Raw genomic sequence first — 57,671 nt, forward strand, 5'->3', positions numbered from 1 at the left:
GGTATTTTTGCCCTGTTCGAGCGTGAGTATTTACAGGTAAATGCCCCCGTAACGTATTGTCACAACGAACAGCATAGCCGCGATGACGAAGTGTCTATGGCACTGGAGGTGAGAATCGCCGGGCAGGCGCAACGTTTGCTGGGACAGGGCAGTGGGCCGGTAGCGGCCGCGGTGGCGGCATTACAGCCGCTGGTTGATGAGCCTATCAGCGTTGTCGACTATCACGAGCACGCCATCAGCGGCGGTGGCGCTAAAGGTGATGCGGTGAGTTACATTGAGTTGCGTTTTGGCTCGGGCGACCCGGTGTTTGGGGTGGGCCGCGACGGCAGTATTGTCGCGGCGGCTATCAAAGCGCTGATTAATGGCGTCAATCGCTCCGTTGCGGGTACCGCCGTTTCACTGGTGGCAAAATCAGCATAGGTAGAGTAAATTGGGTGGGTGCTGCGGATAAACAATAAACCTTGGCAGCACCGCAAAAACCACTTGAATAGTTTGTTGGTCGATTGGCTTGTGCTGCACTTTAAAAACGATGTTGCTGACCTTAGCCGCCGTTAACAGGAGTGGTCGCTAAAGCCCATAAGCGAATAAGGGAAGCTTTAAACTGTGAGCCCGCAACGCGTACCTCTAACGTTTCCTCGCTGGTTGTTGCTCGCTTCGCTGTTGCTAACTTTGGCTGCCCTTTTCGGCCATCAATATATTCCGTTGCGCACCCTTGATCTTCTGCCTGATACCGATGCTACCCGTTTTATTTACGCCGATAGCGACGCTGGAGGAGGAACTCGTGTCGAATGGCTGGATTTTGAGAAAAATTCGATGCGCTGTACCCGAGAGGCGGACAAGCCCTCGCTCTATTGCGGATTTAATTTAGCCCTAAGCGACAACTTTATCGATGGTATTGATATTTCTGAGTACGATCACCTAAAGATAAGCATGGTGGTTAACTCGATCAATCCCCGCCTGTCTATTTTTATGCGCAACTACAACCCTGCCTACAGCACCCCGGATGACGGAAATAGTGCACAGTACATAATATTTAATGTTCGGGTCGAAGATATTAACCCTGAGCTGGTGATTGGATTGGATGAGTTCCGGGTGGCCGATTGGTGGTTAGAGGCGCGAGAAATTCAACGCGAATATACCAAACCCGAATTTAATAATATCACGCTAATTGGCGCCAATTTAGGCAGTGATCTGGCTCCCGGTGATCACGAACTCGAAATTCGTCAGATGCGCTTGCAGGGGCCCTGGGTTTCAGCAGAGCGGTGGTATCAATTAGTGATTGGTGTTTGGCTGATAATTGGGTTTGGGTATGTACTGTTGCAATCGGCTCACTACGCCAATCAGGCAAAGGGCAGTGAACGGCGCTACCAGTGGCTGAAGTCCCGGCATCAACAACTGCGTCATCAAGCAGAGAACCTAAAAGACATGGCCCAACGCGATAAACTTACGGGCTTACTTAACCGCCATGGGCTGGAGCTATCGCTGGAGGCGTACGCTCCCGACAGCGGCACTCCAATGGCGATACTGTTGTTGGATATTGATCACTTTAAACGGATTAATGATCGCCGCGGCCACGATCAAGGCGATAAAGTGCTGATACAGGTGGCCACTGTTTTAACGCAAAACATACGCTCGGGAGATCTTGTGGCCCGCTGGGGTGGTGAAGAATTTTTGATAGTTGCTGAAAATATTGCACCTCATGAAATTTATGGCCTGGCAGAAAAAATCCGCACCCAGATTTTTGCTACCGAGTACGATGCCTCCCAATCCCCGTTAGTGGTGAGTGCTAGTGTGGGTGCTGTGCAATGGAGGACGGACGAATCTTTTGAGCAAAGCCTGCATAGAGCCGATGAGCATCTATATCAAGCCAAAGCGTTAGGGCGCAATTGTTCGGTGACCGATCAGCCGCGCCAGGATTAGAATATACAGTGTGTTCGTGAGCGCGTGGGTTGGGTACAATAGCGCGCAACCTTGCCACCAATGGCTATGCTAACCCTGTCGAGCGCAGCTTTGATTCACACTCGTACCATTGCATTTGTCTTGCTTCTGGCTCTGAGCGCATGTAGCCATCAGCCTCCGGTATATCGCCCTGTGGCGACGGATGGCTTCGAGCGCGTGCTTGATTTTTGGCAGCAAACCCACCCCAATGAAAATGTTGATCTTTACAGCCAGGAGCAAGTTCTCGCCATTGCCGATAATCTGTTGTTGATGCAGCGCAATAGCGGTGGTTGGCCGGCTAATATTAATCCGTTCCGCAAGCTTAGTGGCGACCAGCGCTTACAGTTTTTAAAAGATCAAAACGCTCAGGACGCGAGCTTCGCTAACGCTAATATATTTCCGCAGATATTTTATTTATCCCATGTCTATTTGCAGACGGGGGATGTGCGCTACCGCGATAGTGCCAAAAAAGCGTTTCGGTTAGTCATGACAACCCAGTTGTACAATGGTGGTTGGCCACTACACGCGCAAGTTATTGAGGGCGATGAGGCGGTTATAGACACCCGCACTACCATCAACGCTTTGCGCTTTTTACGTCGGGTGGCAGCGGGTGAAATGCCCTACGGTTATGTACCGTTTGATGTACGGGGGCAAGCCGCAGACAGTGTACGCAAGGGCGACCAGCTGTTGTTGCGGTTGCAGCAGGCACACGATAGCCGGGCCAGTATCTGGGCGTCGGCGTACGGTTTAAAGACCTCGCAGCCCACGGCGCCTAACAATCAGGCGGTGGTAGCGCTTGACCCTGAGGTCAGTGTGGGCATTACTCGGTACTTTATGCAAATCGAGCGACCTCCTGCCGAGGTTATTCGCGCGGTGACAGGTGCCGCCGACTGGTTTAAGCACAACACCTTACAGCAGGCACAATTGCGTGCCGCGCCTCAAAGGCCCGCCTGGGCACCTAAGTATTCCCGCGCCGCGTTACCGCGTCAGCCGGTGTGGGCCAAGTACTACACCCTTGATAGCAACCGGCCGTTGGTTGATGGGGCCAGCGGTCGGCCAGTAGCGCCTTACGCGGTCAGTAAATTGGCCGCTAATAAAGAGTGGTATGGCAGCTGGGCGCGGGATTTGATGCAAAAGGATTATCCCGCCTGGCAGAAGCGAGTGCTTACTCCCCGTGGGAGTCCGACGCTCTAGACGGTGGGGTTTTCTCGCGTTGCCAAGGGGCGTAGATACCATCGTCGCGGCCCGGCGGCAATTGCTCAATTTGATTTTCGATCCAGGTTTTTACTTCTTCGGTTAGGGTTTTACGGTCGCGGCCATCAGTGGCGATTGCGTCGCCGATGACGATGGTTATCTCGCCTGGATACTTTAAGAAGTGTTTGTGTGGCCAGCACTCGGCGGCGTTGTGGGCTATTGGCACAACCGGGCGGCCGGTGGCACACGCGATGTCGGCGCCGCTGCGGGCGTAGTTGCCAACAGTGCCCAGCTTCATGCGTGTTCCCTCGGGAAACACCAGCACGCTAACGCCCTGCTCTAAGCGCGCAATGCTTTTAGTTTTAACGTCTTTCAGTGCCTGTAAGCGGTTGCTGCGATCGATTGCGATAGGGCGCATCGAGGCCAGTCCCCAACCAAAAAACGGAATACGCAACAACTCTTTCTTTAAAATGACGCTGACCGGAGCCAATTGATACTGCAGAAACAGGGTCTCCCAGGTGCTTTGGTGTTTCGCCATAATTACCACGGGGTGGTCCTTGCGGCGGCGCTGGTCGATTACCTTAATGCGTATATTGCAGCAGACTTTTAACCACCACATGACAAACCGGTTCCAGAGCGTTACCGCACGCCAGCGTACAGGGTAGGGTAAGATGGGCCAAAGAATAACGCTGATGGTGCCGGCGATAATGCCAGAGCCGTAGTAGCCGGTGTTAAACAGCAGGGTGCGCAGGTACAGCAACATCAGACATCCTATTCAATAATTAACTCGGCCGCGGCGGCCAAATCGGCCACTAGGGTTACCGGTTGGCCAGAGAGACTGTACCCCGGGTTATCTCCCACGCTCTTTTCTAGCTGCGCGAGCGTAGCAGGGCCGTTGCCGGTTTCGACCAGAATCAAACGGCAGCCTTTGGCAAGGCCGGTCTCTAAGTCTCGTAAGCTATCGCCGATAAAAGCGACGCCCTCGGCACTGGTATTAAATTCAGCCTCAATGGCATCCACCAAGCCCGGCAGCGGTTTGCGACATTTGCAGTTGTCGTCCGGGCCGTGAGGGCAGTAAAAAATAGCCCCCAGTTCGGCGCCTTCGGCCTCTACCAACTGGGTGAGCTTGGCGTGCATGGCTTCTAAGTCATCTAAATCAAAGTAGCCGCGTGCCAAACCCGACTGGTTGGTGGCGATTACCACCGTATAGCCCGCCTTATACAGACGGGCTATGGCGGCAATACTGCCGGGTAGGGCAACCCACTCGTCCGCACTGCGAACATAGTTACCGGTGTCTTGATTGATGACGCCATCGCGATCGAGAATCACCAGTTTCATGCTGTTACCCTTTTGCCGGAGCGAGTGCTGAGATGTCGGCTACTTGCAAAAACAGCCCACGCAATTGCGCGAGCAGCGCCAAGCGGTTATTTCTAAGGGCCTCATCGTCGGCCATTACCATAACATCATCAAAGAAGGTATCTACCGCAGCGCGCAATGTGGCGAGCTCCGCGAGTGCATCGGCGTAGCGTCGCTCGGCAAACAAGGGGGCGACTCGCTGGGCTTTGTCGGCTACCGCTTCGGCCAGTTGTTGCTCGGCGGGCTCGGCCAGCAGCTCGGATTTAACGTCGCTGTCGGGGGCGCTCTCGAGTTTGCTCAGGATATTGGATACGCGCTTGTTGGCGGCCGCCAACGCCTGAGCCTCGGGCAGTTGCGCAAAGGCATCAACGGCTAGCACCCGTGTGTTGATATCCACCGGATGGCTGAGCTTTTTGGCGGCAACCGCAAGATAAACCTCGGTGGCAATTTGGTCTTCTTCGTACCAGGCGCGAAAGCGCTCCAGCATATAGGCCAGCGACTCATCGACGGTACCGACGGCGTCTTTGATGTTGTCGCCATGGCCGGCAGCGGCACGTGTAAGCAGCTCGCGCAGGTCCAGGTTGATGTCTTTTTCGACCATTAAGCGCAGCGCACCTAAGCTGGCGCGGCGCAGCGCGAAGGGGTCTTTCGAGCCCGTTGGCTTTTGCCCGATACCAAAAATACCGACGATGGTGTCGAGTCGATCGGCCAGTGCGATCAAGGTGCCTGTCTGGGTTTTAGGCAGCTCGTCTCCGGCGTGCTTTGGTAGGTACTGTTCTTTCAGAGCCTGCGCTACCTCTGGGTCTTCGCCGTCGTTTAGGGCGTAGTAATAACCGGCAATACCCTGCATTTTGTCGAACTCTAGTACCATTTCGGTGACCAGGTCTGCCTTGGATAACTCGCCGGCGCGTTTGGCTTTGGCGGCATCGGCATCCATGTCGCTGGCAATGCTGGCGGCGAGTGCAGCAATACGATCGGTCTTATCTAAGATGCTGCCGAGCTTGGCCTGAAATACAATCGAGCCCAAGCGCTTACGCTGTGACTCCAGCGTGTGTTTTTTGTCGGTCTCAAAAAAGAAGGCGGCGTCCGATAGGCGAGGGCGTATAACGCGCTCGTTACCATCGATGACTTGTGTAGGGTCCTGCGACTCGATATTGGCAACCGTAATAAAGTAGGGTTTTAACTGGCCGTCGTTATCCACCACATGGAAGTACTTCTGGTGCTCGGCCATGGAGGAAACCAACGCCTCGGCGGGCACCTGCAAAAAGCGCTCTTCGAAGCGTCCGGTGAGCGCCACTGGCCACTCGACCAATGCGGTAACTTCATCCAGCAGGTCTTCGTCGATCACCGCAGTGCCGTCAATGGCAGCGGCTTCGCGATTGACCTGATCGATAATCAGGGCGCGCCGTGCCGCCATATCCACTTGCACGTAGGCAGCTTTCATAATATCGACGTAGTTGCCGGGCGAATCGATACTCACGGTCTGGTTGTGGTGAAAACGGTGGCCGCGGCTCTCCCGGTCAGCGCTAAGGCCTAAAACCTCGGCCTCGACCACGTCATTGCCAAACAGCATTACCAGCCAGTGGGCTGGGCGGACAAACTCGGTGCGCTTGGCGCCCCAGCGCATGCGCTTGGGAATGGGCAGCTTGGCCAGTGCCTCTTGCACGATGCCGGCCAGTAAACCGGTAGTGGCCTCGCCGCCGGCCTCTTGGTGCGCTACTAGCTTGTCGGCTTTGCCGTCGTTCTCGGTGGTTAACTCGCCGATCGCCAGGCCGTTCTTTTTGGCAAATGCCTCGGCGGCCCGGGTGGGTTTGCCGTCGGCATCAAATGCTACCTGAGCTGGCGGGCCCCAGTTGGTCACCTGCCGCACCGGGGTGGCCTCGGCCAATTGCTCGACGACCAGTGCTAAGCGTCGCGGGGAGGCGTAGCTATTAATGCTGCTGTAGGGTAGCCCGGCGTCGTCCAGACCGGCTTTAACGCCAGAGCTTAAGGCGGCCAACAGGTTTTTAAGGGCGGTGGGGGGCAGCTCTTCGGTACCCAGCTCTACTAAAAAATCTTGTGACATGTTATTTCTCCTCCCCGGCTAGCAGCTCCGCGCGCAAATCGGCCGGTGCGAGCGGAAAGCCCAGAGTTTTGCGGGCGTCAAAGTAGGCTTGCGCCACGGCGCGCGCTAGGGTGCGAACGCGCAGAATAAAGCGCTGGCGCTCGGTCACTGAAATGGCGTGACGGGCGTCCAGTAAGTTAAAGGCGTGTGAGGCTTTCATGACCATTTCGTAGGCGGGCAGGGCAAGGCCTGCTTCGACCAAACGCTGGCTCTCGCGCTCGCACACATCAAAGGTGTGAAACAAAAACTCGACGTCGGCGTGCTCAAAGTTGTAGGCGGACATTTCCACTTCGTTCTGATGGAAAACATCGCCGTAGGTGACTTTGTTGCCGTCCGGGCTAATGGTCCAGACCAGGTCAAAAATGGAGTCGACGCCCTGCAGGTACATGGCGATACGTTCTAAGCCGTAGGTAATCTCCCCCGTCACCGGGTAGCACTCGATACCGCCCACCTGCTGGAAGTAGGTAAACTGCGTCACCTCCATACCGTTGAGCCAGACCTCCCAGCCGAGCCCCCAGGCGCCCAGCGTGGGGGACTCCCAGTTGTCTTCGACAAAGCGCACGTCGTGCACGCCGGTGTCGATACCCAGCTCGCGCAACGACTCCAGGTACAGCTCCTGAATATTGTCCGGCGAGGGCTTAAGCACTACCTGAAACTGGTAGTAGTGCTGAAGACGGTTGGGGTTTTCGCCGTAGCGGCCGTCGGTGGGGCGGCGGCAGGGTTGAACGTAGGCGCTGTTCCAGGTTTCGGGGCCGATGGCGCGCAGGAATGTGGCGGGGTGAAAGGTCCCGGCGCCCACTTCCATATCCAGCGGTTGCAGAACAACGCAGCCCTGGCGGGCCCAGTATTCTTGCAGGGCGAGGATCAGCCCCTGAAACGTACTAACATCAGCTTTTGGTCGTTCGGACACGGTGTTTTGCCTCCGGGCAAGTGCATGTAGATCGCGTGGTGACGGCGGCTATTGTTTGAAGTAACAGCCAGCGAGAACGTTGGAATCACGCAAAGGGGCGAATTATAGCGTCAGTACTGGTCTATTGGTATGGTGCAGAGCCAAAGTACGGGCTATTGGCGGTAAATTGGCAGGGAAAGTGACGGTATTGTGCGTGGAAGTTAGCGTCAGAGCTTTTCGTTTTTGCTCAGTTTCCGGTAAGCTTCACCACGATTTTAGCTGCTGTGGGGTTGCCGCGCTTGAAAGACACGGTGTTATTGATCGTATTAAAGCTGGTGGGTAGCCTGCCACTGTGTGTGGCCCGCGCTATGGGTAATTGTGTGGGTTGGCTGATGTGGTGCACCGGCTCGCGCGCCGCCGAGGTAACCAAAACCAACCTAGCCCTGTGTTACGGTGCTTTAAGCGATGCCGAGCGTCAGAGTCTAGCGCGCCAGAGTCTGCTTGAGGCTGGGCGCCAGGCGTTTGAGATACCCGTGGTATGGCGTCGCTCGGATGCCTGGGTTCGGCGCAAGGTAAAAGCCACCCACGGCAGCGAGTTGCTGAGTGAGGCAATAGCGCGTAAGCGCGGTGTCATCGTGTTGACTCCGCACCTGGGTAACTGGGAGGTCGTGCCGGCGATAATGACACTGCATGAGCACCTGGCGATTTTGTACCAGCCCCCCAAGGGCGAGGCGTTACATCGCTATTTACAGCAGGTTCGACATCGGCCGCGTACCAGCCTGGCCCCCACGAATGCCCGGGGGGTGGCAACGTTAATTAAAACGCTGCGCGCCGGTCAGCTGGCGGGTATCCTACCCGATCAAGTGCCCGATCCCGGCAATGGGGGTATTGAGGCGCCGTTTTGCGGCGAGCCCGCGCTGACCATGACGTTGGTGCACAATCTTATTCAGCGCACCGGTTGCGAGGTGCTTCTCACCTATGCGTTGCGGGTTAAAGGCGGCTTTGAGGTGGTTATTAGTCGCTGCGACGAGCAGATTTACAGCAGTGATGCTCAAGAGTCGGTGGCGGCGCTAAACAGCAGTGTGGCGCGGGCGGTAGCGGCGGCACCGGCGCAATATCAGTGGGAGTATAAAAGGTTCAAAGGACGTGAACAGGGAGAGCCTTACTAGGTTAATAATAGCGGGTACGACTCGCGTTCATTGTACAGGTCAACAAGATGTATCGACGTTCCTTATTAGTGCTGTGTGTAGCGGCCGTATTTTTGACAGGCTGCGCCAGCGATTACCGTGTTGTGCAAACCGAGCAGCTCGACACCCTCAATCAGTGTGCGGTGGCGGCCGAGCATAACCATCAACAAATGTTGTTGCAACAGCAGCAACTGGCTGGCCGGGTGGATGAAGTGCTACAGCAATTGTCTGCGCAACAAACACCACCGCCACCACCGCCGCCGCAGTGTCCCGAGGTTACTTATATTGCGTCGCCGCAAGCCGAGGCGCCACCAACGCCTAGCGATGCAGCGGCCAAGCAACTGGTGGGGGCGGTCGAGCAAGTGCACTTTGAAGCCTTTGGGGTGACCTTACCGGCACGTATTGATACCGGTATCGCCACAGCTGTGTTGGATGCGCGTGATATACAGCCGTTTGAGCGCAACAGTGAAGACTGGGTGCGCTTTACCATTCATCCTGAAAATGGCGAGCCACAACAAATTGAGCGCAAGCTCACTCGTATGGCAAGCGTCCCCGTTGTTAACGGCGAGGCGAAAAAACGCCCGGTGATTTCTACGCGTTTTACGTTGGGCCGGGTTTCGCAACACGGCGAGTTTATATTAATGGATCGCAGCGCGACTGATTATCCGGTGTTACTCGGTCGGCTTGCTTTGCGAGATGTGATGATCGTCGACGTCAGTCGCGAAAACTTAGCGCCAGCTCGTAACCCTCAGGATGAAAGTCAATGAAGATGCAACGCCTGCCGTTTTATTTAATGATACTGGCTTTGTTAGTGGCCGGGTTGGGCACCGCTTGGTTGCGCCATGTGGAAACCGACGTGCCGTTAATGCCGGGCGAGCAGAAGCCGGTGTGGTTAGTAGAAGCACGAATAGATTTTTTTGCGCAAGGCGGGGAAACCACGGTACGGTTGGATTTACCCGATGTGACTCCCGGGTTTCGGTTAATCCGCGAACAAGCCGCTTCGTCGGGTTACGGTTTTGCAGTTCTCAATGATAACAATAACCGCCGCGCTGAGTGGACCCGCCGCAATGCCGCAGGTTATCAAACGCTTTATTACAACGCGCAATACTTACCGGTATCGCGCAGCGCAGAAGATTCACTTGAGCCCGGACAATTTAGTCCCGAGGTGCGCGATGTGTTTTGGGATGAGCCGCAGGCAACGGCCGCTCGCGAATTATTGCGCGGCGCGCTCTCGCGCTCGACCACACCGGCCAGTACGGCCCGCGAAATTTTGAAATTGCTAAACTCCAATTCACCCGATCAAAATGCCGAGCTGCTGCTAGCGGCTGAGCCCGGCCGGGCTGATCTTCTAGTCAACTTACTCAATCAATCGGGTGTAGCAGCGCGCACCGTGATGGGATTGTATTTGGAGGACGCTCGCCGGCGTCAAAGCCTGACACCCATGGTTGAGGTTTACACCGACGACGGCTGGGTTGTGATTAACGCTGAGACCGGCGAACAAGGCCTACCAGAAAACTTACTCCTGTGGTCGCGCGGTGAAACAGCGCAGTTAGATGTTATTGGTGGTGAAAACTCGCGTTTGAGCTTTTCTATGATTCGCCAAACCGTTCCCGCCATGGCGCTTTCCAATACGCAGTTTAGTGACAATATTTTTAGCTTGCTGGGTGTCTATAGTTTGCCCATTGAAGAGCAGGGCATGTTTAAGCTGTTGTTCCTGTTGCCGTTAGGGGCGCTCGTTGTGGTTTTTATGCGCGTGGTGGTAGGGCTTAAAACGGCCGGCACCTTTATGCCCATTTTGATTTCGTTAGCGTTTTTGCAAACTACCCTGGTGCCTGGGTTAATCAGTTTTATTCTTATTGTCGGGTTGGGGTTGTTGCTGCGCAGTTATTTGTCTTACCTCAATTTACTGTTGGTGGCCCGTATTGCGGCGCTGATAGTGTTGGTTATTTTTCTTATCGGGGTGTTGTCGCTAGTGGGGTATCGCCTCGGCTTTAATGCCGGTATCACGGTCACCTTCTTCCCGATGATCATTATTGCCTGGACCATCGAACGTATGAGCATCCTCTGGGAGGAGGAGGGTGTACGTGAGGTGTTAACGCAAGGTGGCGGCAGTTTGTTAGTGGCGGTGTTGGCCTACTTGCTGATGAGCGTGGGAGTAATCAACCACTTGAGTTTTAATTTCCCCGAGCTTAATTTGGTGATACTGGCGCTGATTTTGGTGATGGGGCAATATACGGGTTACAAGTTATCCGAGTTGTATCGCTTTCAATCAATGCGGGCTGATGACTGATGTTAATTAGCCCTTTTAAACTCAAGCGTTTAGGTATGTTGGGCATGAACTGCCGCAACCGCGATTTTATTGGTCGTTACAACGACCGTCGCTTGTACCCTTTGGTGGATAATAAATTAAAAACAAAATTGTTGGCTGAAGAGTATCAGGTGGCAACGCCGCAACTGCGTTTTACTATCCGCGAGCAACACCAGATTTCCCATGTAGGAAACTTACTAAAAAGCCTGAAAGGGTTTGCGATTAAACCGGCCAAAGGGTCGGGCGGCAAGGGCATTTGGGTTATTACCGGCCGCGACGGCGACGATTTTGTAAAATCCTCTGGTGCGATTATTACGCTAGAAGATATTCGCCGTCACTTAAGTAACACCCTCGCCGGACTTTATTCTTTGGGTGGCGCTAATGATGAAGTGCTTATCGAAGATCTTATTGAGTTCGATGATTGCTTTAAGGACTTTTCGTTTGAGGGCGTGCCGGATATTCGGATTGTGGTGTTCCGCGGCTTTCCGGTGATGGCAATGCTGCGCCTTGCTACCCGGGCCTCTGACGGTAAAGCCAATCTGCACCAGGGGGCGGTAGGTGTTGGTATCGACTTGGCCACCGGGCGAAGTTTAAACGCGGTACAGTATGGGCGGCCGGTATACCAGCACCCGGATACTAAGCGCGACTTAAGTGATATTAATATTGCCGATTGGCACGGCATGTTGATGTTGGCATCGCGCTGCTACGATATGACCGGGTTGGGTTATATTGGCGCCGACATAGTGCTGGACGCAAACCGAGGCCCCGAGTTGCTAGAGCTGAATGCCAGGCCCGGACTGGCGATACAAGTTGCCAATGGGCGTGGTCTGTTGCCTCGCTTGCGCCATGTAGAAGCTTTGAAAGAAAAACAGTTTCCCGATGCGCTGAGTCGGGTTAATTACGTTCAAGAGCGCTTTGCGGCAGAAACATTACTTTAATTTATCGCCCGGCGACTCGTTTTGTTCTTCGGTTTTTTGGGTGTCAGTTTCAGGCTCTGAGGTTAATGGGGTGATGTTCTCATAGCGAGAGTGCAGCGCATCAATAAACGCGTTGTGTACCACGCCGACTACCGCTTGCCAGGAGCTGATATCAGTGTCTTCCAGCGAACCACTAATATCGATCTGTGTACCGAGCTTATTGCTCTCGAGGTTGGTAAAAATAGCGCTAAGCAAACCCCAGCCAGCCTCCCATAGCAATTGCAAAGGATTATCGCCCTGCTGCTCGACATCTTGCGACCAGCTAGCAATATTGACATCTTCAAACAACGGCTTCAAATAACCATCTAATTCACGGTTGTGTGCACTTAACTCAAAAAATATTTGCCCGTGGCCCGATTTAAAATCGATATTGGCGTAGGCGCGTGAGAAATCATTAAGCCGGTTGATTCGCACATTTTTAGCATCGGCGGCAAATTGAAAATCGTTAAAATCAAAAGGGTCAAAATCGGCTTTAGCCGAGAGTGGGCTATCGCCAAACAGTTGACCTGTTAGGGTTGCGCTCGCGACACGTCGCCCGCTGGCGTCTTTAACGTTGGTCAGGTTGGTGAGTTCAGCATCTATATCTTCTACAGCAATATTAACCGTGGGAGTGGTGTCCAGATTTTGAAAACGGATAATGCCGTCGTGAATAACCAATTTGTGCAGCGTTACCGGTAAGATCTCTTCAAATACACTTAACCAATTAGTGCCTTCACCGGTCTGTTTGTCCTCTTCTTGTTTGGCATCGAGAAAAGTTAGCTCCGGTTTTGTCAATTTTACACGGGTTAGAATTTCACCATTGCGCAATCCCTCCCAGCTTAACGCGATGGCAAAGGTTTTCACGGTAAAAAAATCAACCGGGTTGTGTGGATGGTCGCGTTTAATGATTAGATCTTTTAGAAGGTATTCACCGTCGATTAACCCCAGGTCGACGTCATCAACATGGCCGCTGTAGGCGCCCATATCGTTTAAAACTCGGTAGTTTAGGTAATGTTTGATAATAAACGGCGCGAGTATGTATAAAATGACGGTGAGCACGATTAAGCTCAACCCCAGCCATTTGGCGAATGTTTTTACCTGATGAGCCTGTAAGTTCATGAGTTGCCGCTATTGATTAAAGGGCCGCCTGCAAGTTACGCAAACGGTTTATAACCATAATGCTAACAACATTTGTGCCAAGCCAATTCGCGGAGTGATTAGGCTTTACCAGTACTGCTTGCCCCGATGGCGCAACCAACCATGGGCGTGACGGTTATTTGGATCTTTATGGGTCCAGTGGACCACACCGCCTTTCTTGTTCCATTCGTATTCACCGTAAAACTCGACGACATCGCCCTCACGCAAGCCGGTTATGCGTGGTGCCAAGTCGATGTTATGAGCAATAAGAATGGTTTGATGTGCGTTAATTTTGAGAATAAAACGTTGATGACGAGAGCCTTTCGTGTCGTCACTTAGCACCCGAGTCACAACCCCGCTGCCGCTTAGTTGCACATCGCTGCGCTGTTGCTGCCAGGCCTGATAAAGTGAGTCGTTTACGGGGCCGGAGAGGTTTTTTGAAGGGCTGGGTTCGCAAGCACAACAAGACAGGGCGACAAGCAATAAAAAAACAGCCGGGCGGATTTCTAGTCTTCGTGTCTTCAACAAAATCAAGATTCGGACCAAATGGCAAATTCACTACCGCCGGGATCGGTAAAGTGGAAGCGTCGACCACCGGGAAAACTGAATATATCTTGCTTGATAGTGCCGCCGGCTTTTACGACAACAGCTCGCGATTGATCAAGGTTTTCACTGTAAAATACCAGCAGAGCCGCCCCGTTATCGGTATTGCTTGTTATGGTAGAAAAATAAATGCCGCCCGCCATAGCATCGTTGCTAAAGGCGGTGTATTCGTTGCCGTAATCGGTAAAACGCCAATTAAAAACGGACTGAAAGAAGGCTTTACTGGCATTTAAGTTTGTCGAGGGAAACTCTAGATAATTAATGTCGTGATGGGTAGGCATAATGAAATCGCTATTTTAGCTTGAGCAATTTAGCCTAATATTACTTAGACGTTGCAGAAGCCGGGTGGCCACCCAAGTGGCCACCCGAGTACCAACTTAAGCTTTAGACTTACGGCGACGGATAGCGGTAAGTGTCAGGCCCAGAGAGCAAGCCAGGCTGCCAAGCAATGCCATTAGCGGCAAAGAAGAGGCAGTTGAAGGCAGTGCAGTATAAGCTACTGGCTCTTCGAGAGCTTCAAGCTCTTCACTGTCGTCAATATCCGCTACCAATGCAAAGCGATCGGTTGGGATGAACACCTGCATGGTAGAGTCACGGGTCAAATCGTGGATGCTTCGCTCGCGGCCATCGAGGTCAATTTTAAAGTCACGTGGTAAGTTTTTTGTTTGAATGGTTTCGCCATACTCACCGTCTTGGTGTAAAAACTTAATACGCACCTGATCGCCTACCGAGCGAACAAACTTAGCGTCTAGCTCAACATACTCTTTGCCATTGCGCTCGTGGATCCCCTGACAGGCTTGTGCAATTTCAGGGTACTCGGCAAGAATACCGGGCTTCCAGTTTACTTCCGAACATTCCTTTGCCATAGCCGATGAACTGGCGGCAATTGCAACTCCTAAAACTGTGGTCTTGATGATTGTAGATGTCTTCATAGTATTTTCCTTAATGTTGTTGCGCCAAAGAGTCTTCCGTGGCCGTAACAATAAACCGTTGCGGCGCACTTCCAACAAAGTAAAACGGATAACAGGTTATTAGTGTAATCTGTGTATGTTTTGTCGGAGCTAAAACTTCTACATGAGATGGATCGACAATTTGTAATTGACTAACAGTGTATTCGCGCGGCCCCTTTAATGTAGTGACTTTAATTTTGTCTCCCACGGCAACGTCTTTTAAGCCGCGAAAAAAGCTATCGCGGTGACCGGCAAGTGCGGCATTCCCGTTACCGTCAAGCGGAGCCGTTTTATCCAGCCAAGAAATCCCGCGGTTAAGGTTATGGTCATTAGCGCCGACATATACCGGTGCCGAGATATTTAGTTTATCTATTTCTAGTACGGCAATGGCGGTGTCACCATCGTCTTTAACCTGATGGTATTCCTCGATGCGAGTCTTGCTCCACAGGCTAGTGTCCAGTTCATCCGGCAGTGCCATCGCGTTGTTGGCTGTGGGCTCAGTGTTATCTGAGCCACTGGGTAGCGTCGTTCCGTTGTCGGTCTGTGCCAAGGCAAGAGCTGCGGTATTGGATTGTTGGTGGCTTTGGGCAGATGCTAAAAATTGCGCCACATCTTGGTCAGCTGCGTAACTGCGACCGGTCACTGAAAGTAAGCTGTAGCCTAATAGCAACAGCCCGACACCCCACAATAGAGCCTCACAGGTTTTATACAGCGTAGGAGCTACCCTCGCCGAGCGATTGGGGTGGTTATCCATAAAGTGGTCATTACCGGTGTTTAGCTAATAGCAAATCTTTAATGAACGTAGCACAGTTTAATAACGAGCTAAGACGTTTTTATGAATAATAGACCGATATTGCGAGAGTAAAAGCCGAAAGTGGTTTTGTGGCGTAAAAAAGCATGAAAAAGATTATTAATGCGAAAAAGTGTGCACGTATTATCGCTTTTTGGCGCATCACACAACGAGATATGACTAAATCCCTTTAGCCATGTCTTGCGATGAAGCTTGTTAAGCGCTGGCTGCGAGTGCTGTCTGTGCAGGTGCTTCGTCCGCGACTGACTCGCGAATCAAATGATCAAACGCTCCCAGTGCGGCGGTAGCTCCAGCACCCATCGAAATTACAATTTGTTTGTAAGGTACGGTGGTTACATCTCCGGCGGCGAACACCCCTGGGATTGAAGTGGCGCCCTTGCCATCGATGCGGATTTCCCCCTGCCGATTTAAGGCAATGTCACTCCCTTGCAGCCACTCTGTATTAGGTACCAGGCCAATTTGCACAAATATCCCGGCGAGATCAATGGTGTGCGCGCCGCGATCGGGTTGTGTGCGATCGATATAGTTAAGCCCGGTGACTTTGTTGCCATCACCGATAATTTCGGTGGTTTGCGCACTGCTGATGATGGTGATATTGGCCATTGACCGCGCTTTGCGTTGCAGTACCTCATCGGCGCGAAGGGTATCGCCAAACTCAAGTACGGTGACGTGTTGAACAATACCGGCTAAATCAATGGCCGCCTCAATGCCCGAATTGCCGCCGCCGATAACCGCGACGTGTTTTCCTTTAAAAAACGGGCCGTCGCAGTGTGGGCAGTAAGCGACGCCGCGAGTGCGGTACTCTTGCTCGCCGGGCACACCCAGCTCGCGCCAGCGCGCACCGGTGGCTAAAACCACAGAGCGGCTGCTTAATGTGGCGCCGCTTTGCAGTAGCAGCTCTATTTGCTCGCGACGCTCAATGCTGGCGGCGCGCTGCTCGGTAATAATATCCACACCGTACTCTTTAACGTGTTGCTCTAGGCTGGCGGCGAGTTTAGGGCCTTCGGTATAGGGCACAGAAATAAAGTTTTCAATGCCCACTGTGTCCATCACTTGCCCGCCAAAGCGCTCGGCGACCAAGCCGGTGCGAATACCTTTACGCGCGGCGTAAATGGCGGCTGCCGCGCCGGCGGGGCCACCGCCTACAACGAGTAAATCGTAGGGGGCTTTGTCGTTAAGTTGCGCCGCTTTTTTCTCGGCGCTGCCGCTATCGAGTTTTTGCACGATTTCAGCGAGGCTCATACGGCCTTGACCAAAATGCTCACCATTTAGATAAACAGAGGGAACCGCCATAACCTGTCGTTCATCGACTTCATTTTGAAAAAGCGCGCCATCGATCATCACGTGAGTGATATTGGGGTTGAGGTTGGCCATCAAGTTCAGTGCCTGAACGACGTCGGGGCAGTTCTGGCACGACAGCGAAATATAGGTCTCGAAGTGGTACTCGCCTTCTAGATCGCGAATTTGTTGCAGAATTTCCGGGTCCGCTTTGGATGGGTGTCCACCGGCTTGCAGCAGAGCGAGCACTAAAGAGGTGAATTCGTGGCCCATGGGGATGCCGGCAAACTGCACCCGGGGCGTTTCGCCGGCGGGGGCAATGGATAAACTTGGGCTGCGCGTCGCAGCCTGCTCTTTGACGGTAATCTTGCCAGACAGCGCGGCGATTTCGCTTGCCAGTGTGCCCAGCTCTTGCGCTTTGCTTGAGTTATCACTGGAGACACTGAGATCAATCGGTTTGACGATATTTTGTAAATAGGTATCCAGTTGTTGTTTTACATTGGCGTCTAACATTGGTGTGTCCTGTAATAATTCGGGTTTACGTTGTTGCGGTAGGTGTGGGGGTAACCGACGCTCGGCCGGTTACCCGATGTGTGCTGAGCTTAGATCTTGCCGATCAAGTCCAGTGATGGCGTCAGAGTCTCAGCCCCTTCCTTCCATTTGGCGGGACATACTTCACCTGGGTTGGCGGCGATGTACTGCGCCGCTTTGATTTTGCGCAGCAGCTCGCTGGCGTCGCGGCCGATACCGCCGGCGGTGATTTCAACAATCTGGATACGACCTTCGGGGTCGACCACAAAAGTACCGCGGTCGGCGATGCCTTCCTCCTCGATCATCACGCCAAAGTTGCGGGTCAGGGTGCCGGTTGGGTCGCCAATCATTGGGTATTGAATGGTGCCGATGGCGTCCGACGAATCGTGCCAAGCTTTGTGAGTAAAGTGGGTGTCAGTCGATACTGAATAAACCTCTACGCCCATCTGCTTAAAGGTCTCGTAGTTGTCGGCCAGATCACTCAGCTCGGTTGGGCAAACAAAGGTAAAGTCGGCAGGGTAAAAGAAAAACACGCCCCATTTGCCCAGTACGTCTTTATCGCTGACGTCGATAAAGTCGCCGTTGACGTAGGCTTTGGCGTTAAAAGGTTTCAGTTGGCTGTTGATATAACCGCTCATGGTATCTCCTCGTTAAGAATGTCAGCGTTGTGCTGGGAACGAGATCTATACTATGAGAAGTTATAGATTTATTAAAATTAGCTATTATTATAGGTGTTATAAATTAAGACAATCGTAGTTGGTTTTATGATAGTTTTATCGGCGCCAAAAGGCGGGTGTAAGCAGTACCAGTAAGGTAAATACCTCTAGCCGGCCGAGTAGCATGGCAAAGCACAAAACCCATTTGGCGGGACTGTTAATGTCCCCATAGTGAGCGGCAACCTCGCCCATACCTGGGCCCAGGTTGGTGATACAGGCACCGACAGCCGAAAAGGCGGTGCGTAAATCCAACCCGGTGGCGATAAGTACTAGGAACATGGCGGCAAACGACACCACGTACATGGCAAAAAAGCCCCACACGGCTTCAATAACCCGGTCGGGCACGGTGATTTTGCCCACTTTCACCGAGATGACGGCGTTGGGGTGAATCAGGCGGTGGATTTCTCGCATGCCCTGTTTGTACAGCAGCAGCACCCGGATGTTCTTCATGCCGCCGCCCGTAGAGCCCGCGCAACCACCCAAAAAAGCAAACAAAAACAACAGGTAAGGTAAAAAGCTCGGAAAGCTGGAATAGTTGCTGGCAAAGCCGGCGGTGGTCATCGTAGAAACAAAGTTAAATATGCCGAGATAAAAACTGTCGTGGAATGAGAACGTCTTAGAGCTGGCGAGATAAGCCACGGTAATCACTGAGCCAATGACGATCCAGGTGAGGTAAAACTTAAGCTCGGCGTCGGCCACATAGTGGCTGATGGACTTTTCGCGCCAGACGAAAAAGTGCAGGGCGAAGTTAATACCGGCAATCAGCATAAACACGGTGCAAATCATCATGATGGCGGGCGACTCAAAATGCAGAATACTGGCGTCGTGAGTCGAGAAGCCGCCGTTGGCGATGGTGGAAAACGCGTGGCAGATGGCTTCAAACCAGTTCATTCCCGCCACTTTATAAGCCACTGCACAGGCAAAGGTAAAGACCAGATACATAGTAAATAGGGCTTTAGCGGTTTCGGTGATGCGGGGGGTTAATTTGTTGTCTTTGACCGGCCCCGGCGCCTCGGCGCGATACAGCTGCATACCGCCGATACCCAGCATGGGCAGGATCGCCACGGCAATAACAATAATACCGATACCGCCAAACCACTGCAGTTGTTGGCGGTAAAACAAAATAGACGGCGGCAGGGTATCGAGCCCCGTAATGACCGTGGCCCCGGTGGTGGTTAGGCCCGACACAGACTCAAAGAAGGCATCGGTAATTGACAGGCTTAAACCGTCGGAAAAATACAGTGGTACGGCACCAAACGTCGCCAGTACCAGCCAAAAGAGGGCGGTAATCAAAAAGCCGTCGCGGGTGCGCAAATCGGCTTTAGAGCGGTACACCGGCAGCCAAATTGCCATGCCGGCACTAAAGGCCACGCCAAAGCCCCACAGGAAGGTCATATAGTTGTGGTCGTTAAACCACAGGCTCACCACAATAGGCAGCAGCAGCGTCAAGCTGAAGATCATCAGCAATACGCCTAGTACGCGCGCAATTACCGCAAAGTGCATAGCGGCTCCGCGGTAACGGTGGTGGTTTGCTGTGGTGTTTGAGTCATGTACCTGCGCCCGTTAAAAAAACGTGAAGCCAACCTGAAAGAGTTTTTCGATATCGCGAATGTGCTTTTTGTTGAGTAGAAACACAATGACGTGATCCCCCGACTCTACCACCACATCATCGTGGGCGATGATCACCTCACTGCCCGACTCCGTATCGCGCACGATGGCGCCAATATTGGCTCCCTGAGGTAGGTCGATGTCCTCCAGCGCGCGGCCGACGACCTTGGATGAATTTTTGTCGCCATGGGCAATAAGCTCTATGGCCTCGGCGGCTCCGCGCCTTAGTGAGTACACACTCACCATGTCGCCGCGGCGCACGTGTGTCAGCAGGCTGCCGATGGTAGTAGTCTGTGGCGAGATGGCAATATCGATGTCGCCGCCCTGCACTAAGTCGACGTAAGCCGGGTTGTTAATTAGCGCCATAACCTTGCGCGCGCCCAACCGTTTGGCCAGCATCGATGACATGATATTGGCTTCATCATCGTTGGTTAGTGCTAAAAACACATCCGTGTCTTCGATGTTTTCGTCGCGCAGTAAGTCTTGGTCAGAGGCGCTGCCACCGAGCACAATGGCGCGCTCCAGGTGTTCGGATAAATGCTCGGCGCGCTGTTTGTTGTGCTCGATGACCCGCACGTTATAGCGACCCTCGAGTTTGCGAGCGAGCCGCATGCCGATATTGCCGCCGCCGGCGATAATGATGCGCTTGTAGGCGGTTTCCATGCGGCGCAGCTCACTGATAACGGCACGGATATCGTTTTTACCGGCCAGAAAAAACACTTCATCGTCGGCTTCGATAACGGTGGAGCCGGTGGGCATAATCGCCCGCCCACGGCGGTAAATGGCCGCCACCCGGGTATCCACCGAGGGCATATGCTCGCGCAAAAAGCGCAGCTCCTGGCCGATAAGCGGGCCGCCATGATAGGCCTTGACCGCCACCAACTGTACTTTACCTTCCGCAAAATCCAGTACCTGTAGGGCACCTGGGGTTTCGATGAGGCGAAAAATATAATCTGATACCAGCTGCTCGGGGCTGATCAGCACATCAATGGGAATAGCGTCGTTGCAAAACAGTTTGTTGTTGGTGAGATAAGCGGTGGCTCGTACCCGGGCGATTTTGGTGGGGGTGCGAAACAAACTGTGCGCTACCTGACAGGCGATCATGTTGGTTTCGTCGTTGTTGGTGACCGCCACCAGCATGTCGGCGTCCTCAACGCCGGCCTGAACCAAGACGTCGGGGTGCGAGCCGGCGCCGTTCACCACGCCGATATCCAGCCGGTCGCGCAGTTCGCGCAGGCGGGCGTTGTCGGTATCGATGATGGTAATGTCGTTCGATTCGCTGGCGAGGTTTTCTGCCAAGCTTGCGCCCACCTGCCCCGCACCGAGAATAATAATTTTCATAAACCTGCCAGGTTTGTCCGTAACGATTGGTGCGGGCTGAACGCCGCAAGGCAAACTTTACCGCTTTTAGTCGCCACTTGGCTACGCTGGGCCGGTTTTTCTCAAGCGCGCGTAGTAAAAGCCGTCGTGTCCGTCCGGTTGTGGTAGCAGTTGGCGGCCATGGCGTTGGGGTTGGCCCCAGGTGGCAGAGATGGGCTCCTCGCGGGCACTCTCAGTACGCGCCAAAAAGGCCTCAATAACGTCGCAGTTTTCGGCCGGTAAAGCCGAGCAGGTGGCGTACAGCAAGATACCGCCCTCGGCCAATGTGGGCCACAGGGCATCCAACAGCTCGCCCTGCAGCGCGGCCAAACGGACGATGTCATCGGGTGTGCGCAGCAGCTTAATATCGCTGTGACGCCGCACTATCCCGCTGGCCGAGCAGGGCGCGTCCAGTAAAATCCGGTCAAACGCTTCGCCATCCCACCAATCGTCCGGGCGTGTGCCGTCGCCGGCAAGGGTAGTAGCGGTCACTTGCAGCCGGGTTAGGTTGTCGCTGACGCGGGCTAGGCGGCGCTCTTCCAGATCGAGCGCCACCATCTCGGTCAGTGCCGGCTGGCTCTGTAGCATATGGCCGGTCTTACCGCCCGGCGCGGCGCAAGCGTCCAGTACTCGCTGGCCGGGTGCTAGCTCAATTAACGGGGCGGCCAGCTGGGCGGCTTCGTCCTGCACGCTTAGTAGGCCCGCGTTAAAGCCGGGCAAGCCGGTGGGATTACAAGCTTGCTCGAGGGTAATGCCTGCTGCGCTGTAGGGGCAGGGCTGCGCCGCGATCGATTCGGCGGCCAACTGGGCGAGATAATCCTCGCGCGAGCACTGATTGAGGTCGACCCGGACGGTAAAAGGCGGATGGGCGTTATTGGCGGCGATTATCTGATCGACGCTGTCAGGCCACGCCTGGGTATAGGCGTCCAGCAGCCAGCGCGGGTGCGAACTCTTAAATTCTGGGTTGTCGGCTAGCGTCTCACGTAAAACCTCGCTGCCGCGCTGAAATCGGCGCAGTACACCGTTTATCAACTTAGTCGCCCAGGGCTTTTTCAGAATGCGTGCTCCGGCGACGGTTTCACCGATGGCGGCGTGATCGGGAATGCGCGTGTACTCCAGCTGGTACAAACCCAGCAAAAGTAGCGCGGTAATGTCGCTATCTTTGCTGCGTAGGGGTTTATCGAGCAATTGCCTCAGGTAGGCGTTTAGCCTGGGGTAGTAGCGCATCGTGCCGTAGCACAGCTGCTGCACCAGCGCGCGGTCGGGCTCGCTAACTTTGCTCTGCCACACCGGCAGTGCGCTGGACAGTGAGCCTTTGCCGCGCAGCAGCTCGGCGAGGGCCCGGGCGGCGGCAACCCGGGGCTTCAAAGGGTTGCCTCTGGCTGCATAAACTCGTCACCCACACTGAATAAATTGGCATTGCCGCGCAGTAGGTCGGCCACGGGTAACGCGCGTTTGCCGGGCAGCTGCAGCTGGGTGAGTTGCAGCGAGCCGGTGCCGCAGGAAACGCGCAGGTAATCACTGCCAATCGCTACGATGCTGCCGGGTGCCGCGTCGGTCGTCGGGCCAATATCTGCCTGCCAAACCCTGATGCGGGTATCGGGTGCCTTTTGCGGGCGACAAAACGCCACCGGGAATGGGTTAAAGGCGCGAATTTTCTGCCCGAGGTGCTCGGCGCTTTGGTGCCAGTCGAGTTCGGCCTCGGCTTTGCTGATTTTGGGGGCGTAATTGCTGAGCGCGTCGTCTTGCGCCTCGGCAATGGCGGAGCCGCTGGCCAGTTGCGCTAAGGTGTCACTCAGCGCAGGGCGACCCAAGGCCTGTAATTTGTCGTGCAGGCTGCCGCCGGTATCCTCTGGGGTAATGGCGCAGCTAACTTTGTTGAGCATAGCGCCGGTGTCCAGGCCGACATCCATTTGCATAATGGTGACCCCGGACTCTGCATCGCCCGCTTCAATGGCGCGCTGAATGGGCGCCGCGCCGCGCCAGCGTGGTAATAAAGAGGCGTGCACATTAATACAGCCAAGCCGAGGGGTATCCAGCACGGCTTTGGGTAACAGTAGGCCGTAGGCAACCACCACCATAACGTCGGCGTTGTAGCTGGCCAGCAGTGCCTGGGCATCGGCACCTTTTAGGCTTTGGGGTTGGTGTACGGGTATATCTGCGGCTAGAGCGCGCTCTTTTACTGGGCTGGGTTTAAGCTTTTTGCCGCGCCCGGCGGGGCGATCGGGCTGGGTGTAGCAGGCCACCACGTGGTGGGGGCCGGTGATCAGAGTGTCCAGATGCGCGGCGGCGAACTCTGGGGTGCCGGCAAATATGAGGCGCAGCGGTGCGGTCATGGAGTTCCTTAATGGTAGACGGTTGATGGCGAGCCGATAACTCGAGCGGCTCGCCGTCCGTTAGGCGCGGGCGCGATGTTGTTTTTCGAGCTTTTTACGAATGCGCTGGCGTTTGATCTGAGAAATATAGTCGACAAATAGCTTGCCGTTTAAATGATCCAGCTCGTGCTGAATACACACGGCCAATAATCCGTCGGGGATCAGCTCGAAGGGTTTACCGTCGCGGTCGAGCGCATTCACTTTAACCTCGGTGGGGCGGTCAACGCTTTCGTAAAAGCCGGGCACCGAGAGGCAGCCCTCATCGTAGGGGGCCTGATCTTCGCCCAGCACGGTGACTTCAGGGTTAATCAGCACCAGAGGCTGATTTTGATCCTCTGATATGTCGATGACTACGATACGCCGGTGCACATTGACCTGGGTGGCTGCGAGGCCAATACCCGGGCAGGCGTACATGGTCTCGAACATATTGTCGATTAACTCGCGTACGCTGTCGTCGACGGTCTCGACTGGCTTAGCAATGGTACGCAGGCGAGGGTCTGGAAACTCAAGTATTTCTAATAGGGCCATAAGCTTTGTGACAAACTTCTAGTAAAAGGGTAACAACCGCTGCTAACATGATGATCGCACAGGAATTACCCTGAGGTTAGATGCGTCTAGCGATTCGCTTCGCCAGATGCAGTAAGCTATTATAACGACTAAACCGCTCAGGGCCGAACAAAAACAGGATCGGTTTCTATGAAAAAAATGATTTTTGCTGTTCTGGCGCTGTCGTTGTCGGTCGCCAGTCTATACTCTTGGGCCGAATCGGCGGCCTTCAAGTCTGATTCACCGGATGAGTATGTCGTTGTGAAAGGCGACACACTGTGGGGCATCTCGGATATGTTTTTGGAGTCACCCTGGATGTGGCCCGAGATTTGGCACGCCAATCCCGACATTGATAACCCGCATTTGATCTTCCCCGGTGACGTGGTCCGCTTGGTGTATATCGACGGCCAGCCGCGTTTAACGGTAGATCGCACCGTACGTATGGCACCTGGCGGCGATGCTAAGCTAAAGCCCACCATTCGTGTGATGCCTCTGGAAGAGGCGATTCCGGCGGTTCCGCTGGATAAGATCGCCACCTACCTGTCGCGCTCGCAAATTGTAATGCCCGATGAGATTGAGGGCTCGCCTTATATGTTGGCCGGCCCCGAGCGCCGTCTGATTGTGGGTAAAGGCGACGTTGGTTATGCGCGCGGTACCTTTGATGACGAGATCGACAACTACAACATCTATCGCGAAGGCGAAAAATTTGTCGATGAAGAAACCGATGAGCTGCTGGGCATCCACGCGTTAGGTGTGGGCGGGGCCCGGGTCGATAACGTGCAGGGCGAGGTCGGCACCTTGATGATCACCCGCTCGTACGAAGAGATTCGCGCCGGCGACGTGCTGTTGCCAGCCCGCGAGCGCTCGGTTGACTCCATTTTTTACCCCAGTGCGCCAGACTTTCCTATTGAAGCCGAGATTCTGGCGGTTGAAGGCGGTGTCACTAAGATCGGTAAAATGGACATTGTGATTGTCAGTAAGGGTGATCGCGACGGCGTTCAGGTGGGCAACGTGTTTCAGGTGTATGTGCGCGGTGAGCTGGTTGACGACCGGGTAGCCGGAGAGCGCATTCAGCTGCCCGATGAGCGCGCTGGTTTGGCGATGGTGTTCAGCACGTTCGACAAACTTAGTTTTGCCATTGTGATGGAGGCTACCCGGCCGATGGCTGTGGGCGATGCCTTGCGCAACCCTTAATATTTTTTGATACACGCGGCGCTCCAGTCCTGGGGCGCCCCATAGCAAGGATGCTGTGACTATGGATGGTCAAACCTCTCTCGCTTCACTTCTTACTTTATTACGCCTGCCCGGTCTCGGGGCAACAACCTACTGCGATTTGCATCGCCACTTTGGCTCGGCAACGGCTATTTATCGCGCCGATACCGCGACGCTTAGGCCTTGGCTGGAACCCTCGAGCCTGCAACTGCTGCAGCGGGTTCGCGATGACGCAGCGCACGAGTGGCATCAGGCTGTTGCCCGGGAGTTAGAGTGGCTCGGCGAGCACCCGGACGTACGGCCGGTCGAGTGGGGCGCGGAGGAGTACCCGGCGCTGCTGGCGCAAATTGCCTGTGCTCCGGCGCTGTTATACGTTAGGGGCGCGCTTGATGCCATCGAGCTGCCGCAACTGGCGATTGTCGGCTCGCGCAACCCAAGCTCTGGTGGGCAGAGCAACGCCCACGAGTTTGCCCGCTATCTGGCCGGGGGTGGTTTTGCCATTACCAGTGGCTTGGCGTTGGGGGTGGATGCCTGTGCTCACCGCGGTGCACTGGATGCTGGGGGTGTAACCATAGCCGTTCTGGGGACCGGTATTGATCGGGTGTATCCCGCGCGTCATCGCAGTTTGGCGGCCGAGATTTTAGACAAAGGCGGCGCTTTAGTGTCCGAGTTTCCTCTGGGTACCGGCTCTAGTGCCAGCAACTTTCCCCGGCGCAATCGTATTATCAGTGGTTTAAGCCTCGGCACGCTGGTGGCTGAGGCCGCGGTTAAAAGCGGCTCGCTGATTACTGCGCGCTACGCGCTGGAGCATGAGCGGGAAGTATTTGCGATTCCCGGATCGATTCATAACCCTATGGCAAAAGGTTGTCATGCTTTGATTAAACGCGGCGCAAAGCTCGTTGAATCGGCCACGGATATCGTCGAAGAACTCGGTGGTGCGCTGGCGTTTAAGTCGCAACAGCTCGGCGGGTCAGCGCCCGATTGCTCGCACCTGTCTGCTCAGCAGCGCCAGTTGCTGGAGCTGGTGGGTTATGATCCGGTGAGCCTCGATACCCTGTGCCAGCGCAGCGCACTGGAGCCGGGGGCTCTGGCGGCAGAGCTGATGACGCTCGAGCTCGAGGGCTTGGTGAGCCAAACCGGCAGTCTTTACTGCCGCTGTTAACGACCGCTATCGGGGTTGTGCGGTGCGCTGCTCCAGCGCGCCGGCGGCCCGGGTGTCGGCTTGGATGTGGCGGTAGGCGTAGCGCCCGAGATACCCCGCCATGACTAAGATGGCGGCTACGGTGGCAAGGCTCAGTAATAACACGGCGTCGATCATGGCATAGTCTCCGGTTAAAGGTTGTGGCGACGGGTTCAGCGTCGCCGTTACGCTAAGACCATCTTGCCCCAGCCGAAAAACAGCGCCTTGATTCAAATCAAATCTGCCTTGGAATATTTCTACAAATGGACAACATTTGTACGATTAGCGCGTGAGAATCTTGTCAGTGGCGGGTTGTTACTGTAAGTTTGCCCGTTTTTCCTGCTAGGTAATGAGCATGAGTAGGCCGTTTGTTGCGATTTTAATGGGGTTAGGCGCTGCGTCTCAGCCGCATCGGGGTTTGATCGCCGCTAGCCTCAGCATTACCGAGCTGTGTCACAACGGTTTGCGAGTAGGTAGCCTGTGAGTGAGACAACAGTAGCACACGAGCTTGAGGCAGCCGCCCAGGCGGCACAAGCTGGTGGAGTTATCGCCTACCCCACTGAGGCCGTGTGGGGCCTGGGGGTAGACCCGGCCAACTCCCAAGCCATCGAGCGCTTACTGGCACTGAAGCAACGTGAGCGCGCCAAAGGGGTGATTTTAATCGCCGCCAACCTAGCGCAAGTTGAACCTTGGTTAGCACCCCTAACGGGGTCTGAACGGGCGCGGCTCGAGGCCAGTTGGCCGGGGCCGGTAACCTGGCTGGTACCCAATCGCGGGCAGGCATCGAACTGGGTAACCGGCGACTTTGACACTGTCGCTCTGCGGGTTACGGACCACCCGGTGGCACGGGCGCTGTGTTTAGCGTTTGGCGGCCCTTTGGTGAGTACCTCTGCTAACCCTCAGGGGCAAGAGCCGGCCCGCACACGTGACCAAGTGACCGGGTATTTTGGCGACCGGCTGCAGGCAGTTGCCCCCGGGCAAGTGGGTTCGCGCAACCAGCCGTCCGAGATTCGCGACCTGCAAACCGGTAGAATACACCGTCCCGGCTAACGGCCCGGTGCTTATTTGGCACCGCGGCCTTTGATATAAGACCTGCACAGCAATGGAGCTAGCATGAGCCAAGATTCAGGTGCCCCTGACAAACACGCGGTCAAGCAGTACTTGCTTCAGCTGCAAGACGAGATTTGCGCCGGTTTAGCTGACATCGATGGCGGTCAGTTTGTTGAAGACGAGTGGGTTCGGGCCGAAGGTGGCGGTGGTCGCTCGCGGGTGCTAGCCGACGGCGCTGTGATTGAGAAGGGCGGTGTTAATTTCTCTCATGTGCACGGCACGCAAATGCCCGCTTCCGCTACGGCTCACCGGCCAGAGCTCGCCGGCCGTTCGTTTGAAGCCATGGGCGTGTCTCTGGTGATTCACCCACGCAACCCCTACGCACCGACCAGTCACGCCAACGTGCGCTTCTTTATCGCCGAAAAACCCGGCGAAGCGCCTGTGTGGTGGTTTGGCGGTGGTTACGACTTAACGCCTTACTACGGTTTTGTTGACGATTGTCAGCATTGGCATCAAACTGCTCGCGATGCCTGTGCGCCCTTTGGTGATGACGTTTACCCTCGTTTTAAAGCCTGGTGTGATGACTACTTTTACCTAAAGCATCGCCATGAGGCGCGCGGCGTGGGCGGTTTATTTTTTGATGATGTAAACGAAGCTGGCTTCAGTGAAAGCTTTGCTTTAATGCAGGCTGTGGGCAATAGCTATTTACCGGCGTATGCCCCCATTCTGTCCCGGAGAAAGGATATCCCCTTTAGTGAGCGCGAACGCCAGTTTCAGCTGTATCGTCGCGGGCGCTATGTCGAGTTTAACTTGGTTTACGATCGCGGCACTTTGTTTGGTTTGCAAACCGGTGGTCGTACCGAGTCTATTTTAATGTCCCTGCCGCCGCTGGTGCGTTGGGATTACGATTGGCAACCCGAGCCAAACTCTGCTGAAGCGCAATTGACGGAAGAATTCTTACCGCCGCGCGATTGGCTTTAATAACAATAATCGAAAAGCGTAAACGTTCGGTAAACTTTCTCTGGTAGGTTTGCCGCTCGTTGACCAATAGGTACCCCATGAGTGATACATACGCCGTATTCGGCAACCCCATAGTTCAGAGTAAGTCACCTGTTATTCACCGTCAGTTTTGCGAGCAAACCGGTGAAGATATGACTTACACCAAGCAGCTGGTAGCAGAGGGTGATTTTAACATCGCTGCCAATGCGTTTTTTAAAGACGGTGGCCATGGCTTAAACATCACTGCACCTTTTAAGCAAGATGCTTTTGCCTACGCCACAAGCTTAACCGAACGCGCCCAACGCGCCGGAGCCGTTAATTTATTGACCCGTCAGGTCGATGGCTCGGTGACCGGTGATACCACCGACGGTGTCGGCATGATTAACGATATGCTTAACCTGGGCTGGGAACTGTCGGGCAAGCGGGTTTTGGTACTGGGCGCCGGTGGCGCGGTACGTGGCGTGTTGGAACCTTTGTTGGGGCAAAACCCCGTTGAGCTTTGTATTGCCAATCGTACCGCGAGTAAAGCGGAGGAGTTGGCGCGGGACTTTCACGATTTGGGTTCGGTGGCTGGCTCTAGCCTTGAAGCATTAGCGGGCAAGCAGTTTGATGTGGTGATTAACGGCACCTCAGCAAGCTTGCACGGCAGTTTGCCGCCTTTACCCGATGACTTGCTGGCCCCTAATGCAGCTTGTTACGACATGATGTACGCCGCTAACCCGACCATTTTTATGGACTGGGCCACTGAACATGGTGCCACAAAAGTAGCCGATGGTTTGGGGATGTTAGTGGGCCAAGCTGCGGAATCTTTTTACGCCTGGCGTCATATTCGCCCTGAGGTAGTACCTGTTATTACGCAGTTGCGGCGTAAAATGAGTGATGCAAAAAATAAGTAGAAAACCTTCCTAAAAAATAACACCCGCCGCGGACGGCGGGTGTTAGCGTGCCGTTAGCAATCTAAATTATTGCCGGGTGTTGTGCCCAGTATTTGAGTAAAGTCGAGATAAGTATTAATCCGGCTTTGCACTTGTGCTGGGTTACCGCCGTTACATTCAAGCGATCCGTTAATGGTGCGAATCGTCTCGCCAAAGCCATTGCCGTTAACCATCGACGTATGCGCCGGGCGATAGCCTGCGCCGCTTTGGGTCATCCAAAACCAAAGTGCTGTGCGCCATGCGGTTGTCGGGTTTTGCGCGACTTGATCGGGGTTCGACCATAAATCCAGCCCCAGCGCTTGACCGGCGGTGCAGTAGTTGTAGTTCCAACTTAACTGAATCGGGCCGCGACCGTAATACTTTTTACCCGGCGCGCAAACGCCACAGGCCGTGGACGTACCCGAGCAGTAAGTTCCCTGAGCGATCTCGTTGATGTAATAAAGGCCGCTGGTTTCGTGCGAAAAGTTAGCCAATGCGGCCGCCGCTTCACGTTTTTGCGTGGTGAGGTTGCCGCTGGTGGCAAACGCCGGGAAAGTGGCGGCGGCATTTACCAGGCCCGCGTAGGTATAAAACGTGTTGCGGTTGGGAAACATCTGGTTGAATTGTGCTTCGCTGACAATTGCCGAGAAGCCGTTACCACCGGGCACCGACGATGAACTACTACTGCTGTTACCACCGGGGCAAGATTGGGTGGGGTTCCAGAACCAGGTGCTGATGGTTGGGTCGTAGCCGGGATTATCATGTTCGGCAATATAATAAGAGCCGTTATAGATGACGACATCGCCGGTGTAATATACCGCAGACGAAGACCACTGCGGACAGGTGCCGTTGCCTGTGGATGATGAGCTGGATGAACTGACAGACGATGAGCTCGAGCTGCTGGAAGAGGAGTTGTTACCGCCATTACAGGCGCCTAGCTCGTTCCAGGCATTGCTCCAGGCCCAACCGTCTCCGGGCGCGTAGGGCCCGCCGACAGAGCACCAACCAGCGACGCTACATTGATAGGCGGTGTTGTTGTTTTTAACGATTGCACCATTGCCGTATGAGCTGCCGTCGGCGTATTGCGGTACGCTTGCGCAGTTGTAGGCGAGCGCTTGCTGCGCCCCCAGTAGGGCAATGGCAAACAGTGCCATTTTGCTAAATATATTCATAGTGACGTCCTTTCTGTGCATAGGGTTTATTGTGATACCGCTCGGTTTGAACGGGTTTTCACCACACCGCTACTACGCGTTCCATACAACAGTTTAAAGACGGTGGGCGGGCGCCTAAACAAAGGTTCTGCGCTGACTTTTTTCAGCTAGATCTTTACGGTTATCGTCATGTATAGCGTTATGGGTAAACAGTTGCGCGAGTTAAGGTTATTGTCAGGTGGACTGCACGCGGCCTTCACTGGGTGAAGACACGTTTGACCATAGGTGAGTTAGACAACGTTGTCAATTCTGCGCTGACAAGAGTGAGATCTGATTCAGGTAATTAGTGCGTAGCGGGGAGATAAATAGGTAAACAGCGTAAAAGGAGGGGGGCATGGCCCCCTCTGAAAGATCAGTCCCAATCCAAACGAATATCCCAGCCGTAGCGGTGTTCGCCATCCAGCGGTGCAATGGCGGTGTCGATGGTTTGATAAACATTATCGGCCGGGGTCAACACGGCATCGCGGCCAAACAAAAAGCTCTGATCCTGCACGATGCGGTAATAGGCCTTGTTTAAATCCAACGCTCGCTCCGGTGAGGGAGTAATTAAATCGTACAGAGTGTCTTGTGCCGCAACTTTTTCATGCTTAACAATACCTTGGTCGTCAAACCAACGTTCAAGCATTTCGGCGTTTTGACGAAACTCATCGCCGCCACCGACACGCTCCAGGTAGGTTAAGTACTCGCCTTGAGTTTCGCCTATGTTGGGTGCATCGCTAAGAGATTTTAAATCGATATAACCCCAACCATTCACGCCGGGTTTTTTTCGGGCGAAGGCAAAGGTTTGATCAATAGTCGTACCAATGGTTTTGTGGCAACCCATGCAAAAAAACTGTTCTTGATCATTTTGCTTGCGCATTTTGCCGTCGGCGTTTTCGATAAATCCCCACAGCAACCAGCCCATGCCATTGCTCATGCCGCGATCATCGTGATTAACCACCGCCGGTAAATTGCCAAAATGCTTTTCTTTGGCTTCGCGGTAGTAAGCGTTTCTTAATCGCTCTTGCGGCATAAAGGTATCTTTGCGCATGTAGCGAACTTCTTTCATGCGGCGGGCGTTACTGATGCTGCCGTCATCCTCTATGCCTACATAGCGTACCGTGTGTAAAAACTCGGTGCCTTCGGGGTACAGCATATGGGTAAGGGGAGTATCCTTGGCGTCACCAAAAAAGTGCGTGGTGCGCTCTACGCGGGAGACGTTTGAGTCGAGTTGTTGATCGCCGTTAAAGTCGATGCCGGTGGCGGCCTCATCAAGTGCAATGCTGGGTAAGCTGGTTTTATCGACAATGGCCATTTCCACCAGGCTTAGATTGGCAAAGTAAACATCGCGTGAAAACTGGCCGTCGATTTCGCTAAACGCCTCGGGTAGACGAATCATCACATCATCAGTGGAGCCGTTAGTGGGCCAGAAGGTGCTGGGCACGGGTTTGTAGTTGAACGCGACCCAACGGCTGCCGTCGAGCGCTAAGCCGTTTTCATCGAAGGCGGCGGCACCATCGGCGAGGTTTTCGATGACGGGCGCGCGGCCGCTCCAGGCGTCGGACTTAAACCACGCAGCCAATGCCGAATAGTTATCTTGGTTGATGTAATCGTGCATAAATTCGTCGCTGATGTCATCGATCTCTGCACGACGATTTTTAAATAAGTTGCTCCAGCGATTAGTATTGCCAATGTCAGAGAAATCGTAGCTGCCCTGTAAGAAACCATCGTTCATCATGTTGGGGTTGGTGCGATCGTTGGGATAGCTTTGGTGGCAAATGTAGCAAGGGTTATTTTTGCCTTCGGTTTTGGTATAGCACTGGGGCGGAATAACCGCTTCGGGATTATAGGTAATATTGTGGGTTATATAATCCTCCGGAGCGTGCACGGTCTCGGCGTCGGCGGTTTGCGTTAGGCTTTGCGGGGTTTTGTCACAGCCCGTTAATAGTGCTGCCACAATAAAGAATAAGGGGGTGAGTAATCGGGTCATGGTGTTGCCTATGGGTACTGGATATTGGTATCGCATAAACGAAAAAAGGAGCCGCGGTGCGGCTCCTATAGCAATCCGTTATTTTTTTGATTAATCATTAACGCTTGGGTCGTACATCCACAAGGTGTTGTTCTCCTGGAAGCCGTCTTCGCCAATGACCAAACGGCCGTCGTCCAGAACGATCACGTTGTCAGGTTGTGACAAAGCGTTTACGTCGCAGCGCAGTGCACCGTCCAGAGTAGAGCGGTAGGTAGAGCCCATGACTACGGGCTCTATGCGGTTGGTGCTGTAAGCATCGGCGCCAGTCAACAGCGGCATACGATATACGCCACCACAATCTTTTACCCGTGGCGAAAGCTGCATATCACCTTCATCGTCGATCATGCCGTTGTCCATATCGGCAATGGCAAAGTAAACGTAGGCTTGATTAACGTCCTCGTTGGCGATCATGTCGGTACCTTCAACGGCTTCTTTCGCCCGTTTTTGGTTAACATAGATGCCTTCAAACTTGCGCCATTCGTCGGTGGCGCCTTTGGCGCGAGCGGCTTTGCGTGACTCCAAAAACGCGATGCGATCATCCATCGCCATTTCGGCTGTGGTGCTGCCGCCGCCGTTGGCAACGCTTGGGTAGCTGGCTTCTCCTGCAGCCCAGGCCTCGGCATCAGCGTCGGTGAGGTAGTTACTTTGGCCTTCGACAAAATCGGCGGTGGTGATGTCGTCGAAGTCGGCAATCCAGCTGTCGATGGTGGCATTGTCGCTGTGCGCTAACTCGATCCACTGCACATCGAAGCCTGTGGTGAGAGGCTCAAAGCTGCCAGCGTCTTGGGTGACTTTGGCGCCATACAACGTTCCGCTCGATAAATCGCCGGCGGTATCGGCAACGAACTTAAACAACACGCCGTCGGTATCATCTTGCGACGAGTAAACGGTTTTTTGATCGGGCATTACGATTGAGTTTTCGTGCTCAAAGCGGCCCAGCGTGTAGTGCCTAACCGGAACCGGGGTGTCGCTGGTAGGCTCGGTAATCTCGATGGTGTAATGATAGCGGTAAGTGTTAGGGAAGCTCGAGGCGCTATCAGCATCGTTGGCGGTGGGGTCGATGTACATCGCCAGCACATCGCGGGCCGTCTGCTGAGAAGGATCGTTCCACTCCTCGGTATTGTCACCTTGATTGCCCCACTCTTCGGAGGTTAGTGGAGTGCCCCAAGGGGTAACAGAGCCAAAGCAATTGGCGATGGTGCCGTAAGTGCCAAAGTCCAACATCTGCACATCGTTGCTGTCGACTGACCAGTAGCCGGTGCTGGCGTTTTTGTTGAGCTTTAAGCGGCTCATGGCACCGGGAATAGACTCCCAGTTAGTGAACAAATAGCCTTGGTTTTCGCCCGTAGAGACAAAACCGTTAAAGTCCGGGGTATCGGAGGAGGCCACCACAGTGGACTTGTCGGTTGCGACAATACTGCCAAGGCCTTCAGGCATAGCGCCGCCGAAAGTGTCCATGGTTTGAGCAATGACTTGGTATTCGCCGTAGGCAACCTGGACGGTTTGACGCTCTTGCTCAGTCTCAGGTACACCAACAGACACCAGATGTTTGGGCAGCTGGTTAATGTTGACGCCAGCCAGTACACCCACGGTGCCGTGGTTAAAGGTTTTGCCGTCGGCGTCGGTGGCGCTGTTGGCGCTATCGGGGTGCTGAACGTTAAAAAATAAATCGCCGTCTTCGGTGGCGAAAGCGCCGGTCACTTCGGCGCCTGCCGGCACAGTAGCCAGGCGAGTTAGGCCGGGGGTCATCAGGCTGGCGTTACCGCCGCCTTCGCCACTGCTGCCGTCTGAGCCATCACTACCGTCGGCACCTGCCGGGCCCTGTGGGCCTTCGGGGCCAGCTGGGCCCTGAGCACCGGTGGCGCCGTCGTTACCGTCGTCACCATCACAAGCTGCTAATGCCATCACACTCAGCATAGCCAGTGCGAGCTTCCCTTTACCATTTAGCCGAAACGTCATTGTGTTCTCCTCGATCAATAGTTATTAGCACGGTTGAAGTGCCAACACGTTAGAGGCGAAAAATGACGTTAAATATCAGCTTCGATGACGTTTCTGTGAAATTTGTGTAACAAAGAGATGGTGCGCCGCCACGGCCAGGGTACCGTGGCGGTGAAGCTTACGAGGCTTCGTCGATTGGCTCTTGGTCGAGCTGGGGTTTCTCGTGGCGGTTAGATTTAACCGAGCCTTTGCGGTGCGCCAAGGCGGCCTCAAGCTTTTTGGCCGCTTGGGCAATGGCCGCGTACATGTCGTGGTTGGCGGCTTGCACGGCAACTGCAGCCCCCAGATATTGGGTAGTCACCTCAACACTTTGGGAGGCGCGCTCGACCGTTAAGGTCACAGAAATAGATTCTAGCTGAGGAAAGTGCGAGCTGACTTTGGCAAATTTGGTGTTTACAGATTCACGAATAGCGTCGGTGATATCGACATGGTGACCGGAAAGTTGGATTTGCATACACTGGATTCCTTGTACCATTGAAAAAGCACTACTAACAACTTTACCGCTAATAGTACGGAAGAAAGAGGCGGTGTTTTTTGCCAGCCTCTTGTTAAACATGCGCCCGAAATCGGTAAAATTCAAGCGCGAATGTCATAATATTTTCATGTGGTTTTGTATTACGGAAACAAAGGTGGAGAAATGTGATGTGGCAGCAATCCGAGTTTAGTCTGGCTCCGCGGAGTCGGGGCTTTCATTTGATTACCGACGAGATAGAGCGTCAGCTACCCGATATCAGTCAGCTTCAGTGCGGTTTGCTGCACCTGTTTATCCAGCATACATCGGCCAGCCTTAGCATTAACGAGAACGCCGATCCGACCGTCCGCATTGACCTCGAGAGTCACTTTAACCAGTTTGTGCCCGAGCGGGCGCCCTATTATCGCCATGATTACGAGGGCGATGACGATATGCCAGCCCACATTAAAAGCAGTATTTTGGGGGTGAGTGTGAGCGTGCCGATTAGCGCCGGTAGGTTAAACCTGGGCACCTGGCAGGGTATTTACCTGTGCGAGCACCGCAATCGCGGCGGGTCGCGCAGGCTAGTGGCGACTGTACAGGGTGAGTAAGTCATTACTAGCGGCAGGGCACACGTCTCTGCGATTGTTAGAACGCGATAAGCTAAAGGGGGCGGAACAGACTAGGCTATGCAGTGACCATTTTGGCGCCGCGGATAAGCCTGGTGTTTGGGTGTGAATACCACCGAGGCTGGCGCGCAGCATTTTGGGGCGCAAAACGGTATACTTGCACCGCTTCGGGTAATTCCGCAAAAAGCCGTTAGAGGTAAACCATGACACAACCCACTGAGCGAACGCTCTACCCCAGCCTGCGCGGCAAGCGGGTATTTATTACCGGTGGCGCTACCGGTATCGGCGCCTGCATGGTCGAGGCTTTTTTGTATCAGGGCGCCATAGTGGGTTTTGTGGATATCGCCGAGGAAGACGGTTCTGCGCTCTGCACCCGACTCGCGGCGGCTTATGGCAATGCCGTGTGTTTTCGCGCCTGTGACGTTACCGATGTCGCTGCGCTGCGCGTTACTATCGGTGAGATGTGCGAGCAGTTGGGCACTTTTAATGTGCTGATTAACAACGTCGCTAACGACAAACGCTGTGATCCTCGCTCGCTGGAGGATGCCAGTTGGCACAGCTCGATGGCGGTTAACCTGGATGCCGCGTTCTTCACTACCCGCGCTATTGCCCCCGGTATGGCCGAGAGCGGGGGTGGATCTATCATCAACTTTAGCTCGATTAATGCCCTTTACGGCCCGGCCGAAATGCCCAGCTATGTGACCGCAAAGGCAGGGCTTTTAGGGCTGACCCGCGCTCTGGCATCCGACTTTGCCCGGGATAACATTAGGGTAAACGCGCTGGTGCCGGGCTGGGTGGCTACCGACAAACAGCTGGAAAAATGGCTCACTCCCGAGGCCGAGGCCAAGTGGATGGAAAACGTGCGCCTGCAGCGCCGCTTAAAACCAGTGGATGTCGCCAATATGGCGCTGTTCTTGGCCTCCGAAGACGCCTCGATGATAACCGGGCAGCAGTTTGTGGTTGATGGTGGTCGGTTGTAAATGCTGCACGGCTGTAGCGGTGATCGCTATGGCGCAGCCGAGAGTACAACAGCGGCGCAATACCAAGGTGTTTAATCGTGCAGTTAGTCAATGAAATAGCGGTTGGCTGCGAGCTGGGTGAAGGTGTGTTGTGGCACCCGATCGAGCAGTGCCTCTGGTGGACGGATATTCACGGCTGTACCCTCTATCGTTTTAACCCCAGGCAAAACAAGATAACCCGCTTTAGTGTCCCCGAGCGCCTAACGGCTTTTGGCTTTACCGCCGATCCCGAGCGCTTGATCGTGAGCTTTGCCTCGGGCATAGCCAGTTTCTGGCCCGCTAGTGCTAAGCGGGTATCGCATGCCACACCCGAGCAGGGCCGTCCAGGGCAGCGCTTTAACGACGGCCGGGTGGACCCCCGTGGGCGCTTTTGGGCCGGCACCATGAATGAACTCCAGCCCGATACGGCAAGCTCTGCATTGTATTGTTGGAGTACGGACTGTCACCGTGAATTAAGCGGCCTACAAATCTCGAACGGCCTGTGCTGGAGCCCGGACGGGGCGACGGCCTATCATGCCGACTCGCCCACCCGATGCATTATGGCTTACGACTTTTCCCCGGAGGGTCGTTTTAGTGACCCCCGCCTGCTGGTGCAGACCCCCGAGGGTGCCTACCCCGACGGCGCCTGTACCGATGCCCACGGCAACCTCTGGAGTGCGCACTGGGGGGCGGGCCAGGTCGTGTGCTACAGCCCACAGGGTGATCTTTTAACCTGTATAAGCGTGCCCACCTCCCAGCCCACCTGCGTCGCTTTTGGCGGCCCCGATTTACGTGATTTGTATGTAACCAGCGCCTGGGAGGGCATGAGCGAGTCGCAGCGTTTAACCGAGCCCCGGGCGGGTAATATATTTGTGTATCGCGGTAGTGCCAAAGGGCGAGCGTGCGACTTTTATCGGTTGTAGCGCGTCCGGCTACAACATATTGTCTTGTGTCATAGCGCAGACTCTGTCATTGTTTTGCGTCTGGCGACGGGGCTAACACAAGGATAGTGGGCTTAATAAAAACAACACTATACGATTTATGACCATCGAACTCTTTCAACGGCTATCTTATAAATTGGCGCGCACCAGTTTTTTGGTGGTTGTGGTATTGGGGGTTCTGGTCGCAAGTTTGCAGGTTTACCTCGATTTTCGCAGTCACTACCAAGATATTCGGGAAAACGTTGAAGAGATTAGCCGGGTAAGTCGATCGGCCGCGCAGCGGGCTGTCTTTTTACTCGATGATCATTTGGCCGAGCAAGTTGTCGATGGCCTGAGTGAGTATCGTTTTCTCAACCATATTGCCATCTACGACGATCAAAACAAACTAATGGCAGAGTTTCGCCAGCCGATAAAAGTCAGCCAGACGTTGTGGCTGACTCACTTGTTGGTGGGGGAAGCCGAAACCTTTGAATATGTGTTGCAGTCTGACCCAGACACTCCCGCCGGCACCCTGCGCTTAGAGTTAAACAAAGATCAGGCCTTGAGCCCGTTTTACCAGCGTGCGTGGCGTGTACTGCTTACCGGTACCGCACGTAATATTGGTATTGCCTTGGTGCTGGTGCTGGTTTATCACTTTTTATTGACGCGCCCGCTGGTTACTTTGGCAAGTCGCTTTGCCGCGTTAGATCACAGCAAAGTGCCGGTCAGCGCTATCCCCCATTTACGTAAGCACGAGCACGATGAGCTGGGCTACATCGTAAATTCTGCCAACCGTTTGTTAAAAAACTTTAATGGCAAGCACATCGAGTTGCAGCATCAACAGCAACAACTGAGCTTAATTTTAGATGCCAGCCCCAACCAGGTATTTGCGGTCAATAGCGATGGCGAGCTGTTGTTTCACAATCAGGCGTTTAAACGTTATTTTGGCGCAAACGTAGGCAGCAATTATTTTACGATGTTGCGCGAAGTCGGGGTAAAAGAGGCTGAGCACATTAAATCGCTGATCATCCGTGTCTGCCGTAAACAGTCGCCATTGTTTAATCGCCAGCAAGATTTTTCTGGCATGCGCAACGAAAACCATGTCACCCAGATGTCGCTTGTGCCTTTTGTGTCTGATCATATTGTGTATGTCATTGTGGTGCTTAATGATATTACCGAGTTAGTCGAGGCGGAGCAGCGCGTAGAATACCTCGCTTATCGCGATACCCTTACTGGCCTGGCTAACCGCAATAAAATTCTAGAGCAGCTGCAGGAAGACCTGCATAAATGCAAAGCGGGCAACCGATACGGTGCTGTGTTGCTGATTGATCTAAACGACTTTAAGCGTATTAACGACACTATGGGCCACTCTTTGGGTGATGAATTGTTGTTGCATTTGTCGCAGCGTATGGCCATGCGGGTGCACGACCCCGAAACGCTTGCCCGGCTTGGGGGTGATGAGTTTATTTTAAGCATGCCCGATATATCTGACAATTTAGAGGAGGCCCGCGCACGTGCCGAATATGCCGCCAGCCGCTTTTTAGAAACGATTAGTCAGCCGGTGACGTTGGGTAACCAGGATTTTTCGGTCAATGCGACCATAGGTATTGCCCTTTACCCTTTGGGCGATATTACTGTCGAGCTGTTGTTGTCTCAGGCTGATACGGCGTTGAACGAGGCAAAACGCAGTGCGATGGGTAATTGTCAGGTGTTTGAACCGCAAATGGCAGAAGAAGTAAACCGCCTGTTACAGTTAGAGTCTGATATATGGGTGTCATTTCAGGAGCATCAATTTGTTTTTTACTTACAGCCGCTGATTGATTTACATACCCGTTCATTAGTGGGTGCTGAAGCCTTGATTCGCTGGCAGCACCCGTTGCGCGGTCAAGTGCAGCCGGCAGAGTTTATCGGGTTTCTAGAAAACTCCGATATGATTAATCCGGTAGGTTTGCAGCTACTGGATGATGTTTGCCAATTTATTCGACAACACAAAGAGACAGGAAGGTTTCCTGCCGAGTTGAGAGTGTCGGTTAACATCAGCGAGCGTCAGCTGTACGATGCTGATTTTGTCGGAAAGTGTTTGTCGGTATTGCGCAAATACAAATTGCCGGGCAGCTGTCTGGAGTTTGAAATTACCGAAGGCGCGGCGCTGCATAATCTCGATGAGGTTGTCGATAAAATGCGCAAGCTGCAAAACGAAGGCATTACCTTCTCGCTAGATGATTTTGGTACGGGTTACAGCTCGCTGAGTTATTTAAAACGTTTGCCCGTTAATAAAGTAAAAATTGATAAATCTTTTATCGACGATATCACCATCGACCCGCAAGATGCCGCTATGGTCGCATCAATTATCGCCATTGCGCAAAATATGAATTTAGTTATTGTTGCCGAGGGCGTCGAGACCGACGCCCAGGCTCAGTGGTTGGGCCAGTACGATGGCATTCTGATCCAGGGCTACTTGTTTGATCGGCCCCTGCCGCCGGACACTTTCGCGCAAAATTACCTGCCCGAGCTGCCGGATTTTTAACCCGTGTTCGCGAACCTCTAAGGGGCGGCTTGCGCCACTACAGACACCTCGAGTTGGCACACATCATCCAGTGTAGCGTGCATAACGTCCCCCGGCTGTACCGGGCCGACTCCGGCGGGCGTGCCGGTAAAAATTAAATCGCCGGGGGTTAATTGAACGTAACGCGAGATCTCTGCGAGCAGCTCGGGTACTGGCCAGATCATATCGCGCCAGCTACCTTGCTGCACCAACTTATCGTTTACCCGCAGGTGGAGTTGGTCGGTGCTTTCAAGGTCTTGATAGCGGCCGAGCTGCAGAGCTGAGCACGGCGCCGAGCCATCAAACCCTTTAGCCAGCTCCCAGGGGCGCCCCTGGGCTTTTGCTTCACGCTGGCGGTCGCGACAGGTCATATCCAGGCCCACGGCAAAGCCACACACGGCGTCGCGCGCCTGCTGCTTGCTGGCAGCGCTGAGGGTTTGGTCGATGGCAATGACTAGTTCAAGCTCGTGATGCACCTCCTGGCTAAACCAGGGGCAGCAAAAAGGCTCCCCCTCAGACAACAAAGCGCTGGCAGGCTTAAAAAAGAAAAACGGCGTGCTTCGCTCCGGGTCGTGCCCCATCTCGCGGGCGTGCTCGCGATAGTTGCGGCCAATGCATATGATGCGCGCTACCGGCCAGCGGCGATTACTTTGGTTGATGGCGAGTTCAGTCATTGCGCCGGGCGTCCGTTAAGTACTGATCTTTAAGCGTCACATAATTGGCCGCCGAGTAGCGAAAAAACTCCCGCTCTTTATCTTTTAACGGCCGAACCTGTTTGCAGGGGGAGCCCATATACAAAAAACCGGACTTCAGCCGTTTGCCTGGCGGCACGAGGGTGCCCGCCCCTATCACTACGTCGTCTTCCACCACGGCGCCATCGAGCACGGTAGAGCCGATACCCACCAATACCCGGCTTCCAATGGTACAGCCGTGCAGACAGACGTTGTGGCCTACGGTGACGTCGTCGCCAATGGTGAGCGGAAACCCCTCAGCGTTAAAAGGCCCGGCATGGGTAATATGCAACACCGAGCCATCTTGAATACTGCTGCGTTCGCCTATAGATATACGGTGCATATCACCGCGAATAACCGCAAATGGCCAGACGGAGGTGTCTGCCCCCAGAGTGACGTCGCCGATGACCAGAGCGCAGGGGTCGATGTAAACCGTGGCGTCATAGTGAGGCGTATGATCTTGGTGGCGGCGGATATTCGCGCTATTTGAGTGGTTTTCTGCCATAGTGAATTCCTGCGTGAAAGCTGTGCCTGCCGCGAATGGCGGGCCGATTGGGTGTATCATACCCATTCTTACGCCGAGAAAAAATCGATCCGATCCGGAGGATAAATGAGTCAAGCCAGCGATAACCCGCTTCTGCGTCAGGATACCCTGCCGCCCTTTGCCGAGATTAAACCCGAGCATGTGGTGCCTGCGGTACAGGCCCTAATCAGCGAGGGGCGTGCGCACCTGGAAGCGCTGCTAGCGGGGCTCGACACACCTACCTGGGATACCCTGGTGGCGCCGCTCGAGGCCGAGGACGACCGGCTTGAGCAGGCGTTTGCTCCGGTAAGCCACTTGAATGCGGTGGTTAACACCCCGGAACTACGCGATGCCTACAACGAGAGCATCGCCCTGTTAACCGAGTACAGCACCGAAGTGTCGCAAAATCGCGACCTGTATCAGGCCTATCAGGCGCTGGCGGACAGCGACGAGTATCAAACGCTCTCCAGCACGCAGCAAAAAGTGGTGGAGAATGCCCTGCGCGATTTTCGCTTAGGGGGCGTTAGCCTTGAGGGGGACGACAAACAACGTTACGGCACAATAGCCCAGCGCTTAAGTGAGCTCTCTACCACTTTTGCCAACAATGTGCTGGATGCCACCGGCGCCTGGTATTTGCGCTTTGACAATGCCGAGGCGCTGGCCGGCTTGCCCGATTCGGCTCTGGCCCAGGCCAAACAGGCCGGCGAACAAAAAAAACATGACAATGGTGAGCCGTTAGGTGGTTATGTCGTAACCTTGGATTTTCCCTCGTACCTGGCGGTAATGATGTACGCCGACGATCGCACCCTGCGGGAAAAAATGTATCGTGCGTTTGTCACCCGCGCCTCGGCCGATGGTGTTAAAGCCGATGGCAGCAGCGCCGCCGAGTGGGACAATACCGGTATTATTGCCGAGACTCTTGCATTGAGGCACGAGCAGTCGCGCCTGTTAGGTTTTAACAACTTCGCCGAGCGCTCGCTGGCCAGCAAGATGGCCTCCAGCCCAGAGCAAGTACTCGAATTTTTGCGCGAGCTGGGTGAGAAATCCCGGCCGCGAGCCGAGGCCGATTTTGCCGAGCTAGAAAATTTTGCCCGCGAGCAAGGTTGCGACACACTAGAACCATGGGATGCAACCTATTACGGCGAGCAACTGCGTCAGCACCAGTACGCTATATCGCAAGAACAGCTGCGCCCTTATTTCCCCGCTGAAAAAGTTATCAGCGGCATGTTTGATGTCGTCGCTAAACTGTTTGACATCGATATTTTGCCGGTGGCCAGCTTTGACACTTGGCACCCCGACGTGCGTTTCTATCACATCTTCAAAAATGGCGAACAGATTGCCAGTTTTTATCTGGATATTTTTGCCCGCGAACACAAGCGCGGCGGCGCCTGGATGGCCGATTGCCGGGTTCGCCGGCAGCTAGACGACGGCCGCTATCAGTTACCGGTAGCATTTTTAACCTGTAACTTTACGCCGCCGGTAGGCGAAACCCCGTCGCTGCTTACTCACGATGAAGTCACCACATTGTTTCATGAGTTCGGACACGGTTTGCATCACATGTTAACCGCCATCGACATTGCCGCCGTCAGTGGCATTAACGGCGTGGCGTGGGATGCCGTAGAGCTACCCAGCCAGTTTTTAGAAAACTGGTGTTGGCAGGAAGAGGTAATCGGCATGATCTCCTGTCATTACGAAACCGGTGAGCCTTTGCCTAAAACGCTGCTGGATAAAATGCTGGCCGCCAAGAATTTTCAATCGGGTATGCAAATGATGCGGCAGTTAGAGTTCTCGCTGTTTGATTTTCGCTTGCACGCTGAGTATAACCCCGAGGCGCCCGTAGCGGCGGCGGAGCTACTGGACGAGGTGCGTCAGCAAGTCGCGGTACTTACCCCGCCGGCTTACAATCATTTTGAAAACAGCTTTAGCCATATCTTTGCCGGCGGTTACGCGGCGGGTTATTACAGCTACAAATGGGCCGAAGTGTTATCGGCCGATGCATTCTCAGCATTTGAGGAAGAAGGTATTTTCAACCAAGCTACTGGCAAGCGTTTTTTGCAGGAGATCTTGCAGCGCGGTGGCTCGCGCGAGCCCATGCAACTGTTTGTGAGTTTTCGGGGGCGTGAGCCGCGCATTGATGCGCTATTACGTCACGGCGGACTACTGGAGCAAGCATCGTGAGTACTTACAGTACAACCAAACGATTTTTGGCCGGCGCGATATGTCCGCGCTGCGAAGCGGCCGATGCCATTGTTGTGTACTCCCGGGATGAGCGCGATTTTCGTGAGTGCGTCGACTGCGGTTTTATCGACGAAATGCACTTCGCGCCTCAGGCGCAAGAGCTCGACACGCGGGTTAGTGAGAGCGCTGAAGACACATCGGATGAACAGGTGGTAAAAATTCTATCCTTCCCTTCAGGCTCATCGCGTTAGATGTTATGGCCGCGTCACGTTAGGCTTTGTCGGGCGCGGTTGTGCTTACTGGCGCTTCTTATGGCCGGTCAAGCACAGGCGCAGTTGCCCGATACGCTACATTTAGCTGCGACCGATTGGTGCCCATACTCCTGTGCCGATCAACCCGATCAGCCTGGCATTGTCGCCGAGTATGTACGCTCGGTGTTGGCGCGAGAGAAAATTGACCTACAGCTCACCTTTTTGCCTTGGACGCGAGCGGTAATCGAGGCGCAGCGAGGCGAGTTTGATGGCTTGCTCACGGCGGTAGAGGGTGAGGCTCCGCAATTAACGTTTACCGGGGAACCGGTGGCTGAGTATCAAGATTGTTTCTACACGTTGCCCAACATTACGTGGGAGTATGAAGGGGTAGAGTCGCTGCTGGATATGAGCTTAGGGGTGGTGCAAGGTTACGGTTATGTTGACGAGTTAAATCGGTACATTGCCAAGGCTAATGAGACGCAGGTTGTAGCCTTGCGTGGCGTTAACATTGCGGCGCGATTATGGGATATGTTGCTGCTCAAGCGCTTTGATGTTTTTATCCAAGATCGCCGTGTTATTGCAAATCATGCTTACTCGCATCAGCGCGATAGTTTGAACATTCGTGAAGCGAGTTGTTTGGCTCCGCAGCCTTTTTATCTCGCGTTGTATCCGGAAAATAATTATAGCCGTGAGCTACTAACCCTATTGGATCGGGCCTTTTCAGCCTCCGAGAACCAAGCGTTATGGCTTACATTACAAGAATCTTATTTATCTCAGGCCGAAGCGGCAGCGCCCAAATAGTTGCTGCGTAACTCGTCGAGACTTACCGGCCGGCTAAACTTAAAGCCCTGCAGATAGTCGACATCGCGCTCGGCTAGCCAGCGAGCTTGATCGTCCGTTTCCACGCCTTCAGCGACGACACTTAAATTGAGGCCGCGAGCTAAGCCAATAATAGATTGCACGATAGCGACACTGTCTTTATCGCCGGGTAAATCTTGAATGAATGACCGGTCTATTTTTAGTTTGCTAAAGGGCAGGTGTTTTAATCGTGAAAGCGAAGAATACCCGGTACCAAAGTCATCAATAGAGAGCCCTGGCCCAAGCCGTACCAGCGCTTGTAACGAATGTTGCAGCTCAATTGAGTCGTGGGCGATCACATCCTCGGTAATTTCAAACTCCAGTTGATGACCTGGTATGTGGTAATGGGTTAACAGTGCGGCGATATTGCGCGGCAGGTGGGGGTGCAGCACTTGCTCGACCCCCAAGTTTATAGCTACATGGGCAAGGTGGATCCCACAGCAGCCCAGCCGGTAGATATCTTCACAAACACGACTTATAACCGCTTTATCAAGTTCATACATTAAGCCGGCGCTTTTGGCTAAGGGCAAAAACTCGGCGGGCGTTAGCCAGCCATGTTCGGGGTGCTGCCAACGCACGAGCGCCTCCGCGCTAACAAGGTGGTGACCACGGGCGGCCACAATGGGTTGGTACAATACCGTAAGGCTGTTGTTGTCGATGGCTTTACGTAATTGCCGTTCAAGAGTAAAGCGGGCGCGAGCGTCCCGTGAAATCTGCGCATTAAAAAACCGGGCGTTATTGTGGCCGCGATCTTTGGCCTGGTGCATGGCTGTCTCGGCGTGCCGAAGTAGGGTGGTTACATCGGCGCCATCATCTGGGTAAAAGCATACGCCCGCGCTTAGGGTAACCTGAAGTTTATGTTCGGCAATGACTAATGGTTTTAACAGCTGATCGAGCAGCTCCTCGATAGTTCGCTCCAGTGAGTGTCGCTGTCCAGTGCTGCGGACAATCAACGCAAATTCGTTGCCGCCGGTGCGCGCCACTTTGTCTTTTCCGCGTACCACGAGTTGCCGTAAGTTTCGCGCAACAGCCATAATAATCTGGTCGCCGACGCTCTGCCCAAGGCCCTGATTAATTTGCTTGAGCTTGTCGATGTTAAGCCATATCAATGAGAATGAGTTTTTTCTCTCCGGCGTATTTTGGGTGAGCACGGTGAGCCTTTTTTGTAGTGCCCGCGCATTAGACAACCCCGTTAAGTCGTCAAAGTGAGTGACATAATCAAGTTCTTGCTGGCTTTGCTGCCAAGCTTCGTAGGTATTAATCAGACTTAGCGTGTCGGCAATGGCGGAGACAAACGCGATGCTTGATAGTGACCAGTTGGTGCGCACCCGCGCCTCCAAACAGACGACACCATAGAGCTTACCATGATCAAAAATGGGAACGTCCAGCATGGAGACAATATTTTGCGGGCGCAAATAATCATCGGTAAAGCTGCAGGTACGTAAGTCGGTGCAGGCATCGACGGCATCAATAATGCGCTCATCTAATAGGGCGCGAAAATAAGCCTTATGGTCGGCTTGTTTAAGCTGAGCAGCCTCTCGACAGATACCGTGTTGGCGATCGAGCAGAGCTTCTAGCGAGATGTGATCCAGCTCTGGCTCTAGACGCCAGACACTGACTCGATCTATGTCTAAGGAGTTGCTGCATAGCGTTATTAGCTCTATCAGCTGATGGGCTTTATCCAGGGCAATAAAGTCCTGATTGTGACGCAGGGCCACGAGGCGCTTATGCAAATCAATAAAGTGGTCGCTCTCACCCATATTATTATCGTCACCGAGGGTGGGTATCGGGTGCCCGTAGGGGCACCCCTGAGGCTAAAGATTCATTTAAATATGGCAGCTAAATGTCGAGTTGTCTAATAACAAAACATCAGTCAGGCCCGGTAAAATTTAAAAAAATCGATCGATCCGCCGCCAGACAAGGCCAGCGAGATAGTTCGACCGACCAACCATGGGCGCGGTGGTGAGCAAAAAAATTATCAAATGCGGCGCCGGTAAAATGGTGCTCGGTAAGCAGTATATCGGCCGAAAACAGCACCGCTTGATCTAACTCTATGGCAAAAGGCTCGCCGATTAGCTCGTGGGCCACGATATTAGCCCGGGTGGTGTCCATGGGCACCAAAGGCGAGCCGCACAAACTGATAAAACGGTCGTTGATTTCCTCCAGTAGGCGATGGGCAAGGTACGCCTCGGCCAGCAGCACCTGTAAAGCACTGGAGCCGTGCACCAACTCTGGGGGGCGTAAAAAGTAATCGACGGCCACTTTTAGCAACGGGTCCACCTGTTCATTGATATTGGCATCCCGGGCGATGGTATGAATGGCTTCGATAAAATCCGGCACATGCTCGATATAGCGCACCACAAAGTCAGCCAGCAGTAGTGGCGCTACATCGGCCGATAAGGATATGGCGTTGTGTAAGGTGCTGCTGCGAACTTGCAGGCGTGCGATTAGCGCGGCGGTCTCTTCGCTCGAAGCCGAGAGATCGTCGATCAGGGTACGCATTTGGCCGACCTGTTCGAGTAGCATATTATTTGGTAAATGGCTGCTGGCCTGTGGGTGCATTCCGTCTTCCGGGCAGTGCCACCGCTGCGAGGTGGTGGCGTATTTACGCGTAGGGGGCGGTAACGTTTAGTGAGCCTGCGCCCCGGCAATACTTAATAAAAGTAATACAAGGCCACGGCTTTGCAAGTGATGTGGCCGCTGCGGCCATATATTTATGAAATTATAATGACATCAGGCGCAGTTGCGCGCGAAATACGAGTGCCATAACCAGGCTGCGAGCTAAATTAAAGCTACAAAAGGCGAGCCACAAGCCGCTATTGCCCAGCGGCTGACTCAGCCACCAGAGGGGGAAAAACACACCGGCGGTACAAAGCAGCATAATATTTTGCATCGCCCGTGTGGCCCCGCTGCCTAAAAACACCCCGTCGAGCTGATAGGCCCATACCGTGAGTAGCGGCAGTACCACGACCCAGCCAAATTGTTGGTTTGCATGCGCAAGCACCTCGGGCAGGGCGGTAAACAACGATAACCAGTAATCCTGACCGAGCCAAAACAACAGGCTAATGGCCACGGCCGTTATCAGTGCAAGTACCGTGGTGCCTTGTAGAACGCGGATAAACTCTGGGCGGTTGCGGGCTCCCACGGCCTTACCACACAGTGCTTCAGCGGCGTGGGCGAAGCCGTCCAGCGCGTGCGAGGTGAGCAACACAAATTGCAGCAAAATAGCGTTGGCGGCGACTATTTCGGTGCCCATTCGCGCTCCTTGAGCGGTAAAGAATGTGAACACTCCTAGTAAGCATGCGGTGCGCACAAACAGGTGGCGGTTGACCTGCAGCAGCGGTAAATACTCACTCCAGGCCGTAATACTGCGGCGCCATTGCGCTTTAAGGTGGGTGCGATCGATTTTACCGGCGAGCAGCATTAGCCCCACCGCCAAGGCGCAATACTCGGCAATCACCGATGCCCAGGCGGCACCATCGCTGTTCATTTGCAGGCCGATGATAAACACCACATCCAGAAGTAGATTGACGCCATTGGCCGTTACCACCAGCAGTAGGGGGCGTCGGGTATCTTGCTGACCGATAAACCACCCGATTAAGGTATAGTTGAGCAATGAGGCCGGCGCACTTAACAGCCGAATGGCGCAGTAACTGGCAGCTAAACCGGCGGTGTCGGGCGCCGGCTGCATAAAATAGAGCCCCAGCTCTACCAGCCAGGGTTTTAGCAGCCATAGCGTCAACCCCAGTACCAGCGCCAGAGTCGCCGCTTGCAGCCAGAGCCGGGTGGCTTCGCAACTGTCATTGCGCCCGACAGCGCGGGCTACCAAGCTGGTGGTGCCCATGCGCAAAAAGCCAAACGACCAATACAGCAAAGAGAGCAAACTTGCGCCCACGGCGACGGCGCCAAGATATTTGGCCGCCTCCAGGTGGCCCAGAATGGCAGTATCGACAGCGCCTAACAAAGGCACGCAGAGGTTGCTTAACATAATGGGCCATACTAATGGCCAGATGCCGTGCCAGCGGCCGTTTGCTGCCGGCGAGTGTGAAGGTGATTTTTGCATAGCGCGAATGATACAAGGTTGTCCGCGTGTTGGGTGAGCATCCCGCCGAAGGGGTCGCAAAAGCCACCCTCACACGACAAAATTATTGACATTTTTACTTAGCTATGGCCACATTGAGGGCGCAGATGCGACGATTTGCCGCAGTTTATTAGTCGTACCCCTCCGATTATGCGTTGGTACCCAATAAGCTAACAGCGCGAATCCCACTCGCTGTATTAAAGTGTGGTGGATGAAGTGCGCGTGTTAATTAGGCGCGGCGGTCATAGCAACTGTATAGCGCGAGTTACATCGGAGATGTAATAGACAGGGAAGGGGCGACTAGATCGCGCCGATGTCGAGAAAGTCGGGGGCAAGATATCCGGCCGTAAAACAATAAGCATAATGAAACAGCTAACGGAGAAGATGGGCAATGTTGAAAACAGCACGTGGGCTTTGTGCCTGGATGCTTGGTTTCATGTGTCTGCTGGTGGCAAGTAGCGCACTGGCAGAAGAAGCTGAGCGGTGGAAGTTCAATATGACCCCGGGGGTAACACCGGTTAGTCAGGACGTTTACGGTTTGCATATGCAAATGTTCTGGTGGTGTGTGGGGATCGGCGTCGTCGTATTTGGCGTTATGTTTGTCAGTATGTTTTTGCACCGCAAATCCCGCGGCGTAAAACCGGCGAACTTTCACGAGAGTACCTGGCTCGAACTTCTCTGGACGGCGATTCCTTTCGTTATCCTGATTCTAATGGGCATTCCTGCCTCTAAATCACTGATTGAACTCTACGATACTGAAAAGTCCGAAGTCGATGTACTGATTACCGGTTATCAGTGGCGCTGGAAGTACGAAATTTTAGGCGAAGATGTTAGCTTTTTTAGTAACCTTTCGACTCCGCGCGATCAAATTGAAGGTCACGCCGAAAAAAGCGCAAATTACCTACTCGAAGTTGATGAGCCGCTGGTATTACCTGTCGGTAAAAAAATTCGTTTTCTGGTGACTGCCAGCGATGTGATTCATAACTGGTGGGTACCGGCTTTTGCGGTTAAGCGCGATGCCATTCCCGGTTTTATCAACGACTCCTGGGCCAAAATTGAAGAGCCTGGCATTTACCGTGGCCAATGCGCGGAGCTGTGCGGTAAAGATCACGGCTTTATGCCCATCGTGGTGGATGTAAGGTCGGAAGCCGATTACCGCGCCTGGCTCGACGAGAAAAAAGCCGCCGCTGCGGCCCTTGCCGAGCTAACCGAAAAAACCTTCACTTTTGACGAGCTGTACGCCAAAGGTGAAGAGATCTACAACCGCTCCTGCGCTGCCTGTCACTTAGCCGACGGTGAAGGTGTTCCGGGTGTGTTCCCGGCACTTAAAGGCAGCCCAGTGGCTGTGGGCCCAATTGATCATCACATAGATGTGGTCGTGAACGGCGTCGCGGGCACCGCGATGCAAGCCTTTGGTGAGCAATTGTCCGAGGTGGACATCGCCGCTGTGGTTACCTACGAGCGCAACGCGTGGGGTAACAACATGGGCGATCTGGCTCAACCGCTTGATATTTATAACCATAAACAAGGCAAATAGGAGGTAGACAATGGCTCACGGCCCCGCTAAAGGTTTTACGCGCTGGTTGTATACCACCAACCACAAAGATATTGGCAGCATGTACCTGTGGTTTAGTTTTGCCATGTTTTTCTTAGGTGGCATGTTTGCACTGGTGATTCGCGCCGAGCTGTTTCAGCCCGGTTTACAAATAGTCGAGCCCAACTTTTTTAACCAAATGACCACTATGCACGGTTTGGTGATGGTGTTTGGTGCGGTTATGCCGGCGTTTGTCGGTTTGGCTAACTGGATGGTGCCACTGATGATCGGCGCTCCGGATATGGCACTGCCGCGCATGAACAACTGGAGCTTCTGGATTCTGCCGTTTGCGTTTGCGATGTTGTCATCGACGTTGTTTATGCAAGGCGGTGCCCCCAATTTTGGTTGGACATTCTACGCGCCGCTATCCACCACTTACGCGCCGCCCTCGGTAACCTTCTTTATCTTTGCCATTCACATTATGGGTGCCAGCTCGATCATGGGGGCGATCAACATCATCGCCACCATTTTAAATATGCGCGCTCCCGGCATGACTCTAATGAAGATGCCGCTGTTCGTCTGGACGTGGTTGATTACCGCCTTCTTGCTGATTGCCGTCATGCCGGTGCTCGCGGGCGTCGTCACCATGATGCTGATGGATATTCACTTTGGCACCAGCTTTTTTGATGCGGCCGGCGGTGGTGATCCGGTGTTGTTCCAGCACGTGTTTTGGTTCTTTGGGCACCCCGAGGTGTACATCATGATCTTGCCTGCGTTTGGTATCGTCAGTGCGATCATCCCCACCTTTGCCCGCAAGCCGTTGTTTGGTTATGCCTCCATGGTGTACGCCACCGCCGCCATTGCGATTTTGAGCTTTGTGGTGTGGGCGCACCATATGTTTACCGTGGGTATGCCGATTGCCGGTGAGTTGTTCTTTATGTGGGCGACCATGCTGATCTCGGTACCTACCGGGGTTAAAGTATTCAACTGGGTGGCCACGATGTTCAAAGGCTCTATGACCTTTGAAACCCCGATGCTGTTCTCTATTGCCTTTGTCATCTTGTTTACGATTGGTGGCTTCTCGGGTCTGATGCTTGCCATTGCGCCGGCAGATTTCCAGTATCACGACACCTATTTTGTGGTGGCGCACTTTCACTATGTGTTGGTGCCTGGAGCAATTTTCTCTATCACCGCAGGCGTGTATTACTGGCTGCCTAAGTGGTGCGGCAATATGTACAACGAGACCATGGGTAAAATTCACTTTTGGCTGGCGTTTATCGGCCTGAATGTGACCTTCTTCCCCATGCACTTCTCGGGCCTTGCTGGTATGCCGCGTCGTATCCCGGACTACAACCTGATGTTCGCCGACTGGAACATGATCTCGTCGGTAGGAGCATTTTTGTTTGGCGCTGCCCAGGTGGTGTTTTTATACAATGTCATCGCGACCATTGTTTCGGGTAAAAAGGCGACCGATGAAGTATGGGATAACCCGGAAGGCTTGGAGTGGACGGTGGCTTCGCCTGCGCCATACCACACATTTGCCGAGCCACCTGAAGTTAAGTAAGGCGTGAGTCCGAGATAGCGATGAACTTATCGTGGCCAAACAACCCGATTACAGCGCTAAGCGTAAAGCTTGGCCTTACAGTGTGCGGCATGTTTGTATTTGCGATTTGGATCATGCCGCCTCTGTACGATGCGTTTTGCGATATCACCGGGTTAAACGGTAAAACCGGCGATAAGTACGAGGTAGTTGACACCGCCGTTGATACCAGTCGAGTGATCAATGTGCAGTTTGTCGCTACCAATAACGAAGGTATGCCCTGGAAGTTTGGTCCCGAGATTAAACAAATGTCGGTGCACCCGGGCGAGCAAGCCATGATTAATTATCTGGCAAGCAACCCTACCGGAAACGACATGGTAGGGCAGGCCATACCGAGTTTGGTGCCTTACAAAGCGGCCAATTTTTTTCACAAAACCGAGTGCTTTTGCTTTGAGCAGCAAGCACTGTTAGCAGGAAAGGATGCCATCTTGCCGATGATGTTTATTGTCGATCAAGATATTCCTGAACACATTAAAACGATCACGTTAAGTTACACGCTGTTTGATGTTACCGATCGTTTTAGCAAAGACGAGTTGTTAAGCATGGCCCACGATGGGCTTTAACATTAACCGCAAAACAATAAAATTTCGGCGGGGAGTACAACTATGAGTGCAGGAACCTACTACGTACCGGAGCAGAGCCGGCTGCCCATATGGGCGAGCTTTGGCCTGTTCTTGACGGTATTTGGTGCGGCCAATTGGATGAACGGTAGCGATAAAGGCCCCTATTTGTTTTTTGTCGGTGGCTTAGTGTTTGCGACTGTACTGTGGAAGTGGTTTAGCATTGCTATCTCAGAAAATATGGCGGGTATGAACAGCCCACAGCTAAAGCGCTCTTACGTTATGGGCATGCAGTGGTTCATTTTCTCTGAAGTAATGTTCTTTGCCGCATTCTTTGGCGCGCTGTTTTATATTCGCACCCTTGCGCTGCCGTGGCTGGCCGGTGAGGGTGACGGTGTTGATAACCCACTGTTGTGGCCCAACTTTACCGCCGAATGGCCTTTGATGACGACGCCGGATATGGCATTAAACGGCGATGCCGCCACCCGCTTAGGCCCTAAAGACAGTATGACGTTTCCAGGTTGGGGCGGGTTACTGGGCTGGTTGCCACTGTGGAATACTATTATCCTGTTAAGCTCGAGTGTGACGGTACACTTTGCCCACAGCGCCATTAAAAACAACAACCGCAAAAGCTTTAATATCTGGTTGGGGGTGACGGTTTTACTGGGCGTTATATTCTTGATTTTACAGGCCGAGGAATACATTCACGCTTATAACGAGCTCGGTTTAACCTTGCAGTCCGGCATTTACGGCACCACCTTCTTTATGCTGACGGGCTTTCACGGTGCCCACGTAACCATCGGTACACTGATGCTGTTTATTATGTGGATGCGCTCGATGCTAAAAGGCCACTTTAAACCCGACGATAACTTTGGCTTTGAAGCGGCCAGTTGGTATTGGCACTTTGTGGATGTGGTTTGGGTTGGTTTATTTTTTGTTGTCTACGTGTTTGGCTAATAATAAAGCTCCTTCCCCTGGGTCAGCGAAGGTGCTGATCCCAGGGGGCGGTATCGGTTAAAATACCAGAGTAAAAACCGTATACGACACAGATCATCATTAAACTGGCAAGTGCGATACGAATGCCCAGCGCATACAGTGTACGTTTTTTATTGGGTACGCCGGCGTCGCGTAAAAGGTACGTTAGGCCCGCCGTTAAGCTGAGTACAATGCCAATAAACAGTATTAAAATAATTATTTTTAGCCACATAATAAAACCATTGATTGAATGAGCTAACGTCAGATAAGCTCAACGAGCTAAGAAGCGAGTTGGCCGATAAGCCCGTTAAATAGCCAACTGCCTAGATAGTAACGCAGGCGACGTATTTGCCCAAGCAACTGTTTACGCCCAGCCAAAAAATAGCATCAAAAGTGGGCACCATAACGGACTGTTGTATTTCAGATGTATTGATAGAGTCTTAGTTAAAAGCTTGAGGTAGAGGTACGCCTTGTGACACCCGGTTCCACAGTTCGCTCACGCCTTACCCTAACGCCCAATCGCGCGCTTATCGCTTTGTCGGTTGTATTCTTGCCTGTGCTTATAGGGTTGGGGTTTTGGCAGCTAGAGCGTGCTGAGCAAAAGCGCACCGTGTTACAGCAAGTGCAACAGCGTCAGGCTAGCGCACCGGTAGAGCTCAGCGAGGCAGCGCTTACAGGTTTGCAGCCCTACACCCGTGTCATTGCTCGCGGTGAATTTGACAACAAACATATTTGGCTGCTGGATAATCGCCAACGCGATGGTCAAACAGGCTTTGAAGTGGTACAAATATTTAAATTGGATAATCAACAAAATATTTTGGTTAATCGTGGTTGGTTGTTAGGCGATGTTAGTCGTACACAGTTACCCCAAGTACCAATGTTAAACGGTAAGATCAGTTTATTTGCCCAACTTTATCCCGTAACGTCACACCCCTTACTAAGTGCTAAGGCCGAGAAATCTGGCTGGCCACGGATAATCACGGAGGTGGATGTGGACCAAATGGCCGAAGATGTCGGGCAGCCTTTAGCCGAGGGGGTGTTAAAGATTGATGAAGCTAGCCCCGGGGCGCTACGCACCGGTTGGCAGGCGGTTAATATGATGCCCGAGCGCCATACAGGTTATGCCTTGCAATGGTTTGGTTTGGCGTCAGCGTTGGTGGTGCTAACACTATTTGCAAATACCAATCTCGCCACTCTATGGCGCCATAATCGGCACAAAGATGTAACCGACAATAACAAATAGGTCGATGTAAATGACAGATTCCCAATCAGCTCAGCCCCCCGCGAATAAAAGGCGCGGTCAGATTCAAGCGCTATTGTTGATGCTAATTGTGGCACTGCCTATGATTGCCGCTTACACCATGTATCACACAGGCTGGGGCATCCCCGACGGCACCGTAAATAAAGGTATGTTAGTTACCCCACCTATCGAGGTTGGGGCGCTGGTACCCAAAGAGCAGGGCGAATTGTGGCAGATCAAAAGCGAGCCAAAGCGCTGGCGCTATGTTGTAGTGGGGGAGGGAAGCTGCGATCAAACCTGCTTGGATAATTTATACCTCACACGTCAGGTGCATATTCGCCTGAATGAAAAAGCCGATCGTGTCGAGCGCATTTATTTACTACTTGATGACGAGCTGAGCCCAGAGCTTGCGGCTCATATTGCGGAGCAACACCCCCTGTTACGGGTAATGACCGTCAATCGTAGCGATCTTTTACAAGCGTTACAGGCGAGTAATATCAGCGAGGATCCGGTGGTTTCAGGACGCTACTTTTTGATGGATCAGGAAGGCTTTTTAATGCTCTCTTACACGCCGGAGCACACCGGAGGCGAGTTATTAAAAGACGTGAAAAAAATGTTAAAAACCTCCTACGAATAAGAGCGCTGCATGATTGAGAAAACATCGTTTAATTGGGGGCTTAGGTTAGCGGTATTGACAACAGCGTTAGCTTGTGTGGYGGTGGTGCTGGGGGCCTTTACCCGCCTTGCAGATGCCGGCCTCGGTTGCCCCGATTGGCCCGGTTGCTATGGCCACTTAACCTGGCCCACCACAGATGAACACGTGGAAGCGGCCGAAGCGCTGTTCCCCGAGGCGCCGGTCGAGCACGATAAAACCTGGCCCGAGATGGTGCACCGCCACTTTGCCGGCACCCTGGGTTTATTGATTTTGGCCATAACCATCATTACCTGGCGCCGCGCTGCTAAAACCGGCGAGCCTTTGCCGCGTATGCACACCCTAGGGTTACTGCTGTTGGTGATTGTGCAGGCGGCGTTTGGAATGTGGACGGTGACGCTAAAGCTTTGGCCACAGGTGGTCACCGCGCATTTACTGGGTGGGTTTGCCACCTTGAGTATGTTGTGGTTGTTGGTGCAACGGTTGGGGCAGCGGCAGTGGTCTGTACCGGCCGAGGTTTTCTCACGTCTGCGAAACGTGCGGCCGCTCGCCCTGCTGGTTATGTTGTTTGTTATTGTACAAATCGCTCTGGGTGGCTGGACTAGTTCAAACTACGCAGCGCTTGCCTGCACCGATTTTCCAACTTGCCACGGCGAGTGGTGGCCGGCCATGGACGTAGCGCGGGGCTTTAATTTAGCCCAAAGCATCGGCCCCAACTATTTGGGCGGCTTGCTTGAGGGCGAGGCGCGTACCGCGATTCATGTGGCCCACCGGTTAGGCGCACTGGTGGTTAGTATCAGTGTTGTATTGTTAGCGGTACGACTGTTGCAAATCGGCAGCGTGTGCACGGCGTTAGGCTATACCCTGCTGGGCGTGCTTTTATTGCAGGTGAGCTTAGGCATCACGAATGTGCTGGCACATCTGCCGCTGGCGGTGGCCGTAGCCCACAATGCGGGAGGGGCATTGCTGTTATTGGTACTGGTGACCTTGACGCATAGGCTTTATACAGCGCAAAGTAACTAACAGATAGGCGGCACGCACCACTGCAGTTGGTGCACAAGCGAGTAAACATAACAAACAAGCGGTAGCCTTATGACCCAAACACAGACACAAGCAGCACACGGCTCGGCGAGTTGGCGCGATTACTACGAGCTGACCAAGCCGCGCGTGGTTATGCTGATGATATTAACCTCGGTGATTGGCATGTTACTGGCTGTGCCCGGTATGGTGCCACTCGACGTGCTTATTATTGGCAACCTGGGTATCGCACTGTGTGCGGGCTCCGCCGCGGCGGTAAATCATCTGGTGGATCGCGGCATCGATAAAAAAATGGCGCGCACCCACAACCGGCCCATTGCCAAGGGCCGGTTGGAGCCAATTCAAGCGGCCATGTTTGCACTGATAATTGGCGCTATTGGCCTGACGCTATTGGTGGTGTTTATCAATACGCTTACGGCGGTGCTAACACTGGTATCGTTGCTGGGCTATGCGGTGGTCTATACCCTGTTTTTAAAACGCGCTACTCCGCAAAATATTGTTATTGGCGGCATTGCCGGGGCGGCTCCGCCACTTCTGGGGTGGACAGCTGTTACCGGCACCCTGGATGGCCACGCTTTATTGCTGGTGCTGATTATTTTTGCCTGGACGCCGCCGCATTTTTGGGCGCTGGCCGTACACCGTAAAGACGAATACGCCAAAGCCGATATCCCGATGCTGCCGGTTACTCACGGTGAGCAATACACTAAGCTTCACATATTTTTGTACACCATCATTATGGTGTTGGTCACCGTGCTGCCTTTTGCTACGGGCATGATGAACTGGCTCTACCTCATCGGTGCGTTGGTGCTGGGCGCCGGGTTTATTTACTGGTCGTTAATGATGCTGTTCAGTAAGCGCGAAGGCGTGGGTATGGATACCTTTAAGTATTCAATCATTTATTTGATGGCGCTGTTTGTGGTGATGTTGCTCGACCACTACCTGATGCCGGTAACCCACCCGTTTTAAGGATTACTTGTGACCGCATTAGATGCAAAAGCCCAAACACGCCGTGGTATTCGCTTTACCGTCATCGGCTGTATTGTTTTTATGGTGGTATTGTTAACACTGCTGATTAATAAACTCACCACACCGCGCATTATGTCGGCCGATGAGCTGCGCCTAAACGGCGCTATCGTGTTTGATACACCGCGCCGCTTTGATGACTTTACCCTGCTTAACCACAAGGGCGAGCCCTTTACCCGCGATGACTTTGTGGGCCAGTGGTCACTGGTGTTTTTTGGGTTTACCCACTGCCCCGATATTTGCCCCACCACCATGGCCGAGCTGGATCGTTTAGTCAGTAAACTGCCGGACGATATCGCCGATGACACCCAAGTCGTGTTGGTTAGCCTGGACCCCGCCCGCGATACCCCCGATGTTTTATCAGAATACGTGGGCTATTTTGACCCGGAGTTTATTGGTGTTACCGGTGACTTTTTAACGTTGCGCCGGTTTGCCAACCAAGTAAACGTGGCTTTCAACAAAGTCA

General features: G+C 53.7%; 55 protein-coding genes (2 of these 55 running past the window's edge). 28 read left to right on the forward strand and 27 right to left on the reverse strand.

Annotated elements, in window-relative coordinates; translation table 11 throughout:
- The 3 genes from leuA to SD69_RS02590 all read left to right on the forward strand — a co-directional run.
- Positions 1–420, forward strand: partial view of a 2-isopropylmalate synthase gene (gene leuA, locus SD69_RS02580; protein ID WP_041521956.1) — the end only. It extends 1,272 nt beyond the left edge of the window; only the last 420 of its 1,692 coding nucleotides appear in the window; its start codon lies beyond the left edge, outside the window; its stop codon occupies positions 418–420.
- Between the two features lie 183 nt (positions 421–603).
- Positions 604–1,920: a GGDEF domain-containing protein gene (locus SD69_RS02585; protein WP_041521957.1), complete on the forward strand. Its 1,317-nt coding sequence runs from the start codon at positions 604–606 to the stop codon at positions 1,918–1,920.
- Positions 1,921–2,010: 90 nt separating this feature from the next.
- Entirely contained in the window at positions 2,011–3,132 is a 1,122-nt protein-coding gene (locus SD69_RS02590) for a pectate lyase (RefSeq protein ID WP_198144045.1), read from the forward strand.
- On the opposite strand, the gene SD69_RS02595 is transcribed toward SD69_RS02590, so the two are convergent.
- The 4 genes from SD69_RS02595 to glyQ are packed head-to-tail and all read right to left on the reverse strand — an operon-like array spanning position 3,104 to position 7,502.
- Positions 3,104–3,895, reverse strand: a complete 792-nt coding sequence (locus tag SD69_RS02595) for a lysophospholipid acyltransferase family protein (RefSeq protein WP_232301142.1) — start codon at positions 3,893–3,895, stop codon at positions 3,104–3,106. The two genes, SD69_RS02590 and SD69_RS02595, sit on opposite strands and share 29 nt — an antisense overlap.
- Positions 3,896–3,903: 8 nt before the next feature.
- The gene (gene gmhB / locus SD69_RS02600; protein ID WP_041521959.1) at positions 3,904–4,470 is read right to left on the reverse strand and encodes a D-glycero-beta-D-manno-heptose 1,7-bisphosphate 7-phosphatase; all 567 of its coding nucleotides are present in this window, start codon (positions 4,468–4,470) and stop codon (positions 3,904–3,906) included.
- A gap of 4 nt (positions 4,471–4,474) precedes the next feature.
- Positions 4,475–6,553 (reverse strand): glycine--tRNA ligase subunit beta, encoded by a 2,079-nt coding sequence (gene glyS / locus SD69_RS02605; RefSeq protein ID WP_041521960.1) that lies wholly within the window; start codon positions 6,551–6,553, stop codon positions 4,475–4,477.
- A gap of 1 nt (position 6,554) precedes the next feature.
- Positions 6,555–7,502, reverse strand: coding sequence for a glycine--tRNA ligase subunit alpha (glyQ, locus tag SD69_RS02610; protein ID WP_041521961.1), 948 nt, complete (start codon positions 7,500–7,502; stop codon positions 6,555–6,557).
- A 278-nt stretch (positions 7,503–7,780) separates the two neighbouring features.
- Between glyQ and SD69_RS02615 the strand changes: the two genes are divergently transcribed.
- Genes SD69_RS02615 through SD69_RS02630 form a run of 4 tightly spaced genes read left to right on the forward strand, consistent with a single transcriptional unit; the run spans position 7,781 to position 11,914 of the window.
- Positions 7,781–8,650, forward strand: coding sequence for a lysophospholipid acyltransferase family protein (locus SD69_RS02615; RefSeq protein ID WP_041524365.1), 870 nt, complete (start codon positions 7,781–7,783; stop codon positions 8,648–8,650).
- A 47-nt stretch (positions 8,651–8,697) separates the two neighbouring features.
- Positions 8,698–9,435: an ATP-dependent zinc protease family protein gene (locus SD69_RS02620; protein WP_052480832.1), complete on the forward strand. Its 738-nt coding sequence runs from the start codon at positions 8,698–8,700 to the stop codon at positions 9,433–9,435.
- Positions 9,432–10,958 (forward strand): UUP1 family membrane protein, encoded by a 1,527-nt coding sequence (locus tag SD69_RS02625; protein WP_041521963.1) that lies wholly within the window; start codon positions 9,432–9,434, stop codon positions 10,956–10,958. The genes SD69_RS02620 and SD69_RS02625 overlap by 4 nt, the downstream gene beginning before the upstream one ends.
- Complete coding sequence (locus SD69_RS02630) at positions 10,958–11,914, forward strand: alpha-L-glutamate ligase-like protein (RefSeq protein ID WP_041521964.1); 957 nt, start codon at positions 10,958–10,960, stop codon at positions 11,912–11,914. The genes SD69_RS02625 and SD69_RS02630 overlap by 1 nt, the downstream gene beginning before the upstream one ends.
- On the opposite strand, the gene SD69_RS02635 is transcribed toward SD69_RS02630, so the two are convergent.
- The 12 genes from SD69_RS02635 to def form a co-directional block, all read right to left on the reverse strand.
- Positions 11,906–13,051 (reverse strand): DUF748 domain-containing protein, encoded by a 1,146-nt coding sequence (locus tag SD69_RS02635; RefSeq protein WP_041521965.1) that lies wholly within the window; start codon positions 13,049–13,051, stop codon positions 11,906–11,908. The genes SD69_RS02630 and SD69_RS02635 overlap by 9 nt on opposite strands.
- A 105-nt stretch (positions 13,052–13,156) precedes the next feature.
- Positions 13,157–13,615, reverse strand: coding sequence for a DUF3465 domain-containing protein (locus tag SD69_RS02640; protein ID WP_332307906.1), 459 nt, complete (start codon positions 13,613–13,615; stop codon positions 13,157–13,159).
- Positions 13,600–13,953 carry a VOC family protein gene (locus tag SD69_RS19030; RefSeq protein ID WP_041521966.1) on the reverse strand — a complete coding sequence of 118 codons (354 nt, stop codon included), beginning with the start codon at positions 13,951–13,953 and terminating at the stop codon, positions 13,600–13,602. The genes SD69_RS02640 and SD69_RS19030 overlap by 16 nt, the downstream gene beginning before the upstream one ends.
- Before the next feature lie 96 nt (positions 13,954–14,049).
- Entirely contained in the window at positions 14,050–14,604 is a 555-nt protein-coding gene (locus SD69_RS02650) for a hypothetical protein (protein ID WP_157471594.1), read from the reverse strand.
- Between the two features lie 10 nt (positions 14,605–14,614).
- Positions 14,615–15,376 (reverse strand): class D sortase, encoded by a 762-nt coding sequence (locus SD69_RS17950; RefSeq protein ID WP_052480833.1) that lies wholly within the window; start codon positions 15,374–15,376, stop codon positions 14,615–14,617.
- Positions 15,377–15,628: 252 nt separating this feature from the next.
- Positions 15,629–17,224 carry an alkyl hydroperoxide reductase subunit F gene (ahpF, locus tag SD69_RS02660; RefSeq protein ID WP_041521968.1) on the reverse strand — a complete coding sequence of 532 codons (1,596 nt, stop codon included), beginning with the start codon at positions 17,222–17,224 and terminating at the stop codon, positions 15,629–15,631.
- A gap of 89 nt (positions 17,225–17,313) precedes the next feature.
- Positions 17,314–17,880 (reverse strand): alkyl hydroperoxide reductase subunit C, encoded by a 567-nt coding sequence (ahpC, locus tag SD69_RS02665; protein ID WP_041521969.1) that lies wholly within the window; start codon positions 17,878–17,880, stop codon positions 17,314–17,316.
- 135 nt (positions 17,881–18,015) lie between these two features.
- Entirely contained in the window at positions 18,016–19,461 is a 1,446-nt protein-coding gene (locus SD69_RS02670; RefSeq protein WP_041521970.1) for a TrkH family potassium uptake protein, read from the reverse strand.
- A gap of 60 nt (positions 19,462–19,521) precedes the next feature.
- Complete coding sequence (gene trkA, locus SD69_RS02675; protein ID WP_041521971.1) at positions 19,522–20,907, reverse strand: Trk system potassium transporter TrkA; 1,386 nt, start codon at positions 20,905–20,907, stop codon at positions 19,522–19,524.
- An 81-nt stretch (positions 20,908–20,988) separates the two neighbouring features.
- Positions 20,989–22,293, reverse strand: a complete 1,305-nt coding sequence (gene rsmB, locus SD69_RS02680; protein WP_041521972.1) for a 16S rRNA (cytosine(967)-C(5))-methyltransferase RsmB — start codon at positions 22,291–22,293, stop codon at positions 20,989–20,991.
- The gene (gene fmt / locus SD69_RS02685; RefSeq protein ID WP_041521973.1) at positions 22,290–23,261 is read right to left on the reverse strand and encodes a methionyl-tRNA formyltransferase; all 972 of its coding nucleotides are present in this window, start codon (positions 23,259–23,261) and stop codon (positions 22,290–22,292) included. Before fmt ends, rsmB begins: the two co-directional genes overlap by 4 nt.
- Before the next feature lie 60 nt (positions 23,262–23,321).
- The gene (def, locus tag SD69_RS02690; protein ID WP_041521974.1) at positions 23,322–23,828 is read right to left on the reverse strand and encodes a peptide deformylase; all 507 of its coding nucleotides are present in this window, start codon (positions 23,826–23,828) and stop codon (positions 23,322–23,324) included.
- Between the two features lie 168 nt (positions 23,829–23,996).
- Here def and SD69_RS02695 point away from each other — a divergent pair, with 168 nt between their 5' ends.
- Both SD69_RS02695 and dprA read left to right on the forward strand, forming a co-directional pair.
- Complete coding sequence (locus SD69_RS02695; RefSeq protein ID WP_041521975.1) at positions 23,997–25,040, forward strand: LysM peptidoglycan-binding domain-containing protein; 1,044 nt, start codon at positions 23,997–23,999, stop codon at positions 25,038–25,040.
- Between the two features lie 61 nt (positions 25,041–25,101).
- Complete coding sequence (gene dprA, locus SD69_RS02700) at positions 25,102–26,220, forward strand: DNA-processing protein DprA (RefSeq protein WP_041521976.1); 1,119 nt, start codon at positions 25,102–25,104, stop codon at positions 26,218–26,220.
- A 6-nt stretch (positions 26,221–26,226) separates the two neighbouring features.
- On the opposite strand, the gene SD69_RS18885 is transcribed toward dprA, so the two are convergent.
- Positions 26,227–26,472 carry a DUF3149 domain-containing protein gene (locus SD69_RS18885; protein WP_198144046.1) on the reverse strand — a complete coding sequence of 82 codons (246 nt, stop codon included), beginning with the start codon at positions 26,470–26,472 and terminating at the stop codon, positions 26,227–26,229.
- Positions 26,473–26,718: 246 nt separating this feature from the next.
- On the opposite strand from SD69_RS18885, the gene SD69_RS02705 reads away from it, so the two are divergent.
- The 3 genes from SD69_RS02705 (at position 26,719) to aroE (ending at position 29,183) form a co-directional block, all read left to right on the forward strand.
- A complete protein-coding gene (locus tag SD69_RS02705) occupies positions 26,719–27,288 on the forward strand; it encodes a Sua5/YciO/YrdC/YwlC family protein (RefSeq protein WP_041521977.1) in 570 nt (189 codons plus the stop codon).
- Positions 27,289–27,351: 63 nt separating this feature from the next.
- Positions 27,352–28,269, forward strand: coding sequence for an oxygen-dependent coproporphyrinogen oxidase (gene hemF / locus SD69_RS02710; protein WP_041521978.1), 918 nt, complete (start codon positions 27,352–27,354; stop codon positions 28,267–28,269).
- Positions 28,270–28,346: 77 nt separating this feature from the next.
- Entirely contained in the window at positions 28,347–29,183 is an 837-nt protein-coding gene (aroE, locus tag SD69_RS02715; RefSeq protein WP_041521979.1) for a shikimate dehydrogenase, read from the forward strand.
- 53 nt (positions 29,184–29,236) lie between these two features.
- Here aroE and SD69_RS02720 read toward each other — a convergent pair whose 3' ends face one another.
- From SD69_RS02720 to hpf, 4 genes are all read right to left on the reverse strand, one after another.
- Positions 29,237–30,373 carry a glycoside hydrolase family 19 protein gene (locus tag SD69_RS02720; RefSeq protein WP_041521980.1) on the reverse strand — a complete coding sequence of 379 codons (1,137 nt, stop codon included), beginning with the start codon at positions 30,371–30,373 and terminating at the stop codon, positions 29,237–29,239.
- Positions 30,374–30,764: 391 nt separating this feature from the next.
- Positions 30,765–32,381, reverse strand: coding sequence for a hypothetical protein (locus SD69_RS02725; RefSeq protein ID WP_041521981.1), 1,617 nt, complete (start codon positions 32,379–32,381; stop codon positions 30,765–30,767).
- Between the two features lie 90 nt (positions 32,382–32,471).
- Positions 32,472–34,379, reverse strand: coding sequence for an alkaline phosphatase PhoX (locus SD69_RS02730; RefSeq protein ID WP_041521982.1), 1,908 nt, complete (start codon positions 34,377–34,379; stop codon positions 32,472–32,474).
- A 157-nt stretch (positions 34,380–34,536) separates the two neighbouring features.
- Positions 34,537–34,872, reverse strand: a complete 336-nt coding sequence (hpf, locus tag SD69_RS02735; protein ID WP_041521983.1) for a ribosome hibernation-promoting factor, HPF/YfiA family — start codon at positions 34,870–34,872, stop codon at positions 34,537–34,539.
- Positions 34,873–35,060: 188 nt separating this feature from the next.
- Between hpf and SD69_RS02740 the strand changes: the two genes are divergently transcribed.
- The 4 genes from SD69_RS02740 (at position 35,061) to SD69_RS02755 (ending at position 39,943) form a co-directional block, all read left to right on the forward strand.
- Positions 35,061–35,480: a secondary thiamine-phosphate synthase enzyme YjbQ gene (locus SD69_RS02740; protein ID WP_041521984.1), complete on the forward strand. Its 420-nt coding sequence runs from the start codon at positions 35,061–35,063 to the stop codon at positions 35,478–35,480.
- 221 nt (positions 35,481–35,701) lie between these two features.
- On the forward strand, positions 35,702–36,478 hold the full coding sequence (locus SD69_RS02745) for an SDR family NAD(P)-dependent oxidoreductase (protein WP_041521985.1): 777 nt from the start codon (positions 35,702–35,704) through the stop codon (positions 36,476–36,478).
- Positions 36,479–36,555: 77 nt separating this feature from the next.
- Positions 36,556–37,419: an SMP-30/gluconolactonase/LRE family protein gene (locus tag SD69_RS02750; protein WP_198144047.1), complete on the forward strand. Its 864-nt coding sequence runs from the start codon at positions 36,556–36,558 to the stop codon at positions 37,417–37,419.
- A 118-nt stretch (positions 37,420–37,537) separates the two neighbouring features.
- Positions 37,538–39,943 carry a GGDEF and EAL domain-containing protein gene (locus tag SD69_RS02755; RefSeq protein WP_041521987.1) on the forward strand — a complete coding sequence of 802 codons (2,406 nt, stop codon included), beginning with the start codon at positions 37,538–37,540 and terminating at the stop codon, positions 39,941–39,943.
- A 17-nt stretch (positions 39,944–39,960) separates the two neighbouring features.
- Here SD69_RS02755 and SD69_RS02760 read toward each other — a convergent pair whose 3' ends face one another.
- Together SD69_RS02760 and SD69_RS02765 are read right to left on the reverse strand one after the other, a co-directional pair.
- Positions 39,961–40,635, reverse strand: coding sequence for a fumarylacetoacetate hydrolase family protein (locus tag SD69_RS02760; protein ID WP_041521988.1), 675 nt, complete (start codon positions 40,633–40,635; stop codon positions 39,961–39,963).
- On the reverse strand, positions 40,628–41,197 hold the full coding sequence (locus SD69_RS02765) for a gamma carbonic anhydrase family protein (RefSeq protein ID WP_041521989.1): 570 nt from the start codon (positions 41,195–41,197) through the stop codon (positions 40,628–40,630). Before SD69_RS02765 ends, SD69_RS02760 begins: the two co-directional genes overlap by 8 nt.
- Positions 41,198–41,302: 105 nt before the next feature.
- Here SD69_RS02765 and prlC point away from each other — a divergent pair, with 105 nt between their 5' ends.
- The 3 genes from prlC to SD69_RS02780 are packed head-to-tail and all read left to right on the forward strand — an operon-like array spanning position 41,303 to position 44,445.
- The gene (prlC, locus tag SD69_RS02770; protein ID WP_041521990.1) at positions 41,303–43,393 is read left to right on the forward strand and encodes an oligopeptidase A; all 2,091 of its coding nucleotides are present in this window, start codon (positions 41,303–41,305) and stop codon (positions 43,391–43,393) included.
- Complete coding sequence (locus SD69_RS02775) at positions 43,390–43,644, forward strand: YheV family putative zinc ribbon protein (protein ID WP_041521991.1); 255 nt, start codon at positions 43,390–43,392, stop codon at positions 43,642–43,644. Before prlC ends, SD69_RS02775 begins: the two co-directional genes overlap by 4 nt.
- Positions 43,645–43,704: 60 nt before the next feature.
- The gene (locus SD69_RS02780) at positions 43,705–44,445 is read left to right on the forward strand and encodes a substrate-binding periplasmic protein (protein WP_041521992.1); all 741 of its coding nucleotides are present in this window, start codon (positions 43,705–43,707) and stop codon (positions 44,443–44,445) included.
- On the opposite strand, the gene SD69_RS02785 is transcribed toward SD69_RS02780, so the two are convergent.
- The 3 genes from SD69_RS02785 to SD69_RS02795 all read right to left on the reverse strand — a co-directional run bounded on the left by SD69_RS02785 (position 44,418) and on the right by SD69_RS02795 (position 48,565).
- Positions 44,418–46,262 (reverse strand): putative bifunctional diguanylate cyclase/phosphodiesterase, encoded by a 1,845-nt coding sequence (locus SD69_RS02785; protein WP_041521993.1) that lies wholly within the window; start codon positions 46,260–46,262, stop codon positions 44,418–44,420. The two genes, SD69_RS02780 and SD69_RS02785, sit on opposite strands and share 28 nt — an antisense overlap.
- A gap of 109 nt (positions 46,263–46,371) precedes the next feature.
- Positions 46,372–47,004 carry a hypothetical protein gene (locus SD69_RS02790; RefSeq protein WP_157471596.1) on the reverse strand — a complete coding sequence of 211 codons (633 nt, stop codon included), beginning with the start codon at positions 47,002–47,004 and terminating at the stop codon, positions 46,372–46,374.
- Between the two features lie 220 nt (positions 47,005–47,224).
- Complete coding sequence (locus SD69_RS02795; RefSeq protein ID WP_052480835.1) at positions 47,225–48,565, reverse strand: MATE family efflux transporter; 1,341 nt, start codon at positions 48,563–48,565, stop codon at positions 47,225–47,227.
- A 409-nt stretch (positions 48,566–48,974) separates the two neighbouring features.
- Here SD69_RS02795 and coxB point away from each other — a divergent pair, with 409 nt between their 5' ends.
- From coxB to SD69_RS02815, 4 genes are read left to right on the forward strand one after another with little or no spacing between them, the layout of a single operon-like run.
- Positions 48,975–50,120 (forward strand): cytochrome c oxidase subunit II, encoded by a 1,146-nt coding sequence (gene coxB, locus SD69_RS02800; protein WP_052480836.1) that lies wholly within the window; start codon positions 48,975–48,977, stop codon positions 50,118–50,120.
- A 10-nt stretch (positions 50,121–50,130) separates the two neighbouring features.
- A complete protein-coding gene (ctaD, locus tag SD69_RS02805) occupies positions 50,131–51,681 on the forward strand; it encodes a cytochrome c oxidase subunit I (protein WP_041521994.1) in 1,551 nt (516 codons plus the stop codon).
- A 20-nt stretch (positions 51,682–51,701) separates the two neighbouring features.
- Positions 51,702–52,280, forward strand: a complete 579-nt coding sequence (locus tag SD69_RS02810; protein WP_041521995.1) for a cytochrome c oxidase assembly protein — start codon at positions 51,702–51,704, stop codon at positions 52,278–52,280.
- A 42-nt stretch (positions 52,281–52,322) separates the two neighbouring features.
- The gene (locus SD69_RS02815; RefSeq protein ID WP_041521996.1) at positions 52,323–53,234 is read left to right on the forward strand and encodes a cytochrome c oxidase subunit 3; all 912 of its coding nucleotides are present in this window, start codon (positions 52,323–52,325) and stop codon (positions 53,232–53,234) included.
- A 22-nt stretch (positions 53,235–53,256) separates the two neighbouring features.
- Here the strand turns inward: SD69_RS02815 and SD69_RS02820 are convergent, their stop codons facing one another.
- A complete protein-coding gene (locus SD69_RS02820; protein ID WP_041521997.1) occupies positions 53,257–53,484 on the reverse strand; it encodes a DUF2909 family protein in 228 nt (75 codons plus the stop codon).
- 240 nt (positions 53,485–53,724) lie between these two features.
- Here SD69_RS02820 and SD69_RS02825 point away from each other — a divergent pair, with 240 nt between their 5' ends.
- The 5 genes from SD69_RS02825 to SD69_RS02845 form a co-directional block, all read left to right on the forward strand.
- Entirely contained in the window at positions 53,725–54,495 is a 771-nt protein-coding gene (locus tag SD69_RS02825; protein WP_052480837.1) for an SURF1 family protein, read from the forward strand.
- Positions 54,496–54,505: 10 nt separating this feature from the next.
- Positions 54,506–55,129 carry a hypothetical protein gene (locus tag SD69_RS02830; RefSeq protein ID WP_157471597.1) on the forward strand — a complete coding sequence of 208 codons (624 nt, stop codon included), beginning with the start codon at positions 54,506–54,508 and terminating at the stop codon, positions 55,127–55,129.
- Positions 55,130–55,138: 9 nt separating this feature from the next.
- Positions 55,139–56,167, forward strand: coding sequence for a COX15/CtaA family protein (locus tag SD69_RS02835; protein ID WP_041521998.1), 1,029 nt, complete (start codon positions 55,139–55,141; stop codon positions 56,165–56,167).
- A 69-nt stretch (positions 56,168–56,236) separates the two neighbouring features.
- A complete protein-coding gene (gene cyoE / locus SD69_RS02840; protein ID WP_041521999.1) occupies positions 56,237–57,148 on the forward strand; it encodes a heme o synthase in 912 nt (303 codons plus the stop codon).
- 9 nt (positions 57,149–57,157) lie between these two features.
- Positions 57,158–57,671, forward strand: the 5' portion of a protein-coding gene (locus SD69_RS02845; protein ID WP_041522000.1) for an SCO family protein. 149 nt of this gene lie beyond the right edge of the window; the window shows 514 of its 663 coding nt (coding positions 1–514); its start codon is at positions 57,158–57,160; its stop codon lies beyond the right edge, outside the window.

Origin of the sequence: Gilvimarinus agarilyticus (assembly GCF_000832015.1) — a bacterium.
Lineage (GTDB): Bacteria > Pseudomonadota > Gammaproteobacteria > Pseudomonadales > Cellvibrionaceae > Gilvimarinus > Gilvimarinus agarilyticus.

Coding starts and splice junctions, on each gene's coding strand:
- SD69_RS02595 (WP_232301142.1), bottom strand. CDS start 3,895: ATGTTGCTGTACCTGCGCACCCTGCTGTTTAACACCGGCTACTACGGC.
- gmhB (WP_041521959.1), bottom strand. CDS start 4,470: ATGAAACTGGTGATTCTCGATCGCGATGGCGTCATCAATCAAGACACC.
- glyS (WP_041521960.1), bottom strand. CDS start 6,553: ATGTCACAAGATTTTTTAGTAGAGCTGGGTACCGAAGAGCTGCCCCCC.
- SD69_RS02620 (WP_052480832.1), top strand. CDS start 8,698: ATGTATCGACGTTCCTTATTAGTGCTGTGTGTAGCGGCCGTATTTTTG.
- SD69_RS02625 (WP_041521963.1), top strand. CDS start 9,432: ATGAAGATGCAACGCCTGCCGTTTTATTTAATGATACTGGCTTTGTTA.
- SD69_RS02630 (WP_041521964.1), top strand. CDS start 10,958: ATGTTAATTAGCCCTTTTAAACTCAAGCGTTTAGGTATGTTGGGCATG.
- SD69_RS02635 (WP_041521965.1), bottom strand. CDS start 13,051: ATGAACTTACAGGCTCATCAGGTAAAAACATTCGCCAAATGGCTGGGG.
- SD69_RS19030 (WP_041521966.1), bottom strand. CDS start 13,953: ATGCCTACCCATCACGACATTAATTATCTAGAGTTTCCCTCGACAAAC.
- SD69_RS02650 (WP_157471594.1), bottom strand. CDS start 14,604: ATGAAGACATCTACAATCATCAAGACCACAGTTTTAGGAGTTGCAATT.
- SD69_RS17950 (WP_052480833.1), bottom strand. CDS start 15,376: ATGGATAACCACCCCAATCGCTCGGCGAGGGTAGCTCCTACGCTGTAT.
- ahpF (WP_041521968.1), bottom strand. CDS start 17,224: ATGTTAGACGCCAATGTAAAACAACAACTGGATACCTATTTACAAAAT.
- ahpC (WP_041521969.1), bottom strand. CDS start 17,880: ATGAGCGGTTATATCAACAGCCAACTGAAACCTTTTAACGCCAAAGCC.
- SD69_RS02670 (WP_041521970.1), bottom strand. CDS start 19,461: ATGCACTTTGCGGTAATTGCGCGCGTACTAGGCGTATTGCTGATGATC.
- trkA (WP_041521971.1), bottom strand. CDS start 20,907: ATGAAAATTATTATTCTCGGTGCGGGGCAGGTGGGCGCAAGCTTGGCA.
- fmt (WP_041521973.1), bottom strand. CDS start 23,261: ATGACCGCACCGCTGCGCCTCATATTTGCCGGCACCCCAGAGTTCGCC.
- def (WP_041521974.1), bottom strand. CDS start 23,828: ATGGCCCTATTAGAAATACTTGAGTTTCCAGACCCTCGCCTGCGTACC.
- SD69_RS02695 (WP_041521975.1), top strand. CDS start 23,997: ATGAAAAAAATGATTTTTGCTGTTCTGGCGCTGTCGTTGTCGGTCGCC.
- dprA (WP_041521976.1), top strand. CDS start 25,102: ATGGATGGTCAAACCTCTCTCGCTTCACTTCTTACTTTATTACGCCTG.
- hemF (WP_041521978.1), top strand. CDS start 27,352: ATGAGCCAAGATTCAGGTGCCCCTGACAAACACGCGGTCAAGCAGTAC.
- aroE (WP_041521979.1), top strand. CDS start 28,347: ATGAGTGATACATACGCCGTATTCGGCAACCCCATAGTTCAGAGTAAG.
- SD69_RS02720 (WP_041521980.1), bottom strand. CDS start 30,373: ATGAATATATTTAGCAAAATGGCACTGTTTGCCATTGCCCTACTGGGG.
- SD69_RS02725 (WP_041521981.1), bottom strand. CDS start 32,381: ATGACCCGATTACTCACCCCCTTATTCTTTATTGTGGCAGCACTATTA.
- SD69_RS02730 (WP_041521982.1), bottom strand. CDS start 34,379: ATGACGTTTCGGCTAAATGGTAAAGGGAAGCTCGCACTGGCTATGCTG.
- hpf (WP_041521983.1), bottom strand. CDS start 34,872: ATGCAAATCCAACTTTCCGGTCACCATGTCGATATCACCGACGCTATT.
- SD69_RS02740 (WP_041521984.1), top strand. CDS start 35,061: ATGTGGCAGCAATCCGAGTTTAGTCTGGCTCCGCGGAGTCGGGGCTTT.
- SD69_RS02745 (WP_041521985.1), top strand. CDS start 35,702: ATGACACAACCCACTGAGCGAACGCTCTACCCCAGCCTGCGCGGCAAG.
- SD69_RS02755 (WP_041521987.1), top strand. CDS start 37,538: ATGACCATCGAACTCTTTCAACGGCTATCTTATAAATTGGCGCGCACC.
- SD69_RS02760 (WP_041521988.1), bottom strand. CDS start 40,635: ATGACTGAACTCGCCATCAACCAAAGTAATCGCCGCTGGCCGGTAGCG.
- SD69_RS02765 (WP_041521989.1), bottom strand. CDS start 41,197: ATGGCAGAAAACCACTCAAATAGCGCGAATATCCGCCGCCACCAAGAT.
- prlC (WP_041521990.1), top strand. CDS start 41,303: ATGAGTCAAGCCAGCGATAACCCGCTTCTGCGTCAGGATACCCTGCCG.
- SD69_RS02780 (WP_041521992.1), top strand. CDS start 43,705: ATGGCCGGTCAAGCACAGGCGCAGTTGCCCGATACGCTACATTTAGCT.
- SD69_RS02785 (WP_041521993.1), bottom strand. CDS start 46,262: ATGGGTGAGAGCGACCACTTTATTGATTTGCATAAGCGCCTCGTGGCC.
- SD69_RS02790 (WP_157471596.1), bottom strand. CDS start 47,004: ATGCGTACCCTGATCGACGATCTCTCGGCTTCGAGCGAAGAGACCGCC.
- SD69_RS02795 (WP_052480835.1), bottom strand. CDS start 48,565: ATGCAAAAATCACCTTCACACTCGCCGGCAGCAAACGGCCGCTGGCAC.
- coxB (WP_052480836.1), top strand. CDS start 48,975: ATGTTGAAAACAGCACGTGGGCTTTGTGCCTGGATGCTTGGTTTCATG.
- ctaD (WP_041521994.1), top strand. CDS start 50,131: ATGGCTCACGGCCCCGCTAAAGGTTTTACGCGCTGGTTGTATACCACC.
- SD69_RS02810 (WP_041521995.1), top strand. CDS start 51,702: ATGAACTTATCGTGGCCAAACAACCCGATTACAGCGCTAAGCGTAAAG.
- SD69_RS02815 (WP_041521996.1), top strand. CDS start 52,323: ATGAGTGCAGGAACCTACTACGTACCGGAGCAGAGCCGGCTGCCCATA.
- SD69_RS02820 (WP_041521997.1), bottom strand. CDS start 53,484: ATGTGGCTAAAAATAATTATTTTAATACTGTTTATTGGCATTGTACTC.
- SD69_RS02830 (WP_157471597.1), top strand. CDS start 54,506: ATGACAGATTCCCAATCAGCTCAGCCCCCCGCGAATAAAAGGCGCGGT.
- cyoE (WP_041521999.1), top strand. CDS start 56,237: ATGACCCAAACACAGACACAAGCAGCACACGGCTCGGCGAGTTGGCGC.